Origin of the sequence: Paenibacillus tundrae (assembly GCF_036884255.1) — a bacterium.
In the GTDB taxonomy this organism is placed as follows: domain Bacteria; phylum Bacillota; class Bacilli; order Paenibacillales; family Paenibacillaceae; genus Paenibacillus.
On sequence record NZ_CP145605.1, the window covers coordinates 5684443 to 5742113 of the forward strand.

The window sequence follows — 57671 nt, forward strand, 5'->3', positions numbered from 1 at the left end:
TATTTCATAGTCAAATCTTCGTCAAGTTCAGCAACGCGCTCAATCAACTCGTTGCGAAGTTCTTCAACTTGATCTGCAAATTCTGCAGGGATTTCGGTTTCTTCGATATCTTGTCCCAGGTCATCTTTGTACATATGAGCCTTTTGAGCAACGATATCAATGATACCTTTGAAATCATTTTCAGCGCCGATTGGAAGTTGAATCGCAACAGCGTTCGCTTGAAGGCGATCACGCATGTCAGATACAACGTTCAGGAAGTCAGCACCGATGATATCCATTTTGTTTACATATGCGATACGAGGTACGCCGTACTTGTCAGCCTGTCTCCATACGGTTTCGGACTGAGGCTCAACGCCTTCTTTCGCACTGAATACACCAACTGCTCCGTCCAATACACGAAGGGAACGTTCAACTTCAACAGTGAAGTCAACGTGTCCCGGGGTATCAATGATATTAACGCGGTGACCCTTCCAAGCAGCGGTAGTTGCAGCGGAAGTAATCGTAATTCCGCGCTCCTGTTCTTGCTCCATCCAGTCCATTGTCGCAGCGCCTTCGTGAACTTCACCGATTTTGTGCGTACGGCCTGTGTAGAACAAGATCCGCTCAGTTGTCGTGGTTTTACCCGCATCAATATGAGCCATAATCCCGATATTACGTGTATTTTTCAAGGAGAACTCTCTAGCCATGAAATGGGTCTCCCTTCAAAATTGAAGTTATTTTTTATGAACTGAATCCTACCAACGGTAGTGAGCAAACGCTTTGTTCGCTTCAGCCATTTTGTGCGTATCTTCACGTTTTTTAACGGAAGCGCCTGTGTTGTTGGAAGCGTCGATGATCTCAGCCGCCAAACGCTCTTCCATCGTTTTCTCACCGCGGTTGCGGGAGTAGTTTACGAGCCAACGTAATCCCAGAGCAGTACGTCTCTCTGGTTTAACCTCGATTGGTACTTGGTAGTTGGCACCGCCGACACGGCGAGCTTTAACTTCCAGGACTGGCATGATATTCTTGATAGCTGTCTCAAATACTTCCATCGGGTCATTACCCGTGCGTTCTTGAATCAACTTGAACGCATTATACAGAATGCTTTGAGCAACACCGCGTTTTCCGTCGAGCATGATGCGGTTGATCAAACGAGTAACCAACTTGGAGTTGTATACCGGATCTGGCAACACGTCTCTTTTTGTAACTGGACCTTTGCGTGGCATGGATATCCCCCTTTCTTTCTTGTTCAGCAGATCCTGCACCTTCCAGACCTAAGCCAGAAGGCTTCAGGATAATCTACTTATATTAGTTTAAGCTTTTTTAGCTTTTGGACGCTTAGCACCGTATTTAGAACGAGCTTGCATACGGTTGTTAACGCCTGCAGTATCGAGAGCTCCACGAACGATGTGATAACGAACCCCTGCAAGGTCTTTTACTTTACCTCCGCGGATCAATACCACACTGTGCTCTTGAAGGTTATGTCCGATTCCCGGGATATAAGCAGTTACCTCGAGACGGTTCGTCAAACGAACACGGGCATATTTACGAAGTGCAGAGTTCGGTTTACGTGGAGTCATTGTACCTACACGAGTGCAGACACCACGTTTTTGTGGGGCACTGATGTTAGTGGATTCACGTTTCAAAGCGTTGAATCCTTTTTGCAAAGCTGGTGATTTTGACTTATCAACTTTAGCTTGACGTCCTTTACGAACCAGTTGGTTAATAGTTGGCATGTGATTGCCACCCCCTTCCTCAATTATTCATGTTTCTTTATAAACCTCTTTTAGCTAAGTCCACAGACCCAGGCGGTTCATAAAAAGACAAATGAAAAGTTTTTGCCTTGGAGAATCACTAAAAGTTCTCGGACAAAAACGTTCCTTACGTTATGATTTTACGACTGCAGCCATTGCTGCCCCTACTCCAATCCCGCAAGCTTTGCCAAGATTTTTCATTGTGTCCACTTTCGTGTACTTTACATTGTGTTGTTCACACAAAGCAATGATTTTGGAAGTAAGCTGCGGATCACTATCTTCAGCCACATAGACTTCGGAAGCCATACCTGTCTGAACCATCCGCGTGGTCTGTTTGGTACCTATCTTGACATGAGCATCTTGCAAGCCTTTTTCATTAGACATTGTTCATTCCTCCGAATAGGACTAAATACAATCATCTACTCACGCACCTTTGATATATTAGCATCTAGAACAAACATTGTCAATGCTATTACCAAAACATTTTATCAAAAGTTTACGTACATCAGGAACGTCCATCTGTATCAAACAGGCGTCCGCTCACTGACGTACAAAACCTTCAATCCTCTTCAAATGAAGAGCAATCTATTAATCAACCGAAACTGGCTCAAGTTCTTCTACTGAAGATTGGCCATCTTCTGGCTCGGCAAATTTGATGCTACGATAACGGTTCATACCGGTACCAGCAGGAATCAGTTTACCGATGATTACATTCTCTTTCAGACCGAGCAACTGATCGACTTTACCTTTGATCGCTGCATCTGTCAGGACACGAGTAGTTTCTTGGAACGACGCCGCCGAGAGGAAGGAGTCAGTTTCCAGGGATGCTTTCGTAATACCGAGCAAGATTGGTTTTGCAACCGCAGGCTCTTTATCACTAAGAATCGCTGTTTTGTTGGCTCTTTCATACTCATGCGTATCCACGAATGACCCTGGCAAGAGTGTCGTATCTCCCGCATCAACGATACGGATTTTACGCAACATTTGACGGATCATAACTTCAACGTGTTTGTCGTTGATTTCTACGCCCTGGTTACGATATACGCGTTGTACTTCCTGCAAAATGTAGTTTTGTACACCACGTACACCTTTGATGCGTAGCATTTCTTTTGGATCGATGGAACCATCTGTCAACTCATCGCCTGCTTCAATTTCCATGCCTTCGCTTACGCGCACACGGGAACCGTAAGTAACAGAGTAGACTTTGGACTCCGCTTCACCTTGGATTTCGATTTCACGACGGTCTTTCGCTTCGCGAATCTCTTTAACCACACCATCAATCTCACTGATCGTTGCTTGACCTTTAGGATTACGAGCTTCAAACAACTCTTGGATACGCGGCAAACCTTGCGTGATATCGTCTCCGGCTACACCGCCGGTATGGAACGTACGCATTGTAAGCTGTGTTCCTGGCTCACCAATGGATTGTGCTGCGATAATACCAACTGCTTCACCAATCTCCACGTGTTTACCAGTCGCCAAGTTACGACCGTAACACTTCTTGCAGACACCATGACGAGCACGGCAGCTGAGTACAGAACGGATTTGCAATTTAGTTACGCCTGCTTTGATGATTGCTTCTGCTTTGTCAGAATCAATCAATTCATTACGGTGCGCAATGATTTCTTTTGTTTCCGGATGACGAACAGTTTCGAAGCAATATCTACCTTCAATACGATCGTAGAGATCCTCGATAACCTCTTTACCATCCTGGATACGGCTTACCGTGAAGCCTTTATCTGTTCCACAATCATCTTCACGAACAATCACATCTTGCGCAACGTCTACGAGACGACGAGTCAGGTAACCTGAGTCAGCTGTACGTAGCGCCGTATCGGCCAAACCTTTACGCGCACCGTGAGTTGAGATGAAGTACTCGAGTACCGTCAGACCTTCACGGAAGTTCGATTTGATTGGGAGTTCGATAATTCGACCGGATGGGTTGGCCATCAGACCACGCATACCGCCCAATTGAGTGATTTGCGATTTGTTACCCCGCGCTTTGGAGTCAACCATCATCATGATGGAGTTGTAACGATCCATGGACTTCATCAAGATTTCAGTGATGTCGTCTTTAGATTTTGACCAAATATCAATGATACGGTCATAGCGCTCTTCGTTTGTAATCAAACCACGACGGTATTGATTCGTAACGATTTGTGCTTTTTCCTCAGACTGTCTAAGAATCTCGAACTTCTCAGGCGGAACGATAACGTCCGACACCGCAACGGTAATACCAGCACGAGTAGAGTATGTGAATCCGAGTTGTTTGATTTTATCCAAGATAACGGCTGTTTCCGTTGTGTGATAAATTTCAAAGCAACGTGCAATGATGGATCCGAGATATTCTTTGCCGACGCCACCAGCCAAAGGAGCATTCATGATAGCTTCTTTGAGGTCTGCACCTTTCTCATATACGAATGAGTGATCGGCAGTACCTTGATAAAGGTTTGCACGAGTTGCATCATTGATATAAGGGAAGGTTGCCGGGAAAATTTCGTTAAAGATAATTTTACCGATCGTCGTCAGCAACATGCCCTCTTGTTGCTCTTCCGTGAAGCTTGTTTTACCAAGCGCCTTAACTGGAATAGCTACACGAGCATGCAGTCCAGCAGTACCACGTTGGTAAGCCGATACAGCCTCATTAACAGTACGCAGGATCATACCTGTGCCCTTTTCTTCCTTGTTGTCCATAGTGAGGTAGTAAGAACCAAGCACCATATCCTGGGAAGGAGTAACAACCGGTTTACCGTCTTTCGGGTTCAAAATGTTACCTGATGCAAGCATCAGGATACGCGCTTCCGCTTGAGCTTCAGCGGACAATGGAACGTGCACGGCCATTTGGTCACCGTCAAAGTCGGCGTTGTACGCCGTACATACTAGCGGGTGAAGACGAATTGCTTTACCTTCAACGAGAATCGGTTCAAATGCTTGAATACCGAGACGGTGAAGCGTAGGGGCACGGTTAAGCAGAACCGGATGCTCCTTAATAACTTCTTCAAGAACATCCCAAACTTCAGGACTTACACGCTCAACTTTACGTTTAGCGCTCTTGATGTTGTGGGCAAGCCCTTTATTTACAAGCTCCTTCATTACGAAAGGCTTGAACAATTCAAGTGCCATATCTTTTGGCAGACCACACTGATACATTTTCAGGTAAGGTCCAACAACGATAACGGAACGACCAGAATAGTCAACACGTTTACCGAGCAAGTTTTGACGGAAACGGCCTTGTTTACCTTTCAGCATGTGGCTGAGAGATTTCAAAGGACGGTTACCAGGACCTGTTACAGGGCGACCACGACGACCATTATCGATCAATGCGTCAACAGCTTCCTGCAGCATCCGTTTTTCATTTTGCACGATAATATCTGGCGCGCCCAGATCAAGCAGACGTTTCAGACGGTTGTTCCGGTTAATTACACGGCGGTACAAGTCATTCAGGTCAGACGTAGCAAAACGTCCACCATCCAGCTGTACCATAGGACGAAGTTCCGGCGGAATCACAGGAAGTACATCCATGATCATCCACTCAGGCTTATTACCAGAGTTACGGAAAGCTTCGATAACTTCCAAACGTTTAATTGCACGGTTACGGCGTTGTCCTTGTGCAGTACGGAGCTCTTCTTTCAAGAAATCAAGCTCTTTATCTACATCAAGATCTTGAAGCAATTTTTTAACTGCTTCTGCACCCATACCAGCTTGGAAACCATATCCGTATTTTTCACGGTAGCTGCGGTATTCTTTTTCGGACAACAGCTGTTTTTTCTCCAGTGGAGTTTCTCCTGGATCAGTTACTACATATGATGCAAAATAAATAATCTCCTCGAGAGATCTTGGAGACATATCCAAAGCGAGACCCATACGGCTCGGAATGCCTTTGAAGTACCAAATGTGTGATACCGGAGCAGCAAGCTCGATATGACCCATCCGTTCACGACGAACTTTCGCACGTGTTACTTCAACGCCACAACGATCACAGACAACGCCTTTATAACGGACGCGTTTGTATTTACCGCAATGACATTCCCAGTCCTTTGTAGGGCCAAAAATCTTTTCGCAGAACAGCCCTTCTTTTTCCGGTTTCAACGTACGATAGTTGATCGTTTCCGGTTTTTTCACTTCTCCGCGGGACCAAGAACGAATTTTTTCTGGGGAAGCAAGCCCGATCTTCATGTATTCGAAATTGTTGACGTCCAACAAGGAGCAACCCTCCTTAACCAAGTCCTGTATTCTAGGTTACGCCCCCTCCGGCCGAAGCCGGAGCAAGACGCGAGCCTGATGAAAAACGCCGGTCATCATGCGCCCGAAGCGGTTACTCCGCTCCGACCTCTGTACCCTCAAGGTTGAGGCTGAGCTTATCGCTCGCAGCGTCATCTTCATCGTCCATTTCTTTCATTTCAATCTCTTGCTCATCTTCACTCAAAATCTTAACGTCCATACCTAAGCTTTGCAGCTCTTTGATCAATACTTTGAATGACTCAGGAACACCTGGTTCCGGAACATTCTCACCTTTGACGATGGATTCATACGTTTTCACCCGACCAACAACATCATCGGACTTAACAGTCAAGATTTCTTGCAAGGTATAAGCTGCACCATAAGCCTCAAGCGCCCATACTTCCATCTCACCGAAACGTTGTCCACCGAATTGGGCTTTACCACCCAATGGCTGTTGCGTAACGAGAGAGTAAGGGCCTGTGGAACGGGCATGGATTTTATCATCAACCATGTGTGCCAGCTTGATCATGTGCATGACACCAACGGTAACTTCACGTTCAAACTCTTCACCTGTACGACCATCATACAGGACAGTTTTACCATTACGTTGCATTCCTGCTTCTTCCATCGTATCGAAGACGTCATACTCCTTCGCTCCGTCGAATACAGGAGTTGCTACGTGGATCCCGAGCTGCATTGCTGCCATACCCAAGTGAACTTCGAGTACTTGACCGATGTTCATCCGGGAAGGTACGCCCAGTGGGTTAAGAACGATCTGAACAGGTGTACCATCCGGCAAGAAAGGCATATCTTCTTCCGGTAGGATACGAGCCACGACCCCTTTGTTACCGTGACGTCCGGCCATTTTATCACCCTCGGAGATTTTCCGTTTTTGGGCAATATACACACGAACGAGTTGGTTAACACCTGGAGGTAACTCATCACCGTTCTCACGCGTGAACACTTTAACGTCTACTACGATTCCGTCCGTACCGTGAGGCACACGCAGGGAAGTATCACGTACTTCACGTGCTTTCTCACCAAAGATTGCATGCAAGAGACGTTCTTCAGCTGTCAGCTCAGTTACACCTTTTGGTGTTACTTTACCAACTAGAATGTCGCCAGCACTGATCTCAGCACCGATTCGGATGATACCACGCTCATCAAGGTTACGCAGCGCTTCTTCCCCAACGTTCGGGATATCACGTGTAATCTCTTCAGGTCCGAGCTTCGTATCACGCGCTTCTGACTCATATTCCTCGATATGGATGGATGTATACACATCTTCCTTAACGAGTTTTTCACTGAGCAAAATCGCATCCTCGTAGTTGTAACCTTCCCAAGTCATGAAGGCAACGACAACGTTACGTCCTAGAGCCAATTCACCCATTTCCGTTGAAGGACCATCTGCAAGGATGTCGCCAGCTTTGACAACAGCACCTCTTTTGACGATCGGACGTTGGTTAATGCATGTTCCTTGGTTCGAACGCATAAATTTGTGTAATTTATATTTAACAATATCGCCTTTGACTTCTTGGCCATCTACTTCTTCCAAACGACGGAGCCAGATCTCGTTCGCAGAAGAACGTTCGATAATCCCGTCATATTTGGAGACAATACATACACCAGAATCTTTTGCGGCTTTATGTTCCATACCTGTTCCGACAAGCGGAGCTTTAGGAATCAAGAGTGGAACGGCTTGCCGCTGCATGTTCGATCCCATAAGCGCACGGTTGGAGTCATCGTTCTCAAGGAACGGGATGAGCGCTGTAGCGACGGATACAACCTGCTTAGGAGATACGTCCATGTAGTCAACTCGCTCACTCGGCATCGTAAGGATGTTATCCGACTGCTTGTTGTAACGTACAATGATCGCTTCTTCAGCAAATGTTCCATCTTCATTCAGCTTCGCGTTCGCTTGAGCGACAACATAGTTGTCCTCTTCGTCTGCTGTCAGGTAATCGATCTGCTCAGTTACAACACCTGTCTTCGGATCTACCCAACGATATGGAGCTTCAATGAAACCATATTCGTTTACACGAGCAAACGTAGACAAGGAGTTGATCAAACCAATGTTCGGTCCCTCTGGTGTCTCGATCGGACACATCCGGCCATAGTGGGATGGATGCACGTCACGGACTTCCATGCCGGCACGCTCACGCGTCAAACCACCTGGTCCGAGTGCGGACAGACGACGTTTATGCGTCAACTCACCCAGTGGGTTCGTTTGATCCATAAACTGTGACAATTGAGAGCTACCGAAGAACTCTTTAATTGATGCGATAACAGGACGTATGTTAATCAAAGCCTGAGGCGTGATTACGTTAGCATCCTGAATGGACATTCTCTCACGAACAACACGTTCCATACGAGACAAACCGATACGGAACTGATTCTGCAAGAGTTCACCTACTGAACGCAGACGACGGTTACCCAGGTGATCGATATCATCTGTGCTACCGATGCCGTGCAGTAGATTAATGAAGTAACTGATTGATGAAATGATATCTGCCGGTGTGATGTTCTTAACTGATTTGTCAATGTTAGCATTGGCAATCAATTTAACAACTTTACCGTCTTCAATCGGTGAGAACACATCAATGGTTTGCATCGGGATATCATTGGCATCCAAAACGCCGTTCGCCACATGATATGTGCGGAAACCAACGCTTTTCTCTAGGTACGGCATGATCTCGTCGAGCAAACGACGGTCGACCATTTGACCTGCTTCAGCAATGATTTCACCAGTTTCGGTATCAACCAAAGACTCAGCTAAGCGTTGGTTGAACAAGCGATTTTTGATGTGAAGTTTTTTGTTGATTTTGTAACGACCTACATTAGCCAGGTCATAACGTTTTGGATCAAAGAAACGCGCTACGAGCAAGCTCTTCGCATTATCAAGCGTAGGTGGCTCACCCGGACGAAGACGCTCATAGATTTCAATCAGCGCTTTCTCCGTGGAATCCGTGTTGTCTTTATCCAGTGTGTTGCGGATATATTCGTCATTACCGAGCAGATCCAAAATCTCAGCGTCTGTGCCAAAACCAAGTGCACGTAGGAGAACCGTCACCGGTATTTTACGTGTGCGGTCGATCCGGACATAAACAACGTCCTTCGCGTCCATCTCCAGTTCGAGCCAAGCGCCGCGGTTAGGAATAACTGTCGCGGTATACGTCTTTTTGGCATTCTTATCTACTTTAGTGCTGAAGTAAACGCTAGGAGAGCGAACCAACTGGCTGACAATAACCCGTTCCGCACCATTAATAATAAATGTGCCAGTATCGGTCATCAGCGGGAAATCTCCCATGAATACTTCCTGCTCCTTGACTTCGCCGGTTTCCTTATTAATGAGCCGGACTTTGACCCGAAGTGGTGCTGCATAAGTAACGTCACGCTCTTTAGCGTCGTCTACTGTATACTTCGGTTCTCCGAGACTGTAATCGATAAATTCCAAAATCAAATTTCCTGTAAAATCCTGGATCGGCGAGATATCCTGGAACATTTCGCGCAACCCTTCCTCCAAAAACCAATCATAGGATTTTTGTTGGATTTCAATCAGGTTCGGAACTTCGAGTATCTCGTTAATTCGTGCATAACTGCGCCGAGTGCGTCGACCATATTGAACAAGATGTCCTGCCAACTTAAACTCACCCCTCAATGTCTACTCACTTTAAAAATTTCGTTGCGAACCTCTGTTTGTAACCTTATAATGGTACACATACAGAGCAAAGCAATGCATCCACAAATAAAGAAAAGCCCTTACTCGAAATGTCGTTCGAAAAAAGAGCAACTTTGATCGGCGGATGTCTTCCAAAACATTCTTATCCCCAGTTTGCCCAAAATGTACATATTATACGCCAAACGTTGGCATAATAAGCCCGTTCGGCGTAAAAAAAGGTTGACATTTTTAGTTAGCTAAAGCCAAGTAGGGCATCTTAATACTGACATTTTACAATAATACCACGACCTGAATTTCAAGTCAATAGTCCTATTGCAAAAAAAATGCTCCCCTGCTTACTTTACAAATCGGGAATCAGCCTTCAGCGACTTCTTCCGTTTTCACCGCTTTGAAAATTCGGTAGCCTTTATCCTTTGTGACTTCCTCTACTCTTCCAAACAAAGTCTCTAACTTCGATTTTGCCGAAGGAGCTCCTTGCTTCTTCTGAATGACGATCCACAACGAACCACCAACCTTCAAATGACGATGAGCCTGTTCAAATATAGTATGAACCGTTTCTTTCCCAGCCCGTATAGGGGGATTGGTTAGAATAACATCAAAGTCTTCCTTTTCCACTCCAGCCAGTAGATTACTTTGCATGACGGTAACATTGTTAATTCCATTCGCTTTTGCATTTTCCTTGGAAAGTTCAACAGCTCTCTCGTTGATATCAATCATGGTGACATGCCCATCCGGTACAAGCTTCGCTGCTGTAAGACCCATCGGTCCGTATCCGCAACCCACATCAAGAACGTGAGCTCCTGTCGGAATCTCCATCACATCAATTAATACTCTGCTGCCATAATCAATTCCGTTTTTGGAAAATACACCAGCGTCTGTCACGAACCGCAGACTAAATCCACGAAGCATCGTTTCAGTCGCCTTCCGATCATGCGCTACTTGCGGTTTGTCCGAATAATAATGATTGGACATGTCCTCACTCACTTTCCATTTGCAATTACAGCAACAAACCCCTTGATATAAGTCAAGGGGTTTGTTGTTTTGTTCATTCAGCTTGTAAAAGCTAAATTATTTAACTTCGATTGAAGCGCCTGCTTCTTCCAATTTAGCTTTGATAGTTTCAGCTTCTTCTTTGCTTACTTTTTCTTTCAATGCTTTTGGAGCGTTGTCAACTACTTCTTTAGCTTCTTTCAAGCCAAGACCAGTGATTTCGCGAACTGCTTTGATAACGTTGATTTTGGAAGCGCCAGCGCTTGCCAAGATTACGTCGAACTCGGATTGCTCAGCTTCAGCTGCAGCAGCTCCGCCACCTGCAACAGCTACTGGAGCTGCAGCAGTTACGCCGAATTCTTCTTCGATTGCTTTAACAAGATCGTTCAGTTCCAGTACAGTCATGCCTTTGATTGCTTCCAAGATTTGCTCTTTACTCATGATTGAACCTCCATATATAATTTTATTTTTTTGTATTTCATACTGCTAAGCAGTATTTAGATCAAGTAGCTTACGCGCCTTGTTCTTCTTTGTCTGCAACAGCTTTAACCGCAAGCGCGAAGTTGCGCACTGGCGCTTGAAGCACGCTGAGGAGCATGGAAAGGAGACCTTCGCGGGATGGAAGTTCTGCCAATGCTTTAACTTCTTCTTCTCCGATTACGCGACCTTCTACAACTGCACCTTTCAATTTCAGTGCATCGTTCTTTTTCGCGAAGTCGTTCAGAATTTTGGCTGGAGCTACAGCGTCTTCTCCGCTGAATGCAATTGCAGTAGGCCCTGTCAGAACGTTATCGAGTTCTGTCAATTCTGCTGCAGCAGTCGCACGGCGAAGCAACGTGTTTTTCAGCACTGTGAATTCGATTCCTGCTTCACGAAGTTGCTTACGCAGCTCAGTTACTTGGGCAACGTTCAATCCGCGATAGTCAACAACAACTGTAGTTGCGCTCTCGCGCAATTTTGCTGTAACTGCATCAACGGACTCTTGTTTTGCTTGAATCACTTTTGCGTTTGCCAATCTGTACACCTCCTGATCAAATTTATCCCATTAAGAAAAGCCTCCGTAGAATCACGAAGGCTTGATATATACTCATCATCGATTTACATCGTTCTAAGTTCTATAATCACACCTCGGTAGGAAATTAAGCCAGATGGCACCTACTGTCTACGGTAAGCATATTCAAATGTCAACGGTCAGTCACTCGGACTCACAACTTTTATAGAATATCAAAACAGGACGAGCCTGTCAAGAACATTTTATCTAAAAGCTGCTGCGTTCACGCGTGCGCCAGGGCCCATCGTAGAAGAAATACTGATATTCTTCAGATAAACACCTTTAGCTGCCGCCGGTTTAGCACGATTCAAAGCATCCATGAGAGCTTTGAAGTTCTCATTAAGTTGCTCGTTAGAGAAAGAAGCTTTACCGATCGGTGCGTGAATTTGACCTGCACGATCCAGACGATATTCGATTTTACCGGCTTTAATTTCTTGAACAGCCTTAGTTACGTCGAAAGTTACCGTTCCGGCTTTAGGGTTAGGCATTAGACCTTTACCGCCGAGCAGTCGGCCCAATTTACCTACTTCACTCATCATATCTGGTGTCGCTACGCAGACGTCGAATTCGAACCAGCCTTGTTGGATTTTGTTGATCATGTCTGCATCACCAACATAGTCCGCGCCAGCCGCTTCCGCTTCTTTCGCTTTGTCACCTTTTGCAAATACCAATACGCGTTGTGTTTTACCTGTGCCGTGTGGCAAGACAACAACACCACGTACAGCCTGGTCTTGCTTACGAGGGTCTACACCCAAACGTACTGCTGCTTCGATAGTTTCATCGAATTTTGCAGTGGCTGCCTTTTTCACAAGCTCTACAGCTTCTGAAGGCTCGTAAGTTGCTTCGCTATCGATCAGCTTAGCAGCTTCCAGGTATTTTTTACCGTGTTTAGCCATGTTTTATTCCTCCTTTGTGGTGTTAGCGGATATACCTCCCACATCAACCGGTCGCGAATCGACCGGTTTTACGAAGCTATGTTTCAGATGAAAATTAGTCTTCGATGGTGATACCCATGCTGCGGGCAGTACCTTCGACCATACGCATTGCGGACTCAACGTCTGCTGCATTCAGGTCAGGCATTTTTGTTTCCGCGATTTGACGTACCGCATCACGTTTAACGGTAGCGATTTTTTTCTTGTTCGGCTCGCCGGATCCTTTTTCAACTTTAGCTGCCACTTTCAACAGAACTGCTGCTGGTGGAGTTTTAGTGATGAATGTAAAGGAACGGTCTTCGAATACAGAAATCTCAACTGGAATAATCAATCCTGCTTGATCGGCTGTACGAGCGTTGAATTCTTTACAGAATGCCATGATGTTGACACCTGCTTGACCCAAAGCTGGACCTACCGGAGGCGCTGGATTCGCTTTACCTGCTGGAATCTGAAGTTTTACCATTTTGATTACCTTTTTTGCCATGATTGACACCTCCTTGCAAAATAGTGGTTAGCGAACCTCTCGGTTCTCCCACAAGAAACTTGAAGAAACTATATCTTCTCCACTTGCGTATATTCCAACTCAAGCGGTGTTTCCCGTCCAAACATGTTCACATGCACTTTCAACTTGCTTTTGTCTACCAAAATTTCTTCCACGGAGCCCACAAAATTCGCAAAAGGACCAACTTTAATACGTACGGATTCCTTAATATCGAATTCAATTTTCGGCTTCGGTTCAACCATGCCCATATGCTTCAGAATTTGTTCCACTTCTTCAGGCAACAGTGCAGTTGGTTTGGACCCGGAACCTGTCGAACCGACAAATCCCGTAACACCTGGCGTGTTGCGAACAACATACCAAGAGTCATCCGTTTGGATCATTTCAACCAAGACATAACCGGGGTAAACTTTACGCATAACGGTCTTTTTCTTACCGTCTTTGTTCACCACTTCTTCTTCCATCGGAACAAGAACGCGGAAAATCTTGTCTTCCATGCCCATGGACTCTACGCGTTTTTCCAAATTGGCTTTGACCTTATTCTCATACCCTGAATAGGTATGAACGACGTACCATCTTTTTTCCATATCAAGCCACCTGGGACCCTTCTTAAATAATCGCTTCGATCACAAAGGAGATGCCGATGTCAACGACCCAAAAAAACAGCGTCATAACCACAACAGTACCAAGAACAATCAACGTGTAGTTGGTAAGCTCTTTGCGATTAGGCCAGCGAACTTTTTTAAGTTCAGCCCAGCTTTCTGAGAAAAAGGAAATCAGAGATTTGAAACTTCGTTTCACGCCGACTACACCTCCCAAAAACTATCTGGTTTCGCGATGAGAAGTCTGCTCGTTACAAAACTTGCAAAATTTCTTCATCTCCATGCGGTCGGGGTGATTACGCTTGTTTTTTGTCGTTGTGTAATTTCTTTGTTTGCAGTTAGTACAAGCCAAAGTGATAATTACCCGCATGATGTACACCTCCCGAAGACTTCCGCTCAAGCAGAGTCTCTAAATTGATCCTAAAAAAAAAGCCGCGAATTTAGGCCTACCTAAAACACTTTATCATAAGGGTATAACCATGTCAACGAAAGAATAGCCTTTCATTACTGGGTAAAAGTTCCGCGTCTCTGCATTCGGCTGCTTATCTCTGATTTTCTCTCTTCTCCTACTTGGATCGAACGATTACTAGTATTATCAATCTTTTATTTTATAAACTTAAAGCAGCAAAAAAAGACTCAAACCCCGAGCCTTTTCCGTCAACGACAACAATTGTTCAATTATCTCGAACTTCCAAATACTTTTCAAGTTTTCGCTTCACACGCTGTAACGCATTATCAATGGACTTCACATGTCTGTCCAGATCAACTGCGATTTCTTGATAAGATCTACCGTCAAGATACAACATTAAAACTTTACGTTCCAGATCACTCAAAATCTCTGACATCTTATCTTCCAGGCCTACAAACTCTTCCTGATTAATGATAAGTTCCTCAGGATCACTGACCTGGGTTCCACAAATCACATCGAGTAAGGTACGATCGGATTCTTCATCATAAATAGGCTTGTCCAGAGACACATATGAATTAAGTGGAATGTGCTTTTGACGTGTCGCTGTCTTAATCGCCGTAATGATCTGCCGTGTAATACACAGCTCAGCGAAAGCTTTGAACGAAGCCAATTTGTCACCCTTAAAATCTCGAATAGATTTATAGAGTCCAATCATTCCTTCTTGAATAATATCTTCCCGGTCTGCCCCAATCAGAAAATAAGATCTTGCCTTGGCGCGTACAAAGTTGCGATATTTGTTAATCAAAAACTCCAGCGCTTCGCTTTCACCTTCACGGACCGCTTCGACAATGTCTTCGTCACTTTGGTAATCATACTTTGATAACATGATATCTTTGAGGTCGACACTCACAGACAATCCCTCCGGCTGCAACGCAAGGTACCCCGTTACTCTACTCTATGAAATATAGGACAAGTATATATGATGCTACCTCACACCGTCAACCACGCTCTGCCTAAAAAAGAACATGAATAACATAATTGTCAAGACTTTCAATATTGTAATATCTGTAAAAACCAAGATTATTCCCTGCGCCAGCGCTCAAATTGTTTCAAAACATCTGGACTGAGTTTCCCCCCAAGTGTATTGCGTGTCGTTTGAGACTGCCTCTCTTCCAATCGTTTTTGCAGCTCTTTCTCGTTCTGCTCTACTTCAATCAGCAGTTCCCTAGCAGACACACGCAAAGCTCCCTGTCCAAAAATGACGTGTTGCTCTACCATATCACTTGTAGCCACATAGATTTGTCGTCTTCGCATACTGAGTTCCCGAACGAGTCTCTCAATGCATTCATCCGCCGTCTCTTTTTCCTTTGTGAAATAGATCTGTATCTTGCTCTGTGTAAAGGATTTGCCGAGTCCGGGCACGAGGTAGGCGTCAAAAACAACAATGACCTTTCGGCCAGAGAAGGCCTGATAGTCAGCAAGACGCGATAGAAGACGGTTGCGTGCTTCTTCCAATCCATTTTGCGCTAACTTAGACAGCTCTGGCCAATCACCGATCATGTTGTACCCGTCTACAAGAAGCACATCACGGGAGTCAGCCATAGTTTCTATTCCTGCACTTGGCGTGACCGGAGCACTTCATACATAACTACACCCGCAGCAACGGAAGCATTAAGAGAGTTAATCTGACCTTGCATCGGCAATTTAATCAACACATCACATTTTTCACGGATGAGACGTCCCATACCTTTGTTCTCATTCCCAATCACGAGTGCTACAGGTCCTGTGAAGACCCCATTGCCAAATACATTTTCTTTAGCAGTAACATCCGTGCCGACCACCCACACGCCTTCTTCCTTGAGACGATCAATCGTTTGTCCCAAATTACTTACACGCGCTACCGGTACATATTCAACAGCTCCTGCAGATGTTTTGGATACCGTAGCAGTAACTGCTGCTGACCGGCGTTTAGGCACAATGACACCATGAGCGCCTGTGCAGTCTGCCGTCCGCAAAATGGATCCAAGATTGTGTGGATCTTCGATTTCGTCGAGCAAAATCAGAAATGGGTCTTCCCCCTTCGCTTTAGCTGCGGCAAGAATATCCTCTACCTCAACGTAAGCATAAGGCGCAGCTTGAGCTACAACCCCCTGATGCTGTATACCTGGAACGGTTTGATCCAATTTACGCTTGTCCACATGTTGGATCACAATCCCTAATTTTTTTGCTTCTGCAATAATCGGCTGGGTCAGATGCTTTTGGGCTGTGTCCGCAATCCATATTTTATTAATGGTTCGACCTGAGCGTAGTGCCTCCGTTACGGAGTGTTTACCAGCGATCCATTCTTCTTCCATTGTTGTTCGATCCTCTCTATAACGCCGCGAGAGCCTTAGTTCGTTTAGACAAAACTCACGTAGCGGTTTTCGTTGAAATTCAATTATTTTGTCGAAGATTGCGCTTGTTGTTCTGCATGCTCAATCCCACGACCAATCAATGCAATCATACGATCATGTTGACCGCTGCTATACAAATAGCCGATCAGACATTCGAGCGCCGTAGCATGTCTATACTCTAGAACATCAGCATTCTTAGGGACGGAACCAGACTTCGCGTTTCGCCCTTGACGAACCATATCACGTTCTTCTTCGGTCAGCTCTGATTCAATTCCTGTAAGAATTCGGCTCTGAGCCTTGGCTGATACAAGCCCTGTTGCACTACGGTGCAGATGATTCGGGCGCATATTGGGTTTGGACAACAAATACTGACGTACCGCCACCTCATACACAGCGTCTCCAATATAAGCCAGAGCAATTGGAGGAATCAGACGTGCAGGCCGTGAGGGAGGGTAGGGAAACCAGCCCCCCTCAGCGATATGCGTTGTTGTTTCTTCAGACTCCATTCGCTTTGTCTCACCTTCCACTGTCGAGGCAGCTTCCGTAAGTTCGGCAATTTCAGACATTTTTTTTGGCTGCTCCTCACTCATTTGCGACGCCATCTCATCCCTTGAGCTGTATCCTCAAGCAAGATTCCTTGTGCAGATAGTTCATCACGGATCTCGTCAGCCCGAGCCCAATTTTTAGATTTACGCGCTTCTACACGTTCTTCGATCAAACGCTCAATTTCATCATCCAACAGTTCAGGCTCAGCATCAGTATAGATGCGCAATACTGCGTTCAGTTCGCTGAACAGTTCCAGCAGAGCACGAATATCCGCAGCATTTACTACATCCTGTTGTAACAATTGGTTCGCTTCACCTGCCCATTCAAATAAAGCTGTGATTGCGTCAGGCGTATTGAAGTCATCTTGCATTTTCTCATGATACTGCTCACGAATCTGTTCCAATCTTGCCGTGAACTCAACTGAGCTATCCTGATCTACAGTCACTGCCTGCAAACGATGCTTAAGATTAACCACCGCATTGGTAATCCGGTCTACACTGTTCTGCGCTTGCTCCATCGTATCCTCCGTAAAGTTAAGCGGGTTACGATAGTGTGTAGATAACATGAAGTAACGAATGGCTTCACGTTTATATTGCGTGCGGAGGTCTTTAACCAACACACCATTTCCTAGTGATTTGGACATCTTTTCATTATCAATACGGATAAATCCGTTATGCATCCAGTAATTCGCCAGCGGCTTGCCTGTGAGCACCTCGGATTGAGCGCATTCGCACTCGTGATGAGGGAACTGTAGATCCTGCCCGCCTCCATGAATATCCAACGTATCCCCAAGATATTCCCGCGCCATGGCCGAGCACTCAATGTGCCAGCCTGGACGTCCATCTCCCCATGGACTAGACCAGTAGATTTCTCCTGGCTTAGCAGCCTTCCACAGAACGAAGTCTTCCGGATTCTCTTTACGCTCATCCACACCGATGCGAATACCGAACTGAAGCTCCTGCAAATTCTGCTTAGATAACTTACCATACTCCGCAAACTTGCTAGTACGATAGTATACATCCCCACCGTTTTCGTATGCGATATCCTTATCCACCAGCTCACGGATGAAATCAATAATGAGCGGCATGTTTTCGGTTACTCTCGGATTACTGCTAGCCTTAGGAATACCCAGTCCTTCAAGGTCTTCGTAATAGGCTGCAATAAATTTCTCTGCTACATGCGGTACGTCTGTACCGAGCTGCTCTGCTTTGCGGATAAGCTTATCGTCAACATCTGTAAAGTTAACGACATAATTCACGTCATGTCCGGTCTGTTCCAAATAACCGCGAACCGTGTCGAAGAAGATCACTGGACGTGCATTACCAATATGGATGTAATCATATACCGTCGGTCCGCACACATACATCTTCACTTTCCCCGGCTCTTGAGGGACAAATTTTTCTTTTGCACGACTCATTGTATTGTAAATTTGAAGCGTCATGGTCACTTTCCTTTCGTTCTTTTCCGCATGGAATGAATGAGTTCGACTTATCTATATAGGTTCAACTAAAGAATGTTTACACTTTCCACTTCGATGACAGAATAACCTTCCGATCGCTGTTATCCCCAGATTTTTTTGATTCCCTTCTTCCAAAGGGCAAATCCGGGGATAAAGGCGAACGCTTCGCTTCTTCACGTTATTTCTGTCCTCTCCGTTCTTGTGTAAAAAGTTTAGTTGAACTTATATAGCACTCACTTTCATCTCATGCTTCCTTTATTTATTGTATCACGCGAAGACTCCATCTCACGGGTATTCTGCATCGTACGCACCTCTTCCCGCAAGCGTTCAATCTCTTGTTGCATACTTCGCAAAGAATCAATGACTGGATCTGGTAACTGTTGATTCAGACGATCGACACGGCGCCCATCCTGTTTGACGATTCTCCCCGGGATACCCACAACCGTACTATTCGCTGGCACCTCTTTCAGTACAACCGAGTTGGCTCCAATGTTGCATTGATCCCCCACACTGAACGAACCAAGCACTTTGGCACCTGACGAGATAACCACATTATTACCAATTGTCGGATGTCTCTTACCTTTTTCTTTTCCCGTCCCCCCAAGAGTAACCCCTTGATAGATAACAACGTCGTCACCGATCTCACACGTTTCACCAATAACTACACCCATTCCATGGTCAATAAACAACCGTTTGCCGATTGTAGCACCAGGATGGATTTCGATTCCTGTCATAAAACGGCTAATCTGTGAAATGAACCGGGCGAACGAGAAGAACCTTCGCTTGTATAAAAAATGCGCGATCCGATGCGCCCATATCGCATGCAGCCCCGAGTAAGTAAATACCACCTCAAACCATCCCCGGGCCGCTGGATCGTTTTCAAACACCGCCTGGATATCTGATCTGATCTTCTTAAACATGCTCGTTCCCCTCTTGTTCAGGTTCTCGTCCTCCGGTTTACCGGATGGCGCATTCCTTGATAGTGTACTTCTAGCTTCACACCTATGCACATGTTAGGACTCCGTACCGCTGTAACTGTAATTCAACACCACTGTGATTTGATTATCTCTGAAAGAGTTACATGTCCAGACATACAAAAAACGCCCCTGTAGCTATGTAAGCTACAGAGGCGTTAATCGCGGTCCCACTCTGCTCAGTTCACCTGTATAACAATGAACCCTCAAACGGTTTAATAACGGGAACCAACCGTCACAACCTATCCTAACGTTTTCCCTTATCCTAATCGACAAGGGCGGGGCTGGATTCGGCTATGCAGCTCACAGGCGCATTTCGGTTGACGGACAGCGGATGGCTCACAGCCACCGCACCAAAGAACTTCATTCTTTAGGCAGGGCCATCCTCTCTGAATCTGTCCGGCTCAACGTACTCCTCCCGGTCTTTGCTGTTCTATATAGATAAATCATATCATTTATTCGTTGTGTTGCTATTATAGCGAAAAGGGTTGAGACTGACAACAGGCTTCCCCTGTAATCGACAGAAATTAAATGCCTGTACGCAACTATAAATGAATTGTATTCTCGCTGGATTATGCCCCTTTTACTTGGGCATGCAAACGTTCAATCACTGTGTCCCGACCAAGCAGTACAATGGTTTGATTCAGATCGCGCCCATGTGTTTGCCCTGTTAACGCTACACGAATTGGCATAAAGAGCTGTTTACCTTTAAACCCAGTTTCTTTCTGTACTTCTTTGATGAGTGCTGCCATTTTGCTTGGCGTGAACTCATCACTTGCTTGAACTTTGTCAGCAAAAGCTTTCAGTACAGTCGGCACCTGCTCTTCAGCGAGTACCGTTACAGCTTCAGCTTCCAGTTCGAGATCTGAACGGAAGAATACTTCAGACAATTCAACGATATCCGAAGCTGCTGTCATCTGCTCTTGATAGAGATGAACGAGTGTATAAGCCCATTCTTTCTGCTCAGCCGACAGCTCAGAAGCAATCCGTCCTGCCTTTTGCAGATGAGGAATCGCCATTTCAGCAATCCGATCTGGATCTGCATTTTTGATATAGTGATTGTTCAAGTGTGCCAGTTTATTGGTATCAAATACCGCTGGACTCTTAGACAAGCGCTTCGTATCAAAAATTTGGATGAGCTGCTCTTGTGAGAAGATCTCCTCTTCTCCTTCTGGCGACCAGCCAAGTAAGGAAATGAAGTTGAACATCGCCTCTGGCAAATAGCCGAGCTGATCATACTGTTCAATAAACTGAATAACGGATTCATCCCGTTTACTCAGCTTTTTATGATTTTCATTTACAATCAACGTCATGTGACCAAATTGCGGCGGCTCCCAGCCTAGCGCTTCATAGATCATCAACTGACGCGGCGTATTGGAGATGTGATCTTCCCCGCGCAATACGTGGGAAATTTTCATCATGTGATCATCCACTGCTACCGCATAGTTGTACGTAGGAATACCATCTTTTTTGACGATAACGAAGTCTCCAGACTCCTTGCTGTTAAACGAAATTGTTCCTTTAACCATATCATCAAACGTGTAGATCCGTTCCTCCGGTACACGGAAACGAATGCTCGCTACGCGGCCTTCTGCTTCAAATGCACTGCGTTGCTCTGGTGTCAGATCCCGGTGTTTGCCCGAATAACGCGGCGTCTCCCCACGAGCTGTCTGCTCTTCACGCTCTTGCTCCAATTCCGCTTCTGTGCAATAGCAATGGTAAGCAAGACCTTTATCCAGCAGCTCTTGAGTATATTTGCGGTAGATATCCAGCCGTTCCGTCTGACGGTATGGCCCGTATTCTCCACCCACATCAATGCTCTCATCCCATTCGATGCCGAGCCATTTCAGATACTTCAGTTGACTTTCTTCCCCACCAGCAATGTTACGCTTCACGTCCGTATCCTCAATACGAATAATGAATTTGCCCTTATTATGTTTAGCATACAAGTAATTAAACAACGCCGTACGGGCATTCCCGATATGTAGGTGTCCCGTTGGACTCGGCGCGTAGCGCACGCGTACTTCCGTGCTCATAACTATCCCCTCCGTCTCTTCGTTGGTTGATGATATCACACGCGAACAAGGCAAACAACCGATTGAGCTGCAATGCCCTCTCCCCGACCAGGAAATCCGAGCTGCTCTGTCGTTGTTGCTTTGACATTCACTTGATCTACTTCCGCTTCCAGTACCTTAGCGATAACCTCGGCCATCTGTGGAATGTAAGGTGCCATCTTCGGCTTCTGTGCAATGATGGTTGAATCAATGTTACCGAGGCGGTATCCCCGATCCTTCACAAGCTGCCACACATGTTCCAAAAGTTTCACACTGTCTGCATCCTTAAATTCCGGATCGGTATCCGGGAAATGTTTGCCGATATCACCAAGTGCCAGCGCACCCAGAATCGCATCACTAATAGCATGTAGCAGCACGTCAGCGTCCGAATGGCCTAACAACCCTTTTTCATGAGGAATCGTCACTCCACCAATAATGCAAGGTCTTCCCTCTACCAACTGATGCACATCGAACCCTTGTCCTACACGAATCATTGCTATCTCTCTCCCCTCAGCAAAAACGCGGCATACTGTAAATCTTCCGGCGTCGTTAACTTAATGTTCGTATAACTGCCTTCCACAACCTTGACTGTTATGCCCTGGCGTTCTGCCAGCATCGCATCATCTGTTCCTAGAAAGCCATCCTTCTCTGCCGACTCATATGCAAGCAACAATGCAGAAAGACGAAAAGCCTGCGGGGTTTGAATGCTCCACAGACTGCTGCGGTCTGGCGTCGCCGTAACGACACCTTCCGCATTCACTTGTTTGATCGTATCCTTAACAGGAACCGCCAGAACAGCACCCCCGCCAGACATTACAGTTGTCATGCAAGCGTTGATCTGCTCACGGTTAATAAAAGGACGTACCCCGTCGTGAACGAGGACCCAATCCGTTCCTAGGGCCTTGAGGCCTTCATGGACCGAATGCTGTCTCTCTTTCCCGCCGGGGATGACACGAACTCGTGATTCCAGATGGTATTCTTTTACCCAATTCAGGCAGCGTTCAACATCTCCAGCTCCGGTCACCAGCACGATCTCGCGCATCTCGTCCAGAGCCGCAAACACTTCAAGCGTATGTATGAAAACGGGCTTGTCCTGCAACAGCAGGAACTGCTTACTCTCGGTTGTACCCATCCGGGTTCCCCGACCTGCCGCCACAACGACAACGCCCCACCCTTTATCCATGCCGCAATCCCTGCCTTGTCTGTCAGTTTATCGTTCGCTATATCAAACACCACAAGGGATATCCAATATGTGCTACGATACACTACCCATCATACCGTTTTTATTGGGCTTTTTCCAACAGTTTCGGCTTCGCAAAAATCATTCTTCCCGCAGATGTCTGCAGTACACTGGTCACCAGCACTTCCATCATCATGCCGATATACTCGCGTCCACCTTCTACAACGATCATCGTACCATCATCCAGGTATGCCACGCCTTGTCCATGTTCCTTACCGTCCTTAATGATCTGCACCATAATCTCTTCACCTGGCAACACGACTGGCTTAACCGCATTCGCCAAATCGTTGATGTTCAGCACAGATACACCCTGAAGTTCGCACACCTTGTTTAAGTTAAAATCATTCGTAACAACCTTGCCCTGAAGTACTTTAGCAAGCTTGACCAGCTTACTGTCCACCTCGGATATCTCTTCAAAGTCACCTTCATAAATAAGCACTTTAACGTCGAGCTCTTTCTGAATTTTGTTTAGAATATCTAGTCCTCGCCGTCCTCTATTTCGTTTCAACAGGTCGGATGAATCGGCGATATGTTGTAATTCTTCCAACACAAATTCAGGGATGACAATCGTGCCTTCGATAAATCCGGTTTTGCAAATATCTGCAATCCGTCCATCAATAATTACGCTCGTATCCAAAATCTTGTGTTCCTCTAACCGTCGTCCTTCATCGGCCTCAGGATGCCCCCATCGTCCTGACATCCAGAAGGCTGCTAGATCGTCTTTTTTGGCTAGTGCAAGCATATAACCCGAATATGCACTAACAACCGTCAGCGCTACTTGGAGCACCTCTCCGGCTGTCCCTAACCATGTTAAACAAGGATAGAGCAACAACGCCACCAGTAAACCTGTAACCGTACCTACTGCACCTGCTGCTAATTCATTCATAGGCACTTTTGCCAAAGCATTGATTCCATTATGCAGTCGATCGGCGATCAGTGTGCCACCTAGATTGCATGCAGCCATAAATAATACGGCTCCCAGCGCAGTGGATACCCCGGCTCCCAAGAGCCCTGCGGATTGAATCCATTCTGCCATCCAAGGGATGGATTTCCCTGCCAGATGATATGCTGTATAGCCGAACCATGCTCCGCACAATCCTGTAAAAGTTAAAATGCCTTTTTTCCACATACGTCCCTGCACCTCCTTCATGATATTTCCATCTTCATATCCAGTATGATCCATTTCCTAAAATGCTAATCCCATAAACAAGAACTTTTTGGAAAAGATGCAATCCTTAGTTGAAAGAAGATAAAAAATTGGCATATAATGAATTCAATTCATATCCCGAGGTGAGTAGCAAAATGAGTACGCTAAGTTTACAGGCTTTTCAGGATCAAGTTTCTGAGCTGTTATTGCGTCACCGCAGTTTGATTGATGTGCTGTCCAAAACGGGACAAGCCGGGGCTTCGGTCAACCGTGCCGTGTCCAAGGCCATTACCGAATGCGGCTGCATTGAGCTGCACGCTACGAAGCAACAGTACGCCCCTGAGAGCGGTATTGCTCAGACCAAGGGTTTACTGGAGACGCATGTCGAAGGTGAGTTGTGTGAGAATTGTAAAGAGGTGATCAGTTCCGAATTAGGACGCAACCTGTTTTATATGTCTGCTCTCTGCAATCTCTTGGACATCAACATGGAAGAGGTCGTGAATCACGAGTCACAGAAATGTTCGACGTTAGGGATGTTCAATTTGTCATAAACGATGCATCACCAGTGCACGAGGTTGGTTGTTACCGTATAGATTGGAATAACAGGAAAAAAGCACGTGGCTCCGAAGTCGGAGCACACGTGCTTTTTGCGTTATTGAAACGGCTCTATAGCATATAAATATAAGTGATTGCTTTCATACCCTTTTACCGATCGGAACGGGAAGACTTCTCTTCTCTACGTTTCTTAGCTCGGCTACGCGAGGCTGCTGTCCGTAAATTGTGCTTCATTCCGTATAAGGCATATAGCACAAGTGGTATAAAGATTAATTTGGATAACTGTTCTGGGAAAATAATCGCTACGGCTACCGCAAAGGCAACCACCCATGGAGCAATCCAGATCGCTTTACGGGGCAGACCAACCTTTTTGAAGTTGGGGTATTTGAGTGAACTCACCATCAGATAAGACAACAACAATGTGGCGATGATCATACTGATTGGACCGATATCTTTGTTAAACAAGGAGAGTGTCGCCAGCACCCCACCTGCTGCTGGAATCGGCAGACCCGTAAAGTATCCCGGAATCCCCGGGCGTACATTAAATCTAGCCAAGCGAATTGCACCACAGATGGGGAAGCTCGTCGTTGCAATCCAAGCTAATACTGGTGAAGCATCTTGAAATGAAACCATAAACACAATCAGCGCTGGAGCGGCACCAAACGATACCATATCCGACAGAGAGTCCAGCTCCTTGCCAAATTCACTCTGGGCATTCAATGCTCGTGCCACCCGTCCGTCCAGACCATCCAGTAACATCGCAACAATAACCATAATCGCTGCTAAACTGTAGTTCCCCTCAATTGCAAGTAATATTGCCATCATTCCAAGAAACAGATTACCTAAGGTAAAGAGATTCGGAATGAATCTGGTTAACATCGTTGTTTCACCTCATCATCTTCAAGCCATTATAGGCACACTCTTACATCTGTCTGTCGATAAACATTTGCTCCTGAAGTCGCTTCAGACCTTCCTTGATTGTGCGAGCACGCACTTCACCGATTCCATCCACTTCGTCCAACTCTTCAATGGTTGCCATAATAACTTGAGGCAACTGTTCAAATTGATCCACCAGGTTATGAATGATGACATTGGGCAGACGGGGTATCTTATTTAATACCCGGAATCCACGTGGCGCAACCGAGTCCTCAGACGTCGCTGCTGATGAAGGATATCCGAGCAAACGTACAATATGATGTGCATCAAGCAGTTCATCATCCGACAATCTCTTCAAACCCACAATAATTTCGCGAATCTTGTCATCACTATCGTCGCGTGCATAGTCTTTGTAGAGCAACCATGCCTCTTCTTCCGTTGTACCCACCAGCTCTTCCATTTGCATGGAGATCAGTCTTCCTTCGTTGCCTAATTCATGAATATATCGTTTAATTTCCGTTTTGATCCGCATCACCATTTCCGTCCGCTGAATAACATTCACGACTTCAGGAATGGTTACCTGTTCTTCAAATTCCGAAGCACTGAGGTTGGTTAGAGACTGCGTCAAAACGGCTTTATATTTCTCCAACGTTTGAATAGCCTGATTGGCCTTGGTCAAGATTACACCGATCTCTTTCAGTGAATATCTGAGTGTTCCCTGATAAAGGGTAATAATATTCCGACGTTGGGAGATGGAAACCACCAATTTGCCTGTTTGCTTCGCTACGCGCTCCGCTGTACGGTGACGAATCCCTGTTTCTGAAGAAGATATGGACGAATCTGGAATCAATTGAGTATTCGCATATAAAATTCGTTTCAGATCCTCACTGAGAATGATGGCACCATCCATTTTTGCAAGTTCATACAGGTAGTTCGGAGAGAAATCACAATTAATTGAAAATCCCCCGTCAACCACTTCCATCACTTCAGGGCTGTATCCTACAACAAGCAGTGCCCCCGTTTTGGCGCGCAGCACGTTCTCCAGACCTTCGCGGAAAGGTGTACCTGGTGCGATCAACCTTAACAACTCATTCATATTATCCAGTTGGCTCGAATCTTTCATCTTGTTATGCCCCCTAATCTAAAGCGACCGCTAGTGCATCTGCCACGGTATTTACACCGATCAGTTGTATCCCGCGAGGATGTTTCCAGCCCTTTAAGCTTTTTTCTGGTAAAATGACTCGTTTGAAGCCAAGCTTCTCGGCTTCCTTCACACGTTGCTCGGCTCGTGATACAGCTCGAACTTCACCCGTCAAACCAATTTCGCCAAATATGACATCGTCTGGTTTGGTTGGTACATCTCTTAGACTAGAAGCGATGCTGATTGCAACTGCCAAATCCACAGCGGGTTCATCTAGGCGTACGCCCCCCGCTACATTAAGATAGGCATCCTGGGTTTGTAGAAACATCCCCATCCGTTTCTCCAATACAGCGATGATCAAGTTTAACCGGTGGTGATCTATGCCTGTCGCCATACGACGCGGAGAAGGGAAATGAGTGGCAGAGATCAATGCCTGTAGCTCCACGAGTAAGGGGCGTGTTCCTTCCATACTCGCTACCACCGTAGATCCAGCTACGCCGAGTGGACGTTCCGACAGAAAGAGCTCTGATGGATTACCGACTTCACGCAGTCCATCTTCACCCATTTCAAAAATACCGATCTCGTTCGTGGAACCAAAACGATTCTTCACTGCCCGCAATAGACGATACGTATGGTGACGCTCCCCTTCGAAATAGAGCACACAATCCACCATATGTTCTAGCATACGTGGCCCAGCAATGGCACCTTCCTTGGTAACATGCCCTACGAGAACCGTTGCAATGCCTCGACCTTTGGCAATTCGCATGAACCTTGATGTACATTCCCTTACCTGGGCTACACTTCCCGGCGCACTGGTAACTTCGGGCAAATATACTGTCTGAATCGAGTCGATGACAAGAAAATGCGGCTGGATCTGCTCCACCGCTTCCTCAACACGTTCCATATTGGTTTCACACAGCACATACAGTTCAGGAGAGAGTGCGCCAAGACGATCTGCTCTTAATTTGGTTTGTTTTACCGATTCCTCGCCCGATACATATAACACACGTAAACCTGAATGTGTCAACGCATGAGACGTCTGCAACATCAATGTTGATTTTCCGATACCCGGGTCTCCGCCCACCAGAACGAGAGAACCTGGAACGATCCCGCCACCCAATACACGGTTCAGTTCTCCGATTCCAGTCTGCACTCGCGGCTCCTGACCGCTATCTATATCTATGATAGGAAGCGGTTTATCTTTACTGTCAAATAGGGGAGAATTCCTCCCTTGTGTTTTGACCACCGTTTCAGTTTCTTCTATCATTGAATTCCATGACTGACAACCTGGACACTTACCATACCATTTGGGGGCTTCATAGCCGCATTCCGTACATTGAAACTTGGTTTTTACTTTGGCCACTTCAGCACTCCTACCATTTATTTTATAACAGCATTTTGCATTATTCGACGAATTTTGCCCCGACTTCCTAACGCGCAGGGTTAATAAAAGTTTACCATTGTTTGAGATTTTTCGTAAAGGATTATCGTAAACTTTACACATGTTCCTGAATCTTCTACTCCTGTTATTGCCACTTCTTCAGTGGTAAGAAGCCAGAAGGGTAGATTGCAAAAAAGACCTCTCTGGCATAGGCCAGAAAGGTCTTTAGTCATTCCCACGAATCTCTTAACGAATGATCCCGATGGGTTACTTCGTTTCGATCTCTTCCGTGGACGGAACAATATCTTTTTTAGTTACAGACAAGGCGCCATTATCCTCATCAATGAGCAAGGAATCACCTTTGACTACATTGCCTGTGAGCAGCTCTTCTGACAATTTGTCTTCGATGTGCTTCTGGATTGCCCGACGTAGTGGACGTGCACCATAAGCTGGATCAAAGCCCGCTTTGGCAAGGAATGCCTTCGCATTGTCCGTAAGCTCGAAGTCCACTTCGTATTCACGCAGTCGTTTCCGAAGTTCTTCACTCATGAGTGTAACAATTTCAGCGATGTGTTTTTCTTCGAGAGAATGGAAGACGATAATTTCATCAATCCGGTTAAGGAATTCTGGACGGAAGCTTTTCTTCAGCTCATCCATTACTTTACCCTTCATGTTGTCATAATCTGCTCCTGCATCTACCACAGCCGTGAATCCGAGTGTAGAGTTACGTTTAATCGCTTCTGCACCCACATTGGATGTCAGAATGATCAACGTGTTGCGGAAGTCAACTACACGGCCTTTGGAATCAGTCAGACGACCATCTTCAAGCACTTGCAACAGAATGTTGAACACTTCTGGGTGTGCTTTTTCGACTTCATCCAAGAGGACAACGGAGTACGGTTTGCGACGAACTTTCTCTGTCAACTGACCGCCTTCTTCGTAACCGACATATCCTGGAGGCGCTCCGACCAATCTTGATGTGGAGTGTTTCTCACCATACTCAGACATATCAATACGAATTACTGCATTCTCATCACCAAACATCGCTTCAGCCAGCGCACGAGCCAGCTCGGTTTTACCAACCCCAGTAGGACCGAGGAAGATAAATGAACCCATTGGACGTTTCGGATCTTTCAGACCAGCACGAGCACGACGTACAGCACGGCTGACAGATTTCACAGCTTCATCTTGACCGATAACACGTTCATGGAGAATTTGCTCCAGGTTCATCAAGCGCTGCGTTTCTTCTTCTTTCAGCTTGTTCACCGGAATTCCAGTCCAGTTGGCTACCACTTGTGCGATATCCTCAGGTGTTACCTCAGAATCTGTGCGACCTTGTTTTTCTTTCCATTGGTTCTTCGTTACATCTAGCTCTTCACGGATTTTTTGTTCCGTATCACGCAAAGCTGCAGCTTTCTCGAATTCCTGGCTTTGCACCGCTGCATCTTTTTCCTTGCGGATATCTTCCAGACGGCTCTCCAGTTGTTTCAAGTTTGGCGGTACTGTATATGAGTTCAGCCTTACTTTGGAACCTGCTTCATCGATCAAGTCGATCGCTTTGTCCGGCAAGAAACGGTCAGTGATATATCGATCAGACAATTTAACCGCCTGTACAATTGCTTCATCTGTAATTTTCACACGGTGATGGGCTTCATAACGATCACGCAAGCCGTGCAAAATTTGAATAGCTTCTTCTGGGGATGGTTGATCCACCGTAATAGGTTGGAAACGACGCTCAAGCGCTGCATCTTTTTCAATATATTTACGATATTCATCCAGCGTTGTTGCACCAATGCACTGCAATTCTCCACGAGCCAGAGCCGGCTTCAGAATGTTAGAAGCATCGATTGCACCTTCTGCTCCACCTGCACCGATTAAAGTATGCAACTCATCGATAAACAGGACGATGTTACCTGCTTGGCGAATCTCATCCATAATTTTTTTCAAACGATCTTCGAATTCACCACGGTATTTCGTACCCGCTACAACTGAACCCATATCCAGTGTCATAACACGTTTATCACGCAATGTTTCTGGAATCTCGTTTGCAATGATTTTTTGGGCAAGCCCTTCAGCAATCGCCGTCTTACCTACCCCTGGTTCACCAATCAATACCGGATTGTTCTTCGTACGACGACTCAGCACTTGAATTACGCGCTCAATCTCTTTGCTACGTCCGATCACAGGGTCAAGGTTGTTTTCCCTCGCATAGGCCGTGAGGTCACGAGCCAGGCTGTCGAGTGTTGGCGTGCTAACATTAGCAGGTGTTCCGTTATGACTTGATACCGCTTCGCTACTACCCAGCAATTGAAGTACTTGCTGACGAGCTTTGTTCAAGCTAATACCTAAGTTATTAAGTACACGTGCTGCTACACCTTCACCTTCACGGATCAATCCAAGCAAGATGTGTTCTGTTCCTACATATGTGTGTCCCAATTTGCGGGCTTCATCCATAGATAGCTCAATTACTTTTTTCGCACGAGGCGTATATGCAATGTTAGTAGGTTGCTCCTGACCACGGCCAATCAGCGTTTCTACTTCATCCTGAATTTTTTCCAATCCGAGTCCCAGGCCGATCAGCGCTTTGGCTGCAATACCTTCGCCTTCACGAATGAGGCCGAGCAAAATGTGCTCAGTACCGATGTTATTATGACCGAGACGGACAGCTTCTTCCTGCGCTAATGCGAGTACCTTTTGGGCACGTTCCGTAAATCTTCCAAACATCATATCTCCTGCACCTCCATGGTTTTGGATAAAACGGGCTAGAGCTACTGAACCCAGCTCTCCACCGTATTCTTTATAACACGTTGTCTGCAGCCATGCTGCGAATAAAATCATTAAGCATTTCACATCAATTTTGTAGATTCGTTGCAATGACCTGATGTAAATCTGCCTTATTATATAAAAGCTGCAATTGCAGCGTGAAACCTCATTTATAATTCTGAAGCTACCTTACTTTGTGGGGTTGATCGTATCCCGAATGAGCTGAGCACGGTAGATATCTCGTTCATCTGTACGCATATCTTCCCCGAACGTTTTCTGCAAAAAGCCTGGCTGAGTCATGACGTTCAGCTCGTTCATTACCGGTATAGTGAGTCCTTCCAACAGACCTAAATCTACACCAAGACGAACATCCGAGAGACGCTGTGCAGCTTCCTTTGAGTCCACAATGGCAGCGTGAGACAGTATGCCATAAGAACGCATAACCCTGTCCGTAATACGCAGTCTTGAGTCTGTAATCAGTCGCTCTCTAGCCGTACGTTCGTGTCCAATCATCTGTAAAACAACACTATGCAGATTTTCAATAACTTCTTGCTCGGTCTGTCCTAGAGTGATCTGGTTCGAGATCTGGAACAGGTTACCCATCGCTTCGCTACCTTCGCCGTAAATCCCTCGGACAGTAAGCCCTACCTGGGAAACCGCCGTTAGAATACGTCCAATCTGTTGTGTCATGACCAGAGCCGGCAAATGCATCATTACGGATGCCCTTACACCTGTACCGACATTGGTAGGACAGCTGGTCAGGTATCCTCTACGATCATCAAAAGCATAATCCACATGCGCTTCAAAAGCATCATCTATCGCAGAAGCTTTCTCCCAGGCTTCTTTCACTTGGAACCCCGGATAGAGGCATTGGATCCGAAGATGATCCTCCTCATTAATCATGATACTGACGGATTCATCCTCACTAAGGATGACAGCGCCGTTCTTGGATTCATTCGCAAGACTGGGACTAATCAGATGTTTCTCCACCAACACACGTTTATCAAGTTCATCAATATCGATTAGATCCAGCGTGTGGAAATTCCCAAAAGCATGAACATCGTCGTATTGAAGTACTTCGCTCAGCTTATTCAGCACTTCCTCCGATTGCTCATTGGATGCAAGCATCGGAAATGGATAATGCTGCAGGTTGCGTGCGATCCGGACACGGCTGCTAATAACGATTTCTGAATCAGCCGCATCACTGCGCATCCAATCGCTGAGCGCCTTCTCTGTAAAAGGCAGATTAGGCATTACGCATCCCTCCTACTCATGACAAACTTTACTCCTGAGCTATTTCTTTTTCAAGTTCTCTGATCTGGTCACGAATCTGAGCAGCTTCTTCGAATTCTTCTTGCGTGATACTCTCTTGAAGAGTACGTTTCAAATCTGCAATTTGACGTTTGACCTTAATACGACCACCAGCCCTTGCAGGTACTTTACCTACGTGGGAGGTGCTGCCATGTACCCTTTTGAACAGCGGGTCTAGACGGCTATCAAAATATTTATAACATGAGCTACAGCCGAATCGGCCGATTTTGCTAAATTGGGAATACGTCATGCCACATTCTTCACATCGAAGGGATTGAGCAGGTGGTGTTCCTGCGGATCCACCCTTACCAGATGGGTCGAAATCGAGCAGACCGGACAACAAGTTATGAATGGAAAATCCACCTGCTGTTCCGGGAATCATTTCCCCTTTTTCACGAGCACACGACTCGCAGATATGAAATTCCGTCTTCTCTCCGTTCACGATCTTCGTAAAATGAAGTGTAGCCGGACGATTATTGCATTCTTGGCAAAGCATTGATGTACCTCCTTTGATCCCGATAGTTTCATTTACCGAGCAAAGATATTAACATCGCCTTCAACATTCTGGCACGAATTTGATCCCGGTAAGGAAGTTTGACCAAAATAATTTCTCTCGATACAGCCGCCCGCATCAACCCCGCCTCTCGTTTGCTCAAGAAACGTGCTTCCTCAAGTTGGTAGATTAGACCTTCGGCAGCAGTCTGCCCGATCTCATCTCCAATACTATGATGCAAATGGTTATGCAGTGCTGAGTGAGCAGGTAGTTCAATCCGTTGAATACGTACATAACCACCGCCACCGCGTTTGCTTTCCACCAGATAACCCTTCTCAAGGGTAAACCGGGTGCTGATGACGTAATTAATCTGAGAAGGCACGCATGAGAATTGGTCTGCCAGATCATTACGCTGAATTTCAACCATTCCTTCGGGACTTTCATGCAGAATACTCTTCAGATATTGTTCGATAATATCAGAGATATTACGCATCCACTCATCCTCCACTGTCTGAAACGTTAAGTCAATAAGGACCCACACGCCCCTACAGAGTGCACCTTCTCATCCCATTTAACCATTCCGTGAAACACCGAATCTGGATTCCACAAGTGTTACCGGGAGAGTAAAGGCCGCTCGAAGGTCCTTTAATACTGCTTGTTCCACATAGAAAAGTGTAGTCGCACTCTACTCAGCGGATGGCATAAGAAAGTCAAACGAAATGATGATCTCAGTTGACTTTGACTTTCTTTGACTTTATATACATTATAGCATATTTTGTGAGTTTGCCAAGTGGGGTCACTATTCATTTTTTACGATTTTACACGAAATATTCTTTGGACACAAAAAAACCTCTCCAAAAGAGCTGGAGAAGTCCATTTGTCTTACCCTTACGCCTTCATGCTATACCGGGTGATTATAGGAACCATCAGTGCTGCAATTAAACGAATCCTTATAATTTCTTGTTCAATCTAATCCTTTAGAAGAAATCAAGTAAATACGTTTCCCGTACAGGAATTGCATTCTCCAAAGCACTAATTGCCTCAGTAGGCCCATTAATTCTGCCTATCTCTGCCATCTCAGCAGGTCTTCGGTACCCCATCAGCACAGCAGTAAGAGATTGAATATCCATTTGTACTGTCTGATCCTCAGAAACAGGTTCGGAAGCCTTCCAGATTGAAGCCGTTCCATTCATGGCAACATTTAATTGCCACACGCCTTCGTTCCAAGGTGCATGAGCATCCTTAACCTGAAGAGCAATCTGTACTGGGGAATCCTGACTGGCAAACGGATATTGAGAAATAAATTGCTCCACACTCACAATGCGAGCCATAAAATAAGGAATGATCTCTTGCTGAATTCGTGGATTATCCAATTGAAAAGCAAGGGTGTCACTTGCTGGCGCTTGTAATGTAACTTCTTCAATCATGGAATCATGGTTGGCTATAAAGGTCCATAGGGCTTGTCTCGCTTCTTCATTCAGATGAATGATCTCATCGATCGTGAATTTACGCTCCTTGACCTCGTATAATATATATCCCTGGGCTTGCCCGGCTTCATCATAATATACGGCCTTCTGACTGGTTCCCTCCGTAAGCACCGAGTCTTTCCACCACGCATCGTCACGGACCAACATTCCGTTATAGCGCTCCGCATAAGCATTATATACACTTTTTAAAACATCCAGATCTGGATTGCCTCTGCGCAACGTTCCGGGTGTTTGTTTTTTGGCAGGCAAATGCGAGGTAGGCACTTTATATTTTTTGTACTCAATGTATGTTTCCCATCCATACTTCCGATAAAAAGCAAACGCGAACGGATGCAGGAACGAAATGCTCTGTTTGTTGCGATTCATTTCTTCCAATGTGTGTTTGAGAAGACCGGCTACCCAGCCCTTTCGTCTGTACTCTGGCCAAGTGGCTACACCTGCAATACCACCCATGTCGAATGACCGACCATGAATATACGTTTGAAAAGGAATAAGGTGGAGCTTGGCACCTAGGCTGCCATCATCATAAACTCCCCATACATTATGTTTATCAAACTGATTCTGGCGCTTCTCCCTTTGCTCCTCTTTCATTACAAATTGAAATGCATATTCAGAAAGAGCCATGCATTCTTCGAAAGCGTCTGCTGTTAATTTACGAAATTCCATCTCATTCTGCACCCCGTTCTCTAGAAAATGATGAAATCATCCCAGTGTGGTCTGATCTGTGATGTATGTCTTCTCTATGAGTGTGTCAGAGGAACCCTGCAAAGTCAAATAAGAGGTGCTACGGCACCTCTTGGATACGTATATTCACAGAAAATAAGATGATCTTCCGAGAAAATAAAAACCACCACCGAATAACATCGGCAGTGGTTCTTCGCTTGGCGGCGTCCTACTCTCCCAGGACCCTGCGGTCCAAGTACCATCGGCGCTAGAGGGCTTAACGGTCGTGTTCGGGATGGGTACGTGTGGAACCCCTCCGCCATCGCCACCAAACGCATAATAGCTTACATTTCAGAGTGTTGTTCTCTGAAAACTAGATTCGAAACGAAAGTCTGCGATTAAAACGTGCTAATTGGATAAGCCCTCGACCGATTAGTACTGGTCAGCTCCATGCATTACTGCACTTCCACCCCCAGCCTATCTACCTCGTCGTCTTCAAGGGGTCTTACATACTGGGAAATCTCATCTTGAGGGGGGCTTCACGCTTAGATGCTTTCAGCGCTTATCCCGTCCGTACATAGCTACCCAGCGGTGCTCCTGGCGGAACAACTGGTACACCAGCGGTACGTCCATCCCGGTCCTCTCGTACTAAGGACAGCTCCTCTCAAATTTCCTACGCCCACGACAGATAGGGACCGAACTGTCTCACGACGTTCTGAACCCAGCTCGCGTACCGCTTTAATGGGCGAACAGCCCAACCCTTGGGACCTACTTCAGCCCCAGGATGCGATGAGCCGACATCGAGGTGCCAAACCTCCCCGTCGATGTGGACTCTTGGGGGAGATAAGCCTGTTATCCCCAGGGTAGCTTTTATCCGTTGAGCGATGGCCCTTCCATGCGGTACCACCGGATCACTAAGCCCGACTTTCGTCCCTGCTCGACTTGTAGGTCTCGCAGTCAAGCTCCCTTATGCCTTTGCACTCTTCGAATGATTTCCAACCATTCTGAGGGAACCTTTGGGCGCCTCCGTTACTCTTTAGGAGGCGACCGCCCCAGTCAAACTGCCCACCTGACACTGTCCCCGCACCGGATTACGGTACCAGGTTAGAACCTAGATACGATCAGGGTGGTATCCCAACGGTGCCTCCACCGAAGCTGGCGCTCCGGCTTCAAAGGCTCCCACCTATCCTGTACAGATCGTACCCAAATTCAATATCAAGCTGCAGTAAAGCTCCATGGGGTCTTTCCGTCTTGTCGCGGGTAACCTGCATCTTCACAGGTATTAAAATTTCACCGGATCTCTCGTTGAGACAGCGCCCAAGTCGTTACGCCATTCGTGCGGGTCAGAATTTACCTGACAAGGAATTTCGCTACCTTAGGACCGTTATAGTTACGGCCGCCGTTTACTGGGGCTTCGGTTCACAGCTTCGGATTGCTCCTAACCGCTCCCCTTAACCTTCCAGCACCGGGCAGGCGTCAGCCCGTATACTTCGCCTTACGGCTTCGCACAGACCTGTGTTTTTGCTAAACAGTCGCTTGGGCCTTTTCACTGCGGCCCCCTCGTGCTATTCACACTACCGGGGCACCCCTTCTCCCGAAGTTACGGGGTCATTTTGCCGAGTTCCTTAACGAGAGTTCTTCCGCGCGCCTTAGAATTCTCTTCTCGCCTACCTGTGTCGGTTTGCGGTACGGGCACCATCACCTGGCTAGAGACTTTTCTTGGCAGTGTGAGATCATGACCTTCGCTACTGTAATTTTCACTCCCCATCACAGCCCAGCCTTACGATGTGCGGATTTGCCTACACATCAGCCTCACTGCTTGGACAGGCATCCATCAGCCTGCGTCACTACCCTACTGCGTCCTCCCATTGCTCATAACGGCTTACGGTGGTACAGGAATTTCGACCTGTTGTCCTTCGACTACGCCTTTCGGCCTCGCCTTAGGTCCCGACTTACCCTGAGTGGACGAGCCTTCCTCAGGAACCCTTAGGCTTTCGGCGGATCAGATTCTCACTGATCTTTTCGTTACTCATACCGGCATTCTCACTTGTATAATGTCCAGCGCTCCTTACGGTACACCTTCAACCCTTATACAACGCTCCCCTACCCCTGATGCAAAGCATCAAGCCATAGCTTCGGTGGTGTGTTTAGCCCCGTTACATTTTCGGCGCAGAGTCACTCGACCAGTGAGCTATTACGCACTCTTTAAATGGTGGCTGCTTCTAAGCCAACATCCTGGTTGTCTGTGCAACTCCACATCCTTTCCCACTTAACACACACTTGGGGACCTTAGCTGATGGTCTGGGCTGTTTCCCTTTTGACAATGGATCTTAGCACTCACTGTCTGACTCCCGGAAGTAAGTCTATGGCATTCGGAGTTTGACTGAGCTTGGTAACCCTTGCGGGCCCCGCACCCAATCAGTGCTCTACCTCCACGACTCTGTTTTCCGAGGCTAGCCCTAAAGCTATTTCGGGGAGAACCAGCTATCTCCGAGTTCGATTGGAATTTCTCCGCTACCCCCACCTCATCCCCGCACTTTTCAACGTGCGTGGGTTCGGGCCTCCAGTGCGTGTTACCGCACCTTCACCCTGGACAGGGGTAGATCACCCGGTTTCGGGTCTACGTCCACGTACTATGTCGCCCTATTCAGACTCGCTTTCGCTGCGGCTCCGGCTCTTCACCTTAACCTTGCACGAGAACGTAACTCGCCGGTTCATTCTACAAAAGGCACGCCATCACCCCTAAAACGGGCTCTGACTTTTTGTAAGCACACGGTTTCAGGTTCTATTTCACTCCCCTTCCGGGGTGCTTTTCACCTTTCCCTCACGGTACTGCTTCACTATCGGTCGCTAGGAAGTATTTAGCCTTGGCAGATGGTCCTGCCGGATTCATACGGGGTTTCACGTGCCCCGCACTACTCGGGATCCGTCTCGGAGGGAACAGACTTTCAATTACAGGGCTTTTACCTTCTTTGGCGGGCCTTTCCAGACCTCTTCGTTTAACCGGTTCCTTTGTAACTCCATGTGAGACGTCCCACAACCCCAAAGAGCAAGCTCTCTGGTTTGGGCTTCTCCGCGTTCGCTCGCCGCTACTGACGGAATCACTATTGTTTTCTCTTCCTCAAGGTACTTAGATGTTTCAGTTCCCCTGGTATGCCTCTACATAACCTATGTATTCAGTTATGAGTAACTGGAAATTACCCCAGCTGGGTTTCCCCATTCGGACACCCCCGGATCAAAGCTTGCTTACAGCTCCCCGAGGCAGTTTCGTTGTTCGCCACGTCCTTCATCGGCTCCTAGCGCCTAGGCATCCTCCGTGTGCTCTTAGTAGCTTAACCATATTGCTCCGGTTCGACTGCTCGCTTCCCTTGTTTTGCTTGCGCAAAGCCAAAAGTCGCTCCCATTCGAAACCCTCGCAAAAGCAATTTAACTACCGTTTTTATTGAAACTTGTTTACACAAGTTCAGCTAAAAAGGAATGTTCTAATTCGCATTTTCGTTCGTTTCGATATCTAGTTTTCAAAGAACAAGCTAAATAGATGCAATTTTTTTGGTGGAGCCAAGCGGGATCGAACCGCTGACCTCCTGCGTGCAAGGCAGGCGCTCTCCCAGCTGAGCTATGGCCCCTCAAATTCCATCAAAACTGAACAAATGGATAAGTAACTGGTAGGTTCTAAGAACCTATATATTTGAATGTTTCCACTCGGGAAACGATTCTCCATAGAAAGGAGGTGATCCAGCCGCACCTTCCGATACGGCTACCTTGTTACGACTTCACCCCAATCATCTATCCCACCTTCGGCGGCTGGCTCCTTGCGGTTACCCCACCGACTTCGGGTGTTATAAACTCTCGTGGTGTGACGGGCGGTGTGTACAAGACCCGGGAACGTATTCACCGCGGCATGCTGATCCGCGATTACTAGCAATTCCGACTTCATGCAGGCGAGTTGCAGCCTGCAATCCGAACTGAGACCGGCTTTGTTGGGATTGGCTCCACCTCGCGGTTTCGCAGCCCGTTGTACCGGCCATTGTAGTACGTGTGTAGCCCAGGTCATAAGGGGCATGATGATTTGACGTCATCCCCACCTTCCTCCGGTTTGTCACCGGCAGTCTATCTAGAGTGCCCACCCGAAGTGCTGGCAACTAAATATAAGGGTTGCGCTCGTTGCGGGACTTAACCCAACATCTCACGACACGAGCTGACGACAACCATGCACCACCTGTCTCCTCTGTCCCGAAGGAAAGGCACATCTCTGTACCGGTCAGAGGGATGTCAAGACCTGGTAAGGTTCTTCGCGTTGCTTCGAATTAAACCACATACTCCACTGCTTGTGCGGGTCCCCGTCAATTCCTTTGAGTTTCAGTCTTGCGACCGTACTCCCCAGGCGGAGTGCTTAATGTGTTAACTTCGGCACCAAGGGTATCGAAACCCCTAACACCTAGCACTCATCGTTTACGGCGTGGACTACCAGGGTATCTAATCCTGTTTGCTCCCCACGCTTTCGCGCCTCAGCGTCAGTTACAGCCCAGAGAGTCGCCTTCGCCACTGGTGTTCCTCCACATATCTACGCATTTCACCGCTACACGTGGAATTCCACTCTCCTCTTCTGCACTCAAGTCACCCAGTTTCCAGTGCGATCCGGGGTTGAGCCCCGGGATTAAACACCAGACTTAAATGACCGCCTGCGCGCGCTTTACGCCCAATAATTCCGGACAACGCTTGCCCCCTACGTATTACCGCGGCTGCTGGCACGTAGTTAGCCGGGGCTTTCTTCTCAGGTACCGTCACCTCAGGAGCAGTTACTCTCCTAAGCGTTCTTCCCTGGCAACAGAGCTTTACGATCCGAAAACCTTCATCACTCACGCGGCATTGCTCCGTCAGGCTTTCGCCCATTGCGGAAGATTCCCTACTGCTGCCTCCCGTAGGAGTCTGGGCCGTGTCTCAGTCCCAGTGTGGCCGATCACCCTCTCAGGTCGGCTACGCATCGTCGCCTTGGTGAGCCGTTACCTCACCAACTAGCTAATGCGCCGCAGGCCCATCCTCAAGTGACAGATTGCTCCATCTTTCCAGTTTCCTTCAGGCGAAGAAAACAAGTATTCGGTATTAGCTACCGTTTCCGGTAGTTGTCCCAAGCTTGAGGGCAGGTTGCCTACGTGTTACTCACCCGTCCGCCGCTAACTATCAAAGAAGCAAGCTTCTCATCAAGTCCGCTCGACTTGCATGTATTAGGCATGCCGCCAGCGTTCGTCCTGAGCCAGGATCAAACTCTCCAATAAAGTATTGAAAAGAGCGATTAGCTCATTTTGAATCTGACGATTCATATTAAAACAAAAGTTACTATCCATTTGTTCAGTTTTCAAGGAACTTGTTGCCCGATACTGTGATACTCATCAGCCGGACAGGAATTATATCTTATCATGTCGATTGAGTTAATGTCAATCTTTTTTTTCGTCACCGTTCGAATGTTTTCAACATTTCAACGTCCGAAGCGACAAGAAATAATATATCATGCCCACATTTATTTAGCAAGCATTTTTTGAATTTAAATTAGACTTATTCATATAACAACTGATTTAACCATTTAAAATCTATACATATAGATCAATCGGCTTACGTATCTATCAGAGGATTGTAGAAAATCCCCGTATATTGGCATCCATGGGACATATCAGTCCATGATTATTCTTTGTTATTCTCCATACTGTAATCACTATCACTCGCCTGATTTATTCTTTTTCCAATTAGCTCTCCTATTTGTGCTATGGCTCCGAGTTAATATTTCTGCTACTACAATTCAAGATCCATATTCTTCGTTGAGAGTGTTTGAAGAAAGTGATCCAAAGCTTCTATAATAAAGTATATAAAAATGAATATGATATTTGCTCTTAACAGGGTTGCGGTAACTATATAGTCGCTTCTTAATTTATAGAAGAACATGAACAGATTACGAAATTGAATTAGGTGAGGTGATCGCATTTGAATCAATGGCTGAAAAGTATACGCAAGGGATATGGCAAAAAACTGGTCTCCATTCACGCTTGGAATGCTTGGATTGTAGTCATCCTTGCCATTACCGGCTTGATGTTAGTTGGAGGCTTTTGGCGAGAGTTACTGGGCATTGGTCGTGTGTGGTTGAAATGGATTCACATTGTTGTTGGTCTGGCCATGCTAGCTCCTGTCGTTTATTACTTGATCTTGGCAGGTAAGCATTGGAAGCAGCTTCGAAATAGGCCATGGCAACGGGTAAACACAATTGTAGTTCTGGTACTACTGGTCGGCTGGCTGATCTCAGGCATTGTGTTATGGCAGTTCAAGCTTGCCGGTCCGAAGATGTCCAATGCTGCACTACTCACTCATGATCTATTAACCTGGGTCGGACTACCCTATATTATCTACCATTCCATCACCCGCACTAAATGGTTGAAGGATCCTGCACGTAGGGCGGTACGTACCAAAACGAGTTCACCAGTTCAGGATGGGATCAATTCAGGCTCATCTGTCCCTTCAGATCAAGACACTTATGTGGCATCAACATCTTCCTCCGATTCTGGAATAACGTCTAGAGACGAACTATTAAATGATACCGATAAACCTCAACCTGTATATACTCGGCGGGCTTTCATTCGCTCTGCTGTTGGACTTGGACTCACTGTTACGCTTGGACCTACATTTGTGTCCTGGATTGGGCGTAATATAAATATGAAAAACAGTATCGATTCTATGTTGGAGAATGACCCCAATCGCATGGTACCTTTACCTCAGCCCCTGTCGGCTTCTTCCCCTCCAATCGGAGGAGGCGCAGAGGGACATTTCAGAGTGTATACGGTAACTCCGATTCCTTCTTTCTCCAATGAGAATTGGTCATTCCGGATTGATGGATTAGTTGAACGAGGGCAGATCTGGAACTGGGAACAGTTTGTGAAGCTCACGCGTACGGTTCAGGTCAGCGACTTCCACTGTGTTACAGGTTGGTCTGTATACAAAAACACCTGGGAAGGAATCACTCTCAAACAGTTACTGGCTCAAGCCGGCGTGAAACCCGAAGCGCATAGTGTCAAGTTTTATTCGGGAGACGGAGTGTATACGGATGCGATCACGTTAGAACAAGCTCAAATGGATGATATTATAATTGCGGTCATGCATGATGGCAAACCTATTCCAGCAGATCTGGGCGGCCCAGTTCGCTTGGTTATTCCTCAAATGTATGCATATAAATCAGTGAAATGGCTCAATCGCATCGAACTGATTGACAGTGAGCATATTGGATACTGGGAAGAGCGCGGATATGATAAGGATGCATGGCTCCCGGGGTCAAAGACACGAACTTCTAGCCTTTAATATTCTGTCACAGAAAGGGAACATAAGTTGTTCTGTTATCTTTGGTTTTAGAAGTACCGTTGCTCATCCACTTTGGACTTTACTTATAATAAAAAAAGACCGATTAGCACATTAGCGTGCCATTCGGTCTTTTTTTATACTCGTGCATTATCATTAGGCTATTGCTATTCCAGCATTTACTTATAACGTCATAAGCTGAAAATCAGCGGCTCTTGTTCAACTCATTTATTTAAAGATTCAACAGACGAACCAATTCATCCTCATCCTCTATTGTAGGAACACCGAGATCATGCGCCTTAGCCAGCTTACTGCCCGCCTTCTCTCCGGCAATGACAAGGTCTGTCTTTTTCGACACACTACCTGTCACTTTTGCACCCAGAGCCTCAAGCCTTTGTGTGGCTTCATCTCGTGTCAATTGATGTAAAGTCCCCGTAAGGACAACCGTTTTGCCACTGAAGAAGGAATCCTCCACAACAACTGCAGGTGCTTCCGGCGCTTGCGCTTTCACACCTAAATCCAGCATTTTCTCAATAGCTGCCAGAGTGAACGGATCAGCGAAGAAAGTGACAATACTCTCAGCTACTATACCGCCTACATCAGGAAGCTCAATAAGCTCCTCTACGGTTGCATTCATGATCGCATGCAGATCACGATAATGATCGGCCAGCATACGTGTCGTTGATTTGCCCGTGTTCGGGATACCTAGTGAGTACAAGAATGATGCAAGGTCACGATCTTTACTCTGCTCCAGTGCTACCAGCAGGTTACTTGCCTTCTTCTCACCGAAACGCTCAAGCTTCACTAGATCATCGAATTGTAACGTATATAGATCCGCTGGCTCACGTACATTCAGTTCATCATACAGCTGGATAGCTGTCTTCTCACTAAACGTCTCGATATCCATGGCGTCGCGTGAAGCAAAATGGGAAATACGAGCTACAGTCTGTGGCTTGCACGCCGTCTTGTTATTACAGAACAAATGTGCTCCGCGCTGCTCTAATGGAAAACCACATGCTGGGCATTGTTCTGGATACACAATTTCTTCGCCGTCGCTCTCCTCCGTCACCTTACCGAGGATCTCAGGAATAACATCATTAGAACGGCGGATAAAGACTCTTGCGCCCAATGCAAACTTCAGATTTTTCCGTTCAATGTCACCCACATTGTTCAACGTACAGTTCTGTACAGTAACTCCTGCAAGTTCAACAGGCTCCACACGCGCCAGTGGCGTGACTTTCCCGGTGCGTCCAACATTCCAATCTACGGCCTTTAGAACAGTCGTTGTCTCTTCTGCCTCGAACTTATAAGCGACTGCCCAGCGCGGGAATTTATCTGTATACCCCAGCACCTCACGGGTACGCATATCCGTAAGTTTGATAACCGCTCCATCAATCAGATAATCCAACTCTCCACGATTCTCCTGAATGGCAGCCAATTGCTCCATCACATCATCGAACTCCTGGAAATAAGTAATGGATGGATTCACTTTGAACCGATTTTCTCTGAGGAAATCCATCATCTCCTGATGGGTGGTGAACTGAACGTTATCTGAGTATCCAATATTATAAAAGTAAGCATTCAGACGACGCTCTGCTGTTGTCTTAGGATTCAGGTTACGGAGTGCTCCCGCTGCGGCGTTGCGCGCATTTTTGAGCGGCTCTGCTGCAGTCTCATTGTATCGATTCAAGACCGAGAGATTCATGATTCCTTCTCCTTGAACTTCAAGGGTACCTTCGGTGTAAGGAATTTTAAGCGGCACGGATTTTATCGTTCGAACCTGAGCCAAAATCCCTTCACCAACGGAGCCGTTACCCCGTGTTGAAGCTTGTACCAATTCTCCGTTGGTATAAGTCAAATTCAAGGTTAGACCATCAAATTTCAGCTCGATGACATAGCCTGGCTCTGGCAAAGGTTTATCTGGATTTTTGGTATTATAATCGTTCACTAACTTCAATACACGTGTATGCCAATTTCGAAGCTGTTCGATGTTTTGAGCTTTGTCCAAGCTCCACAGTGGGGATAGATGTCGATGCGGTGTGAAACCTTTGAGCAATTCTCCACCGACCCGTTGTGTCGGAGAGTCCGGCAATACTATACCACTCTCTTGCTCCAGTGAGACCAGTTCGTCATACAAAAGATCATATTCCTTATCGCTGATCTGCGGCTGATCCATCGTATAGTATTGATAGTTATGTTGGTTCAGCTCAGTTACGAGTTGCTCCATCCGGTTCATTGGGTCCATACAGGGCCATCCCTCCGTTAAATTAATCTTAACTCTTACTTTATGTGATTTATGTCAGATATATATGTAGAACGAACATCAGAGCATGGCTCCGCGTTCGTTCTTGAATCCATTTTGTAACTCACTAACCGCTTATAGACTTATTCTACTTTGGTGATTGGTGCAAAACCTGCAAGCAGACGTTTCACCCCAACGGGTGCCGGGAATGCAATCTGCAACTCGGTATCATTACCGCTACCTTTTACCGCAACAATTGTACCTGTTCCCCACTTGCCGTGCTGCACTTTATCTCCTGCTTTGAAACCTGATTCACTATTCGAAGCCGCAGACTTGGAGGCAGATGATGGCGTAGCATATGTTGGACGAGAGGTACTTGTAGTTACACGGGAAGTTGGTGTGGATGCACTAGCGGAAGAACCGCTTCGGCTTTGATGTTCAAACAGCTTAGCCGCACTGCCACCACCAAAGTTACTTCCGCCGCTGGAGCCTAGTCCACGCCCACCATAAGATCCCCCGTTGTTCGTGCCACGACGATAACGGTCACGCGCGATAGAGGTATCTTCTTTTAGCTCATCCGGAATTTCGTCTAAGAAACGAGACGGCGGATTCGCCGTTGTACGCCCAAACAATGTCCGCATCTGAGCACATGACAGGAACAACTGCTCTTCCGCACGTGTAATCCCTACATAAGCAAGGCGGCGTTCTTCCTCCAACTCTTCATTATCCATGAAAGCTCGGCTATGCGGGAAGACACCTTCTTCCATACCCACGATAAAGACCACCGGGAACTCTAGACCTTTGGCACTGTGCATCGTCATCAGGGTCACCGCATCGCTCTGTTCCTCTTCGTCATCGTTCATACTGTCGATGTCCGCAATCAAGGCGAGATCGGTAAGGAATGATACGAGCGTTTTGTCTTCATTATTTTTCTCAAACTCCATCGTTACGGACAGGAACTCGTCAATATTCTCCAGTCTTGCACGTGATTCGAGTGTATTCTCATTTTGCATCTCAATACGGTACTGACTCATCTCCAGGATTTTCTCCGTCAGTTCAGTTACCGACAGATACTCTACCATCTGGTGCAATGCAGCAATCATATCATAGAACTCGACTAGCGCATTGCGTGTCCGACCTGCAAAACCAAGATCATCCACGACCTGAAGCACACGGAAAATAGAAACTCCACGCTCACCGGCAGCAGCCGCAAGCTTCGCAACCGTTGTATCCCCAATGCTACGCTTCGGCACATTAATGATCCGAGTGAGGCTGATATCATCGTCCGGGTTAGATAACAAACGAAGGTATGCCAAGATGTCCTTGATCTCTTTGCGATCATAGAACTTGATGCCGCCGACGATCTGATACGGAATATCTGACTTGATCAGAATTTCCTCTATTACCCGGGACTGGGCATTCGTACGATACAGAATGGCATGGTTCTGATAAGATTTGCCGTTCTTCACATTTTTACTAATCTCGGAGGTAACGAAGTAACCTTCATCATGCTCTGAATCAGCACGGTAAACCTTAATCTTGGAACCACCCTCTTTGTCCGTCCACAGCTTCTTCGGTTTGCGTCCTGTGTTGAGGCCGATCACTTCATTCGCTGCATTCAGAATGTTAGAGGTTGAGCGATAGTTCTGCTCCAACAAAATCGTATTTGCTTCAGGGTAATCTTTCTCGAAGTTTAGGATATTGCTAATATCCGCTCCACGCCAGCGATAGATCGACTGGTCACTATCTCCTACAACACAGATGCGGTGATGACTGTCAGCAAGCATGCGGCAAAGCATGTATTGTGCACGGTTCGTATCCTGATACTCGTCCACGTGAATGTACTGGAATTTCTTCTGATAAAAGTCGAGAACTTCCGGCACTTCCTTAAAGAGTTGAATGGTCGCCATAATGAGATCGTCAAAGTCGAGCGAGTTGTTGGCTCTTAACCGCTTTTGGTACATCGTATATACCTTCGCCACAATCCCCTCGAAATAGTCGCCTGCCTGCTTCTCATATTGCTCAGGACTGATCAGTTCATTCTTCGCTGTGCTCATCATCGCCTGAACCGCTTTGGGTTCGAACTTCTTCGTATCGATATTCTGATCCTTCATGCAGCTACGAATAACAGATAATTGATCGGATGAGTCCAAAATACTGAAGTTAGGCGTAAAACCGATTCGTTCAATGTCACGGCGCAAAATGCGCACACACATGGAGTGGAATGTGGATACCCAGATATCGCGGCCTTGAGAGCCACCTACGAGTTGGGATACACGATCCTGCATCTCCCGGGCTGCTTTGTTCGTAAAGGTAATTGCCAAAATGCCCCAAGGGGGTGCTTTTCGTGTTGCGATAAGGTAAGCAATCCGGTGCGTAAGCACTCGGGTCTTACCACTTCCCGCTCCTGCCATAATCAGCAACGGGCCATCCGTCGCCTCGACGGCTTGTCGCTGTGGGGTGTTCAGCCGTGCAACGGCATCATGTATATTAATAGGTTGCATGCATGCATGCTCCTTCCATTAGTTGATCATATACGGAACTAGAGGTTACACTTGTCACTCCAAGTGCAGTAGCATCTTTCGATCGTCGTTATCCCCAGATTTTTTGATTCCCTTCTTGAAAGGGAAAATCCGGAGATAAATACGAACACTTCGTTTCTCCAGATCGCTTCTGCACTCTCCGTTCGGGTGTAAACATCGTATCCTTATATATTGGTGTTAGGTAAAAACAACCAGAAAACTATAGCAACTTTCCAGTTTTAAAAAGGGAAACTTCGTTTTCTCAGATCGTTCCTCAATCTACATTTCTGTCTGAAACATAAATCGTGAATACAATTGCTGAAAGAGGTTTGAAACCCCTAATTAGAATATTACTAAGTTATAAAGGGCAAAGTTCTATTTTAACAGATTCAAAGGGGGATGTGGGGGATTGGTAAACTAAACCGCTTAAACCGATTGTTTCACAGCCTGTACAGTTTCCAGCGCCTTCTGTAGATCACTATAAATGATGTTTCCTACCACGACCGTATCGGCAACTTGAGCTGCTTGTTCCGCTCTCTCGCAACTATCAATTCCGCCGCCATAGATAAGATGCGCCTGATCCAGTTGCCTGTGTATGTCACCGACAAGTTCCATGTTGCCAAACGTACCGCTGTACTCCATGTAAATGATAGGCAGGTGAAGCAATCGCTCTGCAGCCTGGGCATAGGCAACGGCAGCCTCTGTCGTTAACTCAGTATCCGCTCCGGTCATTCGTGCCACCGTGGAGTTCGCATGAAGCACAATGTATCCCTCAGCAATGAGCAGATCCCAAGGAATAAGATATCCATAACGCTCTATCGCCTGCTGGTGCTGTCCAATCATCCATTTACTATCCGTCGCATTAAGTACAATGGGAATGAGATATCCGTCAAATCCAGGGACGACTGCCTCCAGATCGGATACTTCAAGCACACACGGCAGCTCATAACGACGAATACGAGACATGAGGTCTACGGTGTTGTCATACGTAATCCCTGAAGACCCTCCCACGATGATTGCATCCGTTCCAGACATACATACCTTGTCCAATGCGTCATCTGATATTTCTCGATCCTGATCGAGCTTAAAAACATGTCTCCACTGCTTAATCATGTCTATCAACGAACATTCCTCCAGAGGTTCTTCTCTATCCTATTGAAGCTTATAAACTCAGTCTAAGTCAGCAGGGAGTGAGTGTCAATGTTCGCATAAAAAGGGGAACAAAAAATTACAGACTCTCCCCGCATATTCAGGAGCAACCTGTAATTTTTAATAAGAAAATCGATCAACCATCAATTAGGGTCTCCAGGCAAACCTCGTGTTCATCTGCTCCATTTCTTGTTCGGTCAAGATATCGGAGTAGACGCCGTACACGCCCCATTTCTCATAGCTCGCGACTTGATCTGTATCATTGATGGTGTGTACATAGGTAACCGCTCCAGCCTTGTTCAGCTTGGCGACAAAGTTTTGATTCACCTTATATTCAGGCATCGTTACTGCATCAATATCATTCTTTTGCACAAAATCAACAACCTGAGCCTCTGTATCCTGGGTAGCATATAACGTATAAATAATGGAAGGAAATGCATAAACCTCTTTGACCGTTTGCAACATCGGTTCGTTATAGATCTGGACTACGATGCGCTCAAGCACTTCCGAATCATATTTCTTACCCGCGTCAACTAAGGATTGTAGAACCTGCTTAATATCTTCGTCCTTCTGCTCCTTGGTGTCTGTCACAATGTACATGTCTGGATAATGAGCGAGTACGTCCACGATACCTTTTGCATCCATCGGTTGATACATGCCCAGAATTGGCGTATTCATAAATTCATCATATGTTAATCGCTCTGCCTGCTTCTCTTCCGGAAGCTCTTCATCCTGTCCAAGCATTTTGCTCATACTCGCTGTCCATTCATGTCTAGCTACTGTTTTGCGATCAGATGTCAGCATAAAATCAATCTCAAACACACGTGTGCCTTTCTCGTAATTGGCGATCATCGCCTCGTAAGCATTGGTGTACGGTTGATCCCGGATACTTCCCATGGCATGAGCAATTAAACGATATGCGGTAAAGCCTTCCCGTTGCTCCTCGCTCTGACGATCATAGGCAAAAAAGAGCATACCTACGGTAACAAGAAGTAATGTAAGAACTGCAGCGATGCGTTTCATAGGGCATTCACTTCCTTAAGTGAGTGATAGTATAGAAGATTGAGCGGATTGGTCATCTATCTTGTTGATTAGGATTGCGCGCATTACGCGGATACACAATTGCTTTTTGGTAACTAACTACCCTGATATGAGAGGTATCAAACAAAAAAGCCGCCCATTGGCGACTGTTAAATGAAGGAATGCAGTTAAGGTATGAATTTTGCTATAGGTTTTCTAACTCTTGTAAAAAAGCAACTAAGGCCTCTCTCCAAGGTCTGAGTAATGGCAAACGGTTCGTCCGGAGCGCCAGATGATCCATCACAGAATAGGAAGGACGCGGGGCTGGTCGGGGGAACTTCTCCGTGGAACACGGTATAAGTGTAGCCTTCAGATGAAAACCGTCCTGTTTCTCTGCTTCTTCCGCAATCGCCTTGGCAAATTCATACCATGTACACGTTCCTGTATTCGAAACATGATAAATGCCATACTTTTCACTTAGAGCGAGAACACTCACAAGATTAGCAAGATCGACCGTGTACGTGGGTGATCCAATCTGATCTTGAACCACTTGTAGCTCAGGGCGATTCTGTAAGAGCTCTAACATCGTTTTCACAAAATTATGGCCATGTACACCGAACACCCATGATGTTCGCACAATAAACCATTGTGAGCATAAACTCTGCACCAACAACTCCCCGGCTAGCTTCGATCGGCCGTACACACTTTGCGGATTAGTTGCATCGTACTCCCGGTAAGGATCACGGGCAGTTCCATCAAAAACATAATCTGTACTAATATAGAGTAGTTTGGCTCTTACTTTCTCCGCCGCTACGGCAATATTACGAGTTCCCGTTGCATTTACTGCATAAGCCGTCTCTTCATCTGTCTCAGCTTGATCCACCGCGGTATAGGCAGCGCAATGAATAATAATGTGAGGCTTGAACGAAATAATAGTCTGGGTACATTGCTGTTGATCCGTGATGTCCATCTGATCCCTATCACATGCCAGCACATGATGACCCTCTCGCTGGAACGTCTGTACAACATCTTGACCTAACTGACCCGCTGCTCCCGTCACCATCACTCTATATTTCATTCGGTTGGCTCACTCATTTGCTTGCCTTCCTGAGGCTTCACACCATTCTGATAGGCACCCGATTGGATACGTGTCCACCATGTTTTATTATCCAAATACCATTGGATTGTCTCTTTGATCCCAGTTTCGAAATGATGCTTAGGCCGCCAGCCAAGCTCTGTAGCCAATTTGGTCGGATCTATTCCATAGCGCCGGTCATGCCCTAGCCGATCTTGTACATATTGGATCAAACTCGTCGGTTTGCCCAGCTGCTCAAGAATCGTTTCTACAATATAGAGGTTGGTACGCTCGTTATTACCACCAATATTGTATACTTCTCCCACCCGTCCGCTGTGGATGACCAGATCAATTGCACTGCAATGATCCTCAACATAAAGCCAGTCGCGTATATTCAAACCGTCACCATAAATCGGAACCGTCTCATCATTCAAAGCACGGGATATGATAAGCGGAATAAGTTTCTCCGGGAATTGAAATGGACCGTAATTGTTGGAGCAGCGCGTAATATTCACAGGCAGACCGAAGGTCTCATGGTATGCTCTAACCAAAAGATCTGCACCAGCCTTACTTGCAGAGTAAGGACTATTCGGCATGAGCGGTGTCTCTTCGGTAAACAATCCAGTCGCACCAAGAGAACCGTACACCTCGTCCGTAGACACTTGCACAAATTTGGTGATCTGATATTTCTTCGCTGCATCAAGCAGAACCTGAGTACCTAGTACATTCGTTCGAACAAAAATATCAGGAGTTACAATACTACGATCCACATGGGACTCAGCAGCGAAGTTAACGACAACGTCGATGCCCTGCGATATGATCTGCTCCATCTGTTGTACATTCGTGATATCTGCGTGGATAAAATGATATTGCGGATTGGATTCAATGGATTGTAAATTCTCCAAGTTGCCTGCATACGTTAAAGAATCCACATTGATGATTTCATAATCTGGATGTGTGCGAAGCATATACATCACAAAATTACTGCCTATAAATCCAGCTCCCCCAGTAACGAGCAGTTTCATGGTGTCTCTCTCCTTTAGTCAAAGTTTACTTCGGCATCCTGCAAGCAGGGATGTTTTTGATCTTTATCTGATAACACAGGATTCGTTATTGGCCAGTCGATGGCAAGCGCTGGATCATTCCACAAAATACCACGGTCATGTGTGGGTGAATAGTATTCATCCACCTTATAGGAAACCAATACGTTAGGAACAAGGGTACAAAATCCGTGTGCAAACCCTTGGGGAACAAGGAGCTGCCGCTGATTGTACTCACTGAGTATAAAACCTTTCCATTGACCAAAGGTCTTGGAGGATGGACGAATATCCACAATTACGTCATAGATTGCGCCAGATAATACTCTCACGAGCTTGGTTTGAGCCTTAGGTTGAAGCTGATAGTGCAATCCCCGAATAACACCTGCTTCTGCGGATAAGGATTGATTGTCCTGCACAAATACATGATTGATCCCTTGTTCATGTAGCTGCTGCTCATTATAACTCTCCATAAAATAACCTCGATGATCGCCATACACTTTAGGCTCCAAAATAGCCGCCCCGTCCATAAACAGTGGAATTACTTTCATCGTATCCCTCCGTTATCATGTTACTGGGTTTATTCATATTGACTATATATATGTAGAAGATCAGGTGTGTGATTGTTCATCGGCCCGCAAGATAGAATATTCTTGTTTCAATAAGAGATCATTATACATACACGAGAACAAACAAAGCCAAGCCAGAATGGTCATTGGCTTGGCTCAGAGATCAGAGATCAGAGATCAGAGATCAGAGATCAGAGATCAGAGATCAGTTAAATGATAGATGTAATATGGGGAAACACAATATCAATTCTTTATGCTTTATGCTGATTCACGATCTTCTCCATGTATTTCATTAAATCCTCACGCAGGTCAGGACGTTGCATCGCATAATGAAGGGTTGTCTCGATGAAGCCCAGCTTCTCTCCTACATCGTGACGCAGACCGTCAAAATGATAGGCGAGAATTTGACGTTGGTGGTTCAGTAGAGACAGGGCATCGGTAAGCTGAATTTCTCCCCCCACCCCTACAGACTGACGACCCAGAATTTCGAAAATATCTGGCGTTAAAATATAACGCCCCATAATAGCCAGGTTCGAAGGAGCATCTTCCTGCTTCGGCTTCTCGATTAAACGATGTGCACGGAATACTCGATCTTCGGAGTGAGGAATGGCTTCCCCATCAACAATCCCGTACCGAGATACTTCATCCCAACCTACGGGCTGCACACCAACGATTGGCGACTGCAATTCGTCATATACTTCAATCATCTGTTGCAGACAAGGATGCTCGGACTCAACGATATCATCACCCAGCAGGACAGCGAAGGGTTCGTTGCCGATAAACTTGCGAGCACACCAGATCGCATGCCCTAGACCTTTGGCTTCCTTTTGACGAATATAATGAATATCAGCCATCTCGGAAGGTTTGCGTACCTGTTCGAGCAGATCCCACTTTTGTTTGCTTGCCAGGTTCTGCTCTAGTTCAAAGGAAGAATCAAAATGATCCTCTATCGCGCGCTTCCCTTTACCCGTGACGATAATGATATCTTCAATGCCAGAAGCCACGGCTTCTTCAATAATGTATTGGATTGTCGGCTTGTCCACGATGGGCAGCATTTCTTTGGGCATTGCTTTTGTGGCTGGGAGAAACCGAGTACCCAGTCCAGCTGCAGGAATAATGGCTTTGCGTATACGCATGCTGAATCCACCCCTCTGATCGAGAAATTATGAACATTATAATATAAACGGATGAAAATAATGGACATGATCTACGTAATTGGAATTCATTATACCATCAAAAGTTCCCGAATATCTTGTTCCGATAATGTGGTCGATCCACCATCTCCCGGCTCGATCACTTCTGCAATAAGGTCTTTCTTACGCTGCTGTAACTCTAAAATTTTCTCCTCGATGGTGCCCTCCGTAATCAGACGAATAACTTGTACCACTTGCTTCTGTCCCATCCGGTGAGCACGACCGATTGCCTGCTCTTCCACCGCAGGGTTCCACCATAGATCGTACAAAATAACGGTATCTGCTCCGGTTAAGTTCAACCCCGTGCCGCCTGCTTTTAAGGAGATAAGGAATAGTTCACCTTCGCCTTCATTGAATCTCCGGCACATCTCAACACGACTGGCAGCAGGCGTCTGTCCATCGAGATAGAATAAATCCCGTCCCTGCGCCGCCAATGTCTGCCGGATCAGGCTCAGCATACTCGCAAACTGTGAGAATATAAGGATGCGTTTGCCAGCAGCAAGACAGTCTTCCACGGTCTCTAGCAACTGTTCCATTTTGCCCGAGTCTCCCAGATAACCTTCTACAAAGAGCGCCGGATGGCAGCATAACTGTCTTAATCGAGTAATACCCGCCAATATCTTGATACGGTTCTTGTTGAACCCGCCATCTTCCATATCTTTTGACGTTTCATCCTGAAGCTGAGCAAGATAAGCCGCATAGAGTTTCTTCTGTTCAGCCGTCAGCTCGGAACGCTGTACCGTCTCAATTCTGTCTGGTAGCTCCTCAAGTACGTCTTTCTTCAAGCGACGCAGAATGAAGGGGCGTACCATCCTTGCAATCCGCTCTGGAGGTAGATCACGGAATCTCCGATAGTTCGGAAACAAACCAGGGAAGACCGCTTCAAAGATCGACCACAACTCATCCAGTGAATTCTCCACCGGCGTGCCTGTGAGCGCAAAGCGACGCGGAGCTTGAATTTGCTTGACTGCTTGAGCTGTTTGAGACGAAGAATTCTTAATCGCCTGCGCTTCATCCAGAATAAGCGTATGGAAACTCCTGCCCAAGTACATGTCTAAATCCCGTCGCAGTAATGGGTAGGACGTCACAATAACGTCTGCTTGATTCATATCCGCAAGCATCGAAGCTCGCTCTTCTCGGTGTCCTGCTGCAATTAACACACGCAACTGTGGCGCAAATCGTGCAAATTCATTCGCCCAGTTATAGGTTAACGAAGCTGGAGCAACAACAAGCACTGGAGGATGCGTAGCCCGCGTTCGGATGGTTAGTCCGTCTTGCTGTGTGGTCGTCCATATGCCATCCGTAGTTGCTCCTATATCATCTATAGGGAGGCTCGTTACCCGGTCATCGCTGTACTCAGGCTTCTCCTGAAGTGATGCCGTGATGTAGGCAATACTTTGTAGCGTTTTGCCAAGTCCCATATCATCTGCCAAGATGCCCCCGAACCGATAAAATGCAAGTGTACGGAGCCATTGATACCCGCTAACCTGATAATCACGCAGCACAGGTGCTAGGTCGGAAGGTAACTCAAAATCCATTCCATCCGGATCACGGAGATGATCCAGGAAACGTCGTAAGGAGCTGCCCCATTTTACATGGTTGGACACTTCGTCACGCCCCGGTAGCTGGAGTGCCCGAACCGCAGGTAATGTTAGTTGACTGCTCTTCATGTCAGCTGCCTCTAAACCAAGCGAGTCTGCGAGACGCGCAAAGCTCTCTGCCCCTTCATTTTCAAGCGAGACAAACACCCCGCTGCGTAAACGGAAATATGGTTTCTTTTCCACAATACTACGCATCATCTCTCGCAGCTCCAGCTCATCAATGCCTTCCATTTCAAACGAAATTTCTAGCCAATCCAGGCCTTTACCTAGATCTGCTCTAACTTTGGGAGGTGTAGGATAGGATTGCATCATCGCTTTCACAGCATGTGGCATATAAATATCTACTAGACCTTCGAGTTCAGGGAGCAAATGATACATGACATCATAGATCGCATCTTCCCGTTCACTCGTCCACACACTTCCATCCCGCTCTAGAAAAGAGTGATCCAAACGATCAATCAGATTCCGTTCCGCATGGCGATCACGCACCAGAATGATCTTCTTCTCATCCTCATCTATGAGATATTCAGCTAGTGGATTGATAACCATGACACTATAATCAAATTCCAGACGTGCTGTAATCCGCTCTCGATAGAAGTCGATATATAGCTTCGACGCAAGCTCCGGCTCCGCAATCTGCTCACGCACCTGTGAATCAATAGATAGATGCCCAAGCAGGCGAAGCTCAGGTACAACATGCTGTACGAACTCATCCACCTGCTGCGCTGAGATGTCGATACTTTCTTTAATGCCATACGAGGTGAGCGCCTTACTTAGATCCTCTAAGCTCCGCATCTGCATTGCATCTAATATATGCAACTGTCCTTCGACGACAGCAGCATCATACGCAGGAAGTAGAATTAGTTCACGTAGTCCAGAAACTTCAAGCTGATACCCTTCATTCGAACCTTGCGCGATACGATAGTACAGAGGTAATACACCTTCACCTAACGTCAGCGGCCCATTAATAAAACCCGTGCCTTCCATTCGGCTATCCGCCTGAAGCAACAATTCGAGCAGCGGCTTCCAAACTAATGGAGCAATGAGAATATCCCTTCCATCCGAAGCACCCAGGTATCCAGAGATGGATTGTCGATAAGCTTCCTCACTCTGTCTCATCCGAATTAACATCGATAGAATAGCCTGATCCTGAGCATTAAAGTAATGCATGGATGGGTCGTAGAGAAATAGCTTCGTAAACGACATCGGTTCGCCCTTCTCCATACAGTTCAGGAATTGCTTTACCTTCTGAACAACATACAGGCGCTTGCCACCAACTTTCAGTTCAAGAGCTAGTTTGGCTCCACCTTGATGAACTTGTACCAGTTTACAAATAAACTGCACATGTAACTCTTCCCGCAGTGAAGACCGTGTGACAGGTGCTTTGTGATGCGGTCTATGATCATCTACGTAATGCCGTTCCTTTGCAAACATAGACAAAATCTGATCTGCTGTCCGATAGGACGGTTTATCTGCCGACTTGCCCCATCCTGGAGCTGAGCTTGACCGGCTTGCCTGAGCGAAATGAACCGGAGCAGGACGTTCCCACTCACGTTCTTCTACGAATGTACCCACTTTGGAAGGGAGACTGCTTCTAGTCTCACGCTCTTGCTGCTCCCCCCATTCATGAATTGCCAGCAGTACAGCTGCAACATGTTTGCATTGATCATAATAGCTCGTGTCGTTGGGACAGTTGCAATCAGCTACAATCTCCCCCATCTCATCGAGGTCAACGGTGACTTTGTAGCGCTGCGTGCCGCGGACCAACGCTTCATAATGCTTTTTATCCTCGCTGGCAGTGAGGCCCGTGACCCTTCCCGATTCATTGTACGCTTCCCCTTGTTTGAATGCCGTGACTCCGCACAGCAACTTAATATCCATGATTGTGAATGGCGCCACGGATCTTTCGCCTCCTTATTCATGCCAGAATAATGGACATCAACTATCCCGTCACGATTATTCCGATTTTATAGAAAAAAACCCCAAGAGCTCCGTAAGGCAGAGATTGGGGTTTGTGAGCTTATTTCACCAATTGACCACGCGTTACGCCGAGTTGGTTCGTTGCTTTTAGCGTTTTCCAAACTTGCGTACCGCTGATCTCACCGCGCAGTGCACGGTTGTACAGATCAATAACTTCACGTACTTGTTCAGGTGTTTCTTCTAGGAATTCTACACGGTAACGGGATACGCCCAGATCCATGAAGTTGGCTAGATATTCAGCACCAGATTGCTCTACTGCGTTATAAACGGTATTACGGCAACCTTCATCCACGCGTACGGGGTGAGACATACCGATCCGATCCTGCAGAGATGCGCGGGAATCTTCACATGGACGTCCACAGTTCGTATAGTCCGTGCCTTCACTCATAAACGTACAATACACGCAGTGTTCTGTATGGAACATCGGCAGATGCTGATGAATAACCACTTCCATCTTGTCCGTCCGCGAGCGCCCCAGCAGGTCAACCATTTGCTGAATGTTCAGGTCATATGAAGGAGTGACCGCATCACAACCTGCTTCCAAGAACAATTCAACAGCCTTGTGATTCGCAATGTTCAATGAGAAATCACCGATCAATTCCGGGTGCTTCGCATCCGGGTTCTCCATCCGATGACGGAGATAGAAATAAAGGGCACCCGTGTTACGTACCAGTACCGCATCTGGCTGGAGACGTAGGATGTTGTTGTGGTATCCGTTCTCGCCAGGCATATGAATACGCGGAGTTACCAGTGCAATTTTGCGCCCAGCCGTCCGAACAGCCTCTACAGCAGCCGGGAACTGTTTAATGAACTCGAAATCAGCGTAGATCATCTCAATGCCCGCTTCCAGCGCTGCCTCTACTTGCGGCAGACTACGGCAGAGCGCAGTCAGTTCTGCTTGACCGCGAGCAACTGGCGAAGCTGGTTTAACCGTATCGCCGTATACGTCCACCGCACGTTTCACGTAGACAGGCGGTTTAGGACGCTCACCTGCGAGCTGTTCAACCGCCTGACGGCGAATATTGTTCAACTCGCGCATAGGGATGATGATGTCACCATGCAGATTGACATCCAACTGCTCCAGTTGGAACACCGTACCACCCAAACGTCCAAACTGCTCTTCGAGCAACTCGTATGTCATTGGACGTTTCTGAGCGATATCCAGTTCCATCTCGGAATCTACACGGACTGTTGTGCCCTTCTGCACATCTGTCCACCACGTACTGAGCGGCTGTCCCGGGCTGCCGATCACTTTGACGTTTACCGGGAACACACGGTATGGCTTATCCGTCTCAAATGACTGACGCAGACGTTTATCCAGCGCGGGGTCATTCGTTTTCCATACTTTG

General features: G+C 46.5%; 44 protein-coding genes, 1 tRNA gene, 3 rRNA genes and 1 other annotated feature (2 of these 49 only partly in view). Of the genes, 2 read left to right on the top strand and 46 right to left on the bottom strand.

Going from position 1 to position 57671, the window contains the following annotated elements; translation table 11 throughout:
* The 24 genes from fusA to V6W81_RS25770 form a co-directional block, all read right to left on the bottom strand.
* Window positions 1-686: the 5' portion of an elongation factor G gene (fusA, locus tag V6W81_RS25655; RefSeq protein WP_145053342.1), read on the bottom strand. 1393 nt of this gene lie to the left of the window's left edge; only the first 686 of its 2079 coding nucleotides appear in the window; its start codon is at window positions 684-686; its stop codon lies beyond the left edge, outside the window.
* Window positions 687-734: 48 nt separating this feature from the next.
* Window positions 735-1205, bottom strand: coding sequence for a 30S ribosomal protein S7 (rpsG, locus tag V6W81_RS25660; RefSeq protein WP_056697679.1), 471 nt, complete (start codon window positions 1203-1205; stop codon window positions 735-737).
* A gap of 87 nt (window positions 1206-1292) precedes the next feature.
* The gene (rpsL, locus tag V6W81_RS25665; protein WP_056697677.1) at window positions 1293-1715 is read right to left on the bottom strand and encodes a 30S ribosomal protein S12; all 423 of its coding nucleotides are present in this window, start codon (window positions 1713-1715) and stop codon (window positions 1293-1295) included.
* Window positions 1716-1865: 150 nt separating this feature from the next.
* Window positions 1866-2117 carry a ribosomal L7Ae/L30e/S12e/Gadd45 family protein gene (locus V6W81_RS25670; protein ID WP_128103679.1) on the bottom strand — a complete coding sequence of 84 codons (252 nt, stop codon included), beginning with the start codon at window positions 2115-2117 and terminating at the stop codon, window positions 1866-1868.
* Window positions 2118-2321: 204 nt separating this feature from the next.
* Window positions 2322-5936: a DNA-directed RNA polymerase subunit beta' gene (rpoC, locus tag V6W81_RS25675; RefSeq protein WP_145053346.1), complete on the bottom strand. Its 3615-nt coding sequence runs from the start codon at window positions 5934-5936 to the stop codon at window positions 2322-2324.
* 112 nt (window positions 5937-6048) lie between these two features.
* Window positions 6049-9594 carry a DNA-directed RNA polymerase subunit beta gene (gene rpoB, locus V6W81_RS25680; RefSeq protein WP_145053348.1) on the bottom strand — a complete coding sequence of 1182 codons (3546 nt, stop codon included), beginning with the start codon at window positions 9592-9594 and terminating at the stop codon, window positions 6049-6051.
* A 393-nt stretch (window positions 9595-9987) separates the two neighbouring features.
* Window positions 9988-10605, bottom strand: a complete 618-nt coding sequence (locus tag V6W81_RS25685) for a class I SAM-dependent methyltransferase (RefSeq protein ID WP_145053350.1) — start codon at window positions 10603-10605, stop codon at window positions 9988-9990.
* A gap of 96 nt (window positions 10606-10701) precedes the next feature.
* Complete coding sequence (gene rplL / locus V6W81_RS25690; RefSeq protein WP_145053353.1) at window positions 10702-11064, bottom strand: 50S ribosomal protein L7/L12; 363 nt, start codon at window positions 11062-11064, stop codon at window positions 10702-10704.
* Between the two features lie 70 nt (window positions 11065-11134).
* Window positions 11135-11638: a 50S ribosomal protein L10 gene (gene rplJ / locus V6W81_RS25695; RefSeq protein WP_145053355.1), complete on the bottom strand. Its 504-nt coding sequence runs from the start codon at window positions 11636-11638 to the stop codon at window positions 11135-11137.
* Window positions 11639-11662: 24 nt separating this feature from the next.
* Window positions 11663-11809: a sequence feature (ribosomal protein L10 leader region), on the bottom strand.
* 68 nt (window positions 11810-11877) lie between these two features.
* On the bottom strand, window positions 11878-12570 hold the full coding sequence (gene rplA / locus V6W81_RS25700; RefSeq protein ID WP_056697658.1) for a 50S ribosomal protein L1: 693 nt from the start codon (window positions 12568-12570) through the stop codon (window positions 11878-11880).
* A gap of 94 nt (window positions 12571-12664) precedes the next feature.
* Window positions 12665-13090, bottom strand: coding sequence for a 50S ribosomal protein L11 (gene rplK / locus V6W81_RS25705; RefSeq protein ID WP_145053357.1), 426 nt, complete (start codon window positions 13088-13090; stop codon window positions 12665-12667).
* Window positions 13091-13158: 68 nt separating this feature from the next.
* On the bottom strand, window positions 13159-13692 hold the full coding sequence (gene nusG, locus V6W81_RS25710; RefSeq protein WP_056697652.1) for a transcription termination/antitermination protein NusG: 534 nt from the start codon (window positions 13690-13692) through the stop codon (window positions 13159-13161).
* 22 nt (window positions 13693-13714) lie between these two features.
* The gene (gene secE, locus V6W81_RS25715) at window positions 13715-13906 is read right to left on the bottom strand and encodes a preprotein translocase subunit SecE (protein WP_056697649.1); all 192 of its coding nucleotides are present in this window, start codon (window positions 13904-13906) and stop codon (window positions 13715-13717) included.
* A 21-nt stretch (window positions 13907-13927) separates the two neighbouring features.
* Window positions 13928-14077 carry a 50S ribosomal protein L33 gene (gene rpmG, locus V6W81_RS25720; protein WP_072735843.1) on the bottom strand — a complete coding sequence of 50 codons (150 nt, stop codon included), beginning with the start codon at window positions 14075-14077 and terminating at the stop codon, window positions 13928-13930.
* Between the two features lie 304 nt (window positions 14078-14381).
* Window positions 14382-15026, bottom strand: a complete 645-nt coding sequence (gene sigH / locus V6W81_RS25725; protein ID WP_024633601.1) for an RNA polymerase sporulation sigma factor SigH — start codon at window positions 15024-15026, stop codon at window positions 14382-14384.
* A 170-nt stretch (window positions 15027-15196) separates the two neighbouring features.
* Entirely contained in the window at window positions 15197-15718 is a 522-nt protein-coding gene (locus tag V6W81_RS25730; RefSeq protein ID WP_128103684.1) for an NYN domain-containing protein, read from the bottom strand.
* Between the two features lie 5 nt (window positions 15719-15723).
* Window positions 15724-16470, bottom strand: coding sequence for a 23S rRNA (guanosine(2251)-2'-O)-methyltransferase RlmB (rlmB, locus tag V6W81_RS25735; RefSeq protein ID WP_239294133.1), 747 nt, complete (start codon window positions 16468-16470; stop codon window positions 15724-15726).
* An 83-nt stretch (window positions 16471-16553) separates the two neighbouring features.
* On the bottom strand, window positions 16554-17015 hold the full coding sequence (locus V6W81_RS25740; protein ID WP_145053374.1) for a Mini-ribonuclease 3: 462 nt from the start codon (window positions 17013-17015) through the stop codon (window positions 16554-16556).
* Window positions 17016-17095: 80 nt separating this feature from the next.
* Entirely contained in the window at window positions 17096-18496 is a 1401-nt protein-coding gene (gene cysS, locus V6W81_RS25745) for a cysteine--tRNA ligase (protein WP_338540763.1), read from the bottom strand.
* Between the two features lie 257 nt (window positions 18497-18753).
* Window positions 18754-19434 (bottom strand): serine O-acetyltransferase, encoded by a 681-nt coding sequence (gene cysE, locus V6W81_RS25750; protein ID WP_056697639.1) that lies wholly within the window; start codon window positions 19432-19434, stop codon window positions 18754-18756.
* Between the two features lie 626 nt (window positions 19435-20060).
* On the bottom strand, window positions 20061-21524 hold the full coding sequence (gene gltX / locus V6W81_RS25755; RefSeq protein WP_338540764.1) for a glutamate--tRNA ligase: 1464 nt from the start codon (window positions 21522-21524) through the stop codon (window positions 20061-20063).
* A 35-nt stretch (window positions 21525-21559) separates the two neighbouring features.
* Window positions 21560-22036 carry a 2-C-methyl-D-erythritol 2,4-cyclodiphosphate synthase gene (gene ispF, locus V6W81_RS25760; protein ID WP_056697632.1) on the bottom strand — a complete coding sequence of 159 codons (477 nt, stop codon included), beginning with the start codon at window positions 22034-22036 and terminating at the stop codon, window positions 21560-21562.
* A 2-nt stretch (window positions 22037-22038) separates the two neighbouring features.
* Window positions 22039-22725 carry a 2-C-methyl-D-erythritol 4-phosphate cytidylyltransferase gene (gene ispD / locus V6W81_RS25765; protein ID WP_056697629.1) on the bottom strand — a complete coding sequence of 229 codons (687 nt, stop codon included), beginning with the start codon at window positions 22723-22725 and terminating at the stop codon, window positions 22039-22041.
* A 100-nt stretch (window positions 22726-22825) separates the two neighbouring features.
* Window positions 22826-23911: a PIN/TRAM domain-containing protein gene (locus V6W81_RS25770; RefSeq protein ID WP_056697627.1), complete on the bottom strand. Its 1086-nt coding sequence runs from the start codon at window positions 23909-23911 to the stop codon at window positions 22826-22828.
* A gap of 173 nt (window positions 23912-24084) precedes the next feature.
* Between V6W81_RS25770 and V6W81_RS25775 the strand changes: the two genes are divergently transcribed.
* A complete protein-coding gene (locus V6W81_RS25775; RefSeq protein WP_056697625.1) occupies window positions 24085-24480 on the top strand; it encodes a hypothetical protein in 396 nt (131 codons plus the stop codon).
* 154 nt (window positions 24481-24634) lie between these two features.
* On the opposite strand, the gene pssA is transcribed toward V6W81_RS25775, so the two are convergent.
* From pssA to V6W81_RS25835, 12 genes are all read right to left on the bottom strand, one after another.
* Complete coding sequence (gene pssA, locus V6W81_RS25780; RefSeq protein ID WP_338540765.1) at window positions 24635-25363, bottom strand: CDP-diacylglycerol--serine O-phosphatidyltransferase; 729 nt, start codon at window positions 25361-25363, stop codon at window positions 24635-24637.
* A 43-nt stretch (window positions 25364-25406) separates the two neighbouring features.
* A complete protein-coding gene (disA, locus tag V6W81_RS25785; protein WP_056697620.1) occupies window positions 25407-26483 on the bottom strand; it encodes a DNA integrity scanning diadenylate cyclase DisA in 1077 nt (358 codons plus the stop codon).
* Between the two features lie 13 nt (window positions 26484-26496).
* Window positions 26497-27864, bottom strand: coding sequence for a DNA repair protein RadA (gene radA / locus V6W81_RS25790; RefSeq protein WP_056697618.1), 1368 nt, complete (start codon window positions 27862-27864; stop codon window positions 26497-26499).
* 285 nt (window positions 27865-28149) lie between these two features.
* Window positions 28150-30609, bottom strand: coding sequence for an ATP-dependent Clp protease ATP-binding subunit (locus V6W81_RS25795; protein WP_145053376.1), 2460 nt, complete (start codon window positions 30607-30609; stop codon window positions 28150-28152).
* A 225-nt stretch (window positions 30610-30834) separates the two neighbouring features.
* A complete protein-coding gene (locus V6W81_RS25800; protein ID WP_338540766.1) occupies window positions 30835-31899 on the bottom strand; it encodes a protein arginine kinase in 1065 nt (354 codons plus the stop codon).
* A 28-nt stretch (window positions 31900-31927) separates the two neighbouring features.
* Window positions 31928-32452 carry a UvrB/UvrC motif-containing protein gene (locus tag V6W81_RS25805; protein ID WP_056697612.1) on the bottom strand — a complete coding sequence of 175 codons (525 nt, stop codon included), beginning with the start codon at window positions 32450-32452 and terminating at the stop codon, window positions 31928-31930.
* A 28-nt stretch (window positions 32453-32480) separates the two neighbouring features.
* Complete coding sequence (locus V6W81_RS25810; RefSeq protein ID WP_024633618.1) at window positions 32481-32942, bottom strand: CtsR family transcriptional regulator; 462 nt, start codon at window positions 32940-32942, stop codon at window positions 32481-32483.
* Between the two features lie 484 nt (window positions 32943-33426).
* On the bottom strand, window positions 33427-34602 hold the full coding sequence (locus V6W81_RS25815; RefSeq protein ID WP_338540767.1) for a GNAT family N-acetyltransferase: 1176 nt from the start codon (window positions 34600-34602) through the stop codon (window positions 33427-33429).
* Between the two features lie 213 nt (window positions 34603-34815).
* Window positions 34816-34932 (bottom strand): 5S ribosomal RNA (gene rrf, locus V6W81_RS25820).
* Window positions 34933-35011: 79 nt separating this feature from the next.
* A 23S ribosomal RNA gene (locus V6W81_RS25825) occupies window positions 35012-37937 on the bottom strand.
* Window positions 37938-38149: 212 nt separating this feature from the next.
* Window positions 38150-38225, bottom strand: a tRNA-Ala gene (locus V6W81_RS25830).
* A 97-nt stretch (window positions 38226-38322) separates the two neighbouring features.
* Window positions 38323-39875: ribosomal RNA gene (locus V6W81_RS25835) — 16S ribosomal RNA — on the bottom strand.
* The 16S, 23S and 5S rRNA genes sit together here with 1 tRNA gene alongside, the layout of an rRNA operon.
* Before the next feature lie 700 nt (window positions 39876-40575).
* On the opposite strand from V6W81_RS25835, the gene V6W81_RS25840 reads away from it, so the two are divergent.
* Window positions 40576-41937, top strand: coding sequence for a molybdopterin-dependent oxidoreductase (locus V6W81_RS25840; protein WP_338540768.1), 1362 nt, complete (start codon window positions 40576-40578; stop codon window positions 41935-41937).
* A gap of 229 nt (window positions 41938-42166) precedes the next feature.
* Here the strand turns inward: V6W81_RS25840 and ligA are convergent, their stop codons facing one another.
* The 10 genes from ligA to V6W81_RS25890 form a co-directional block, all read right to left on the bottom strand.
* On the bottom strand, window positions 42167-44179 hold the full coding sequence (gene ligA, locus V6W81_RS25845; protein ID WP_338540769.1) for an NAD-dependent DNA ligase LigA: 2013 nt from the start codon (window positions 44177-44179) through the stop codon (window positions 42167-42169).
* Window positions 44180-44319: 140 nt separating this feature from the next.
* A complete protein-coding gene (gene pcrA, locus V6W81_RS25850; protein WP_145051293.1) occupies window positions 44320-46680 on the bottom strand; it encodes a DNA helicase PcrA in 2361 nt (786 codons plus the stop codon).
* Between the two features lie 444 nt (window positions 46681-47124).
* On the bottom strand, window positions 47125-47811 hold the full coding sequence (locus V6W81_RS25855) for a heptaprenylglyceryl phosphate synthase (protein ID WP_430701386.1): 687 nt from the start codon (window positions 47809-47811) through the stop codon (window positions 47125-47127).
* Window positions 47812-47994: 183 nt separating this feature from the next.
* A complete protein-coding gene (locus tag V6W81_RS25860; RefSeq protein ID WP_338540771.1) occupies window positions 47995-48870 on the bottom strand; it encodes a phosphatidylinositol-specific phospholipase C/glycerophosphodiester phosphodiesterase family protein in 876 nt (291 codons plus the stop codon).
* A 202-nt stretch (window positions 48871-49072) separates the two neighbouring features.
* Entirely contained in the window at window positions 49073-49945 is an 873-nt protein-coding gene (rfbD, locus tag V6W81_RS25865) for a dTDP-4-dehydrorhamnose reductase (protein ID WP_338540772.1), read from the bottom strand.
* The gene (rfbB, locus tag V6W81_RS25870) at window positions 49942-50967 is read right to left on the bottom strand and encodes a dTDP-glucose 4,6-dehydratase (protein WP_338540773.1); all 1026 of its coding nucleotides are present in this window, start codon (window positions 50965-50967) and stop codon (window positions 49942-49944) included. Before rfbB ends, rfbD begins: the two co-directional genes overlap by 4 nt.
* Window positions 50968-50981: 14 nt before the next feature.
* On the bottom strand, window positions 50982-51530 hold the full coding sequence (gene rfbC / locus V6W81_RS25875) for a dTDP-4-dehydrorhamnose 3,5-epimerase (RefSeq protein WP_145051307.1): 549 nt from the start codon (window positions 51528-51530) through the stop codon (window positions 50982-50984).
* A 269-nt stretch (window positions 51531-51799) separates the two neighbouring features.
* Window positions 51800-52684: a UTP--glucose-1-phosphate uridylyltransferase GalU gene (gene galU, locus V6W81_RS25880; RefSeq protein WP_338540774.1), complete on the bottom strand. Its 885-nt coding sequence runs from the start codon at window positions 52682-52684 to the stop codon at window positions 51800-51802.
* Window positions 52685-52773: 89 nt separating this feature from the next.
* Window positions 52774-56241 carry a DEAD/DEAH box helicase gene (locus V6W81_RS25885; protein ID WP_338540775.1) on the bottom strand — a complete coding sequence of 1156 codons (3468 nt, stop codon included), beginning with the start codon at window positions 56239-56241 and terminating at the stop codon, window positions 52774-52776.
* A gap of 121 nt (window positions 56242-56362) precedes the next feature.
* Window positions 56363-57671: the 3' portion of a U32 family peptidase gene (locus V6W81_RS25890; protein ID WP_145051311.1), read on the bottom strand. Its footprint extends 1205 nt past the window's final position; 1309 of the gene's 2514 nt are visible here — the last part of the coding sequence; the start codon falls outside the window, past its right edge; its stop codon occupies window positions 56363-56365.

Bases quoted from the DNA above. Each gene is read 5' to 3' on its own strand.
- rpsG (WP_056697679.1), bottom strand. From the start codon at position 1,205: ATGCCACGCAAAGGTCCAGTTACAAAAAGAGACGTGTTGCCAGATCCG.
- V6W81_RS25805 (WP_056697612.1), bottom strand. From the start codon at position 32,452: ATGCTTTGCCAAGAATGCAATAATCGTCCGGCTACACTTCATTTTACG.
- ispF (WP_056697632.1), bottom strand. From the start codon at position 22,036: ATGATTCGTGTAGGACAAGGGTTCGATGTGCATCAGTTGGTAGAGGGA.
- rfbD (WP_338540772.1), bottom strand. From the start codon at position 49,945: ATGAAATATAGAGTGATGGTGACGGGAGCAGCGGGTCAGTTAGGTCAA.
- rfbC (WP_145051307.1), bottom strand. From the start codon at position 51,530: ATGAAAGTAATTCCACTGTTTATGGACGGGGCGGCTATTTTGGAGCCT.
- V6W81_RS25795 (WP_145053376.1), bottom strand. From the start codon at position 30,609: ATGATGTTTGGAAGATTTACGGAACGTGCCCAAAAGGTACTCGCATTA.
- rlmB (WP_239294133.1), bottom strand. From the start codon at position 16,470: ATGGAAGAAGAATGGATCGCTGGTAAACACTCCGTAACGGAGGCACTA.
- rplK (WP_145053357.1), bottom strand. From the start codon at position 13,090: ATGGCAAAAAAGGTAATCAAAATGGTAAAACTTCAGATTCCAGCAGGT.
- rfbB (WP_338540773.1), bottom strand. From the start codon at position 50,967: ATGAAACTGCTCGTTACTGGGGGAGCTGGATTTATAGGCAGTAATTTT.
- disA (WP_056697620.1), bottom strand. From the start codon at position 26,483: ATGAAAGATTCGAGCCAACTGGATAATATGAATGAGTTGTTAAGGTTG.
- ligA (WP_338540769.1), bottom strand. From the start codon at position 44,179: ATGGACCCAATGAACCGGATGGAGCAACTCGTAACTGAGCTGAACCAA.
- V6W81_RS25855 (WP_430701386.1), bottom strand. From the start codon at position 47,811: ATGATTAAGCAGTGGAGACATGTTTTTAAGCTCGATCAGGATCGAGAA.
- V6W81_RS25670 (WP_128103679.1), bottom strand. From the start codon at position 2,117: ATGTCTAATGAAAAAGGCTTGCAAGATGCTCATGTCAAGATAGGTACC.
- V6W81_RS25740 (WP_145053374.1), bottom strand. From the start codon at position 17,015: ATGGAGTCTGAAGAAACAACAACGCATATCGCTGAGGGGGGCTGGTTT.
- cysE (WP_056697639.1), bottom strand. From the start codon at position 19,434: ATGTTTAAGAAGATCAGATCAGATATCCAGGCGGTGTTTGAAAACGAT.
- V6W81_RS25815 (WP_338540767.1), bottom strand. From the start codon at position 34,602: ATGGAATTTCGTAAATTAACAGCAGACGCTTTCGAAGAATGCATGGCT.
- nusG (WP_056697652.1), bottom strand. From the start codon at position 13,692: ATGGAAAAAAGATGGTACGTCGTTCATACCTATTCAGGGTATGAGAAT.
- pssA (WP_338540765.1), bottom strand. From the start codon at position 25,363: ATGTTAACCAGATTCATTCCGAATCTCTTTACCTTAGGTAATCTGTTT.
- ispD (WP_056697629.1), bottom strand. From the start codon at position 22,725: ATGGATAAAGGGTGGGGCGTTGTCGTTGTGGCGGCAGGTCGGGGAACC.
- V6W81_RS25775 (WP_056697625.1), top strand. From the start codon at position 24,085: ATGAGTACGCTAAGTTTACAGGCTTTTCAGGATCAAGTTTCTGAGCTG.
- rplA (WP_056697658.1), bottom strand. From the start codon at position 12,570: ATGGCTAAACACGGTAAAAAATACCTGGAAGCTGCTAAGCTGATCGAT.
- V6W81_RS25685 (WP_145053350.1), bottom strand. From the start codon at position 10,605: ATGTCCAATCATTATTATTCGGACAAACCGCAAGTAGCGCATGATCGG.
- galU (WP_338540774.1), bottom strand. From the start codon at position 52,684: ATGCGTATACGCAAAGCCATTATTCCTGCAGCTGGACTGGGTACTCGG.
- V6W81_RS25800 (WP_338540766.1), bottom strand. From the start codon at position 31,899: ATGCCTAATCTGCCTTTTACAGAGAAGGCGCTCAGCGATTGGATGCGC.
- rpsL (WP_056697677.1), bottom strand. From the start codon at position 1,715: ATGCCAACTATTAACCAACTGGTTCGTAAAGGACGTCAAGCTAAAGTT.
- V6W81_RS25770 (WP_056697627.1), bottom strand. From the start codon at position 23,911: ATGTGGAAAAAAGGCATTTTAACTTTTACAGGATTGTGCGGAGCATGG.
- cysS (WP_338540763.1), bottom strand. From the start codon at position 18,496: ATGACGCTTCAAATTTACAATACAATGAGTCGTGCAAAAGAAAAATTT.
- rplL (WP_145053353.1), bottom strand. From the start codon at position 11,064: ATGAGTAAAGAGCAAATCTTGGAAGCAATCAAAGGCATGACTGTACTG.
- V6W81_RS25730 (WP_128103684.1), bottom strand. From the start codon at position 15,718: ATGGCTGACTCCCGTGATGTGCTTCTTGTAGACGGGTACAACATGATC.
- rpmG (WP_072735843.1), bottom strand. From the start codon at position 14,077: ATGCGGGTAATTATCACTTTGGCTTGTACTAACTGCAAACAAAGAAAT.
- V6W81_RS25810 (WP_024633618.1), bottom strand. From the start codon at position 32,942: ATGCGTAATATCTCTGATATTATCGAACAATATCTGAAGAGTATTCTG.
- gltX (WP_338540764.1), bottom strand. From the start codon at position 21,524: ATGAGCACGGAAGTACGCGTGCGCTACGCGCCGAGTCCAACGGGACAC.
- V6W81_RS25860 (WP_338540771.1), bottom strand. From the start codon at position 48,870: ATGAAACGCATCGCTGCAGTTCTTACATTACTTCTTGTTACCGTAGGT.
- pcrA (WP_145051293.1), bottom strand. From the start codon at position 46,680: ATGCAACCTATTAATATACATGATGCCGTTGCACGGCTGAACACCCCA.